45 protein-coding genes (2 of these 45 running past the window's edge) are annotated in these 57,671 nt (G+C 56.7%); 28 read left to right on the forward strand and 17 right to left on the reverse strand.

From position 1 onward, the window contains the following. The 4 genes from VGE55_RS04450 to VGE55_RS04465 form a co-directional block, all read left to right on the forward strand. A protein-coding gene (locus tag VGE55_RS04450; RefSeq protein ID WP_331130502.1) for a hypothetical protein crosses the window boundary here: on the forward strand, positions 1-612 show its 3' portion. 105 nt of this gene lie to the left of the window's left edge; the window shows 612 of its 717 coding nt (coding positions 106-717); its start codon lies off the left edge, out of view; the stop codon is at positions 610-612. 58 nt (positions 613-670) lie between these two features. Further along, on the forward strand, positions 671-3,451 hold the full coding sequence (locus VGE55_RS04455; RefSeq protein ID WP_331130503.1) for a hypothetical protein: 2,781 nt from the start codon (positions 671-673) through the stop codon (positions 3,449-3,451). A gap of 115 nt (positions 3,452-3,566) precedes the next feature. Beyond that, positions 3,567-5,609 (forward strand): hypothetical protein, encoded by a 2,043-nt coding sequence (locus VGE55_RS04460; protein ID WP_331130504.1) that lies wholly within the window; start codon positions 3,567-3,569, stop codon positions 5,607-5,609. 92 nt (positions 5,610-5,701) lie between these two features. Further along, a complete protein-coding gene (locus VGE55_RS04465) occupies positions 5,702-8,242 on the forward strand; it encodes an ankyrin repeat domain-containing protein (RefSeq protein WP_331130505.1) in 2,541 nt (846 codons plus the stop codon). Positions 8,243-8,272: 30 nt separating this feature from the next. Here the strand turns inward: VGE55_RS04465 and plsY are convergent, their stop codons facing one another. After that, positions 8,273-8,869: a glycerol-3-phosphate 1-O-acyltransferase PlsY gene (plsY, locus tag VGE55_RS04470; protein ID WP_331130506.1), complete on the reverse strand. Its 597-nt coding sequence runs from the start codon at positions 8,867-8,869 to the stop codon at positions 8,273-8,275. 138 nt (positions 8,870-9,007) lie between these two features. Between plsY and VGE55_RS04475 the strand changes: the two genes are divergently transcribed. Then, on the forward strand, positions 9,008-9,574 hold the full coding sequence (locus VGE55_RS04475; RefSeq protein WP_331130507.1) for a hypothetical protein: 567 nt from the start codon (positions 9,008-9,010) through the stop codon (positions 9,572-9,574). 20 nt (positions 9,575-9,594) lie between these two features. Here VGE55_RS04475 and xerD read toward each other — a convergent pair whose 3' ends face one another. Further along, on the reverse strand, positions 9,595-10,542 hold the full coding sequence (xerD, locus tag VGE55_RS04480; protein ID WP_331130872.1) for a site-specific tyrosine recombinase XerD: 948 nt from the start codon (positions 10,540-10,542) through the stop codon (positions 9,595-9,597). 31 nt (positions 10,543-10,573) lie between these two features. On the opposite strand from xerD, the gene pdxH reads away from it, so the two are divergent. The 4 genes from pdxH (at position 10,574) to VGE55_RS04500 (ending at position 13,609) form a co-directional block, all read left to right on the forward strand. Further along, positions 10,574-11,239 carry a pyridoxamine 5'-phosphate oxidase gene (pdxH, locus tag VGE55_RS04485; protein WP_331130508.1) on the forward strand — a complete coding sequence of 222 codons (666 nt, stop codon included), beginning with the start codon at positions 10,574-10,576 and terminating at the stop codon, positions 11,237-11,239. Between the two features lie 89 nt (positions 11,240-11,328). Beyond that, a complete protein-coding gene (locus VGE55_RS04490; protein WP_331130509.1) occupies positions 11,329-11,964 on the forward strand; it encodes an ANTAR domain-containing response regulator in 636 nt (211 codons plus the stop codon). Further along, complete coding sequence (locus VGE55_RS04495) at positions 11,964-12,962, forward strand: CmpA/NrtA family ABC transporter substrate-binding protein (protein WP_331130510.1); 999 nt, start codon at positions 11,964-11,966, stop codon at positions 12,960-12,962. Before VGE55_RS04490 ends, VGE55_RS04495 begins: the two co-directional genes overlap by 1 nt. Before the next feature lie 110 nt (positions 12,963-13,072). Further along, positions 13,073-13,609, forward strand: a complete 537-nt coding sequence (locus tag VGE55_RS04500; RefSeq protein ID WP_331130511.1) for a hypothetical protein — start codon at positions 13,073-13,075, stop codon at positions 13,607-13,609. Positions 13,610-13,626: 17 nt separating this feature from the next. Here the strand turns inward: VGE55_RS04500 and glcF are convergent, their stop codons facing one another. The 5 genes from glcF to VGE55_RS04525 form a co-directional block, all read right to left on the reverse strand. After that, positions 13,627-14,883: a glycolate oxidase subunit GlcF gene (gene glcF, locus VGE55_RS04505; RefSeq protein WP_331130512.1), complete on the reverse strand. Its 1,257-nt coding sequence runs from the start codon at positions 14,881-14,883 to the stop codon at positions 13,627-13,629. Positions 14,884-14,889: 6 nt separating this feature from the next. Then, complete coding sequence (gene glcE / locus VGE55_RS04510; RefSeq protein WP_331130513.1) at positions 14,890-15,966, reverse strand: glycolate oxidase subunit GlcE; 1,077 nt, start codon at positions 15,964-15,966, stop codon at positions 14,890-14,892. Positions 15,967-15,984: 18 nt separating this feature from the next. Continuing rightward, positions 15,985-17,475, reverse strand: coding sequence for an FAD-linked oxidase C-terminal domain-containing protein (locus VGE55_RS04515; RefSeq protein WP_331130514.1), 1,491 nt, complete (start codon positions 17,473-17,475; stop codon positions 15,985-15,987). A gap of 93 nt (positions 17,476-17,568) precedes the next feature. Beyond that, on the reverse strand, positions 17,569-18,633 hold the full coding sequence (gene tsaD / locus VGE55_RS04520; RefSeq protein WP_331130515.1) for a tRNA (adenosine(37)-N6)-threonylcarbamoyltransferase complex transferase subunit TsaD: 1,065 nt from the start codon (positions 18,631-18,633) through the stop codon (positions 17,569-17,571). Positions 18,634-18,641: 8 nt separating this feature from the next. After that, positions 18,642-20,150: an alkaline phosphatase D family protein gene (locus tag VGE55_RS04525; protein WP_331130516.1), complete on the reverse strand. Its 1,509-nt coding sequence runs from the start codon at positions 20,148-20,150 to the stop codon at positions 18,642-18,644. Between the two features lie 189 nt (positions 20,151-20,339). Here VGE55_RS04525 and VGE55_RS04530 point away from each other — a divergent pair, with 189 nt between their 5' ends. The 13 genes from VGE55_RS04530 to VGE55_RS04590 all read left to right on the forward strand — a co-directional run bounded on the left by VGE55_RS04530 (position 20,340) and on the right by VGE55_RS04590 (position 38,648). Further along, positions 20,340-22,253, forward strand: a complete 1,914-nt coding sequence (locus tag VGE55_RS04530) for an alpha/beta hydrolase (protein WP_331130517.1) — start codon at positions 20,340-20,342, stop codon at positions 22,251-22,253. 325 nt (positions 22,254-22,578) lie between these two features. Continuing rightward, positions 22,579-25,038, forward strand: coding sequence for a nitrite reductase large subunit NirB (gene nirB, locus VGE55_RS04535; RefSeq protein WP_331130518.1), 2,460 nt, complete (start codon positions 22,579-22,581; stop codon positions 25,036-25,038). 37 nt (positions 25,039-25,075) lie between these two features. Then, complete coding sequence (gene nirD / locus VGE55_RS04540; RefSeq protein ID WP_331130873.1) at positions 25,076-25,408, forward strand: nitrite reductase small subunit NirD; 333 nt, start codon at positions 25,076-25,078, stop codon at positions 25,406-25,408. A 2-nt stretch (positions 25,409-25,410) separates the two neighbouring features. After that, positions 25,411-28,269, forward strand: coding sequence for a molybdopterin-dependent oxidoreductase (locus tag VGE55_RS04545; RefSeq protein WP_331130519.1), 2,859 nt, complete (start codon positions 25,411-25,413; stop codon positions 28,267-28,269). 43 nt (positions 28,270-28,312) lie between these two features. Then, positions 28,313-29,272, forward strand: a complete 960-nt coding sequence (gene ybiB, locus VGE55_RS04550) for a DNA-binding protein YbiB (RefSeq protein WP_331130520.1) — start codon at positions 28,313-28,315, stop codon at positions 29,270-29,272. Continuing rightward, positions 29,259-30,503 (forward strand): NAD(P)/FAD-dependent oxidoreductase, encoded by a 1,245-nt coding sequence (locus tag VGE55_RS04555; RefSeq protein WP_331130521.1) that lies wholly within the window; start codon positions 29,259-29,261, stop codon positions 30,501-30,503. The genes ybiB and VGE55_RS04555 overlap by 14 nt, the downstream gene beginning before the upstream one ends. 173 nt (positions 30,504-30,676) lie before the next feature. Then, positions 30,677-30,889 (forward strand): 30S ribosomal protein S21, encoded by a 213-nt coding sequence (rpsU, locus tag VGE55_RS04560; protein WP_256764755.1) that lies wholly within the window; start codon positions 30,677-30,679, stop codon positions 30,887-30,889. Positions 30,890-30,903: 14 nt separating this feature from the next. Beyond that, a complete protein-coding gene (locus tag VGE55_RS04565) occupies positions 30,904-31,353 on the forward strand; it encodes a GatB/YqeY domain-containing protein (RefSeq protein WP_331130522.1) in 450 nt (149 codons plus the stop codon). Between the two features lie 87 nt (positions 31,354-31,440). Then, positions 31,441-33,255, forward strand: a complete 1,815-nt coding sequence (gene dnaG / locus VGE55_RS04570; protein ID WP_331130523.1) for a DNA primase — start codon at positions 31,441-31,443, stop codon at positions 33,253-33,255. 298 nt (positions 33,256-33,553) lie between these two features. Next, the gene (rpoD, locus tag VGE55_RS04575) at positions 33,554-36,283 is read left to right on the forward strand and encodes an RNA polymerase sigma factor RpoD (RefSeq protein WP_331130524.1); all 2,730 of its coding nucleotides are present in this window, start codon (positions 33,554-33,556) and stop codon (positions 36,281-36,283) included. A gap of 734 nt (positions 36,284-37,017) precedes the next feature. Beyond that, a complete protein-coding gene (locus VGE55_RS04580) occupies positions 37,018-37,395 on the forward strand; it encodes a hypothetical protein (RefSeq protein WP_331130525.1) in 378 nt (125 codons plus the stop codon). 432 nt (positions 37,396-37,827) lie between these two features. Further along, a complete protein-coding gene (locus VGE55_RS04585) occupies positions 37,828-38,160 on the forward strand; it encodes an MbcA/ParS/Xre antitoxin family protein (RefSeq protein ID WP_331130526.1) in 333 nt (110 codons plus the stop codon). Next, on the forward strand, positions 38,157-38,648 hold the full coding sequence (locus VGE55_RS04590) for an RES family NAD+ phosphorylase (RefSeq protein WP_256764750.1): 492 nt from the start codon (positions 38,157-38,159) through the stop codon (positions 38,646-38,648). The genes VGE55_RS04585 and VGE55_RS04590 overlap by 4 nt, the downstream gene beginning before the upstream one ends. Positions 38,649-38,684: 36 nt before the next feature. On the opposite strand, the gene VGE55_RS04595 is transcribed toward VGE55_RS04590, so the two are convergent. The 6 genes from VGE55_RS04595 to VGE55_RS04620 all read right to left on the reverse strand — a co-directional run bounded on the left by VGE55_RS04595 (position 38,685) and on the right by VGE55_RS04620 (position 45,041). Further along, on the reverse strand, positions 38,685-39,407 hold the full coding sequence (locus VGE55_RS04595; protein ID WP_331130527.1) for an ABC transporter ATP-binding protein: 723 nt from the start codon (positions 39,405-39,407) through the stop codon (positions 38,685-38,687). Positions 39,408-39,431: 24 nt separating this feature from the next. Then, a complete protein-coding gene (locus VGE55_RS04600) occupies positions 39,432-41,354 on the reverse strand; it encodes a branched-chain amino acid ABC transporter ATP-binding protein/permease (RefSeq protein ID WP_331130528.1) in 1,923 nt (640 codons plus the stop codon). A gap of 5 nt (positions 41,355-41,359) precedes the next feature. Further along, entirely contained in the window at positions 41,360-42,238 is an 879-nt protein-coding gene (locus VGE55_RS04605; protein WP_256764747.1) for a branched-chain amino acid ABC transporter permease, read from the reverse strand. Positions 42,239-42,319: 81 nt separating this feature from the next. Beyond that, positions 42,320-43,504: an ABC transporter substrate-binding protein gene (locus VGE55_RS04610; RefSeq protein ID WP_331130529.1), complete on the reverse strand. Its 1,185-nt coding sequence runs from the start codon at positions 43,502-43,504 to the stop codon at positions 42,320-42,322. A gap of 159 nt (positions 43,505-43,663) precedes the next feature. Continuing rightward, complete coding sequence (locus VGE55_RS04615) at positions 43,664-44,761, reverse strand: NADH:flavin oxidoreductase/NADH oxidase (RefSeq protein WP_331130530.1); 1,098 nt, start codon at positions 44,759-44,761, stop codon at positions 43,664-43,666. A gap of 52 nt (positions 44,762-44,813) precedes the next feature. Then, positions 44,814-45,041: a hypothetical protein gene (locus VGE55_RS04620; RefSeq protein WP_331130531.1), complete on the reverse strand. Its 228-nt coding sequence runs from the start codon at positions 45,039-45,041 to the stop codon at positions 44,814-44,816. 238 nt (positions 45,042-45,279) lie between these two features. Here VGE55_RS04620 and VGE55_RS04625 point away from each other — a divergent pair, with 238 nt between their 5' ends. From VGE55_RS04625 to VGE55_RS04650, 6 genes are all read left to right on the forward strand, one after another. Next, a complete protein-coding gene (locus VGE55_RS04625; RefSeq protein WP_331130532.1) occupies positions 45,280-46,413 on the forward strand; it encodes a sensor histidine kinase in 1,134 nt (377 codons plus the stop codon). Continuing rightward, entirely contained in the window at positions 46,403-47,098 is a 696-nt protein-coding gene (locus VGE55_RS04630; protein WP_331130533.1) for a response regulator transcription factor, read from the forward strand. The genes VGE55_RS04625 and VGE55_RS04630 overlap by 11 nt, the downstream gene beginning before the upstream one ends. 73 nt (positions 47,099-47,171) lie before the next feature. Next, complete coding sequence (locus VGE55_RS04635) at positions 47,172-49,874, forward strand: TRAP transporter large permease subunit (RefSeq protein WP_331130534.1); 2,703 nt, start codon at positions 47,172-47,174, stop codon at positions 49,872-49,874. A 116-nt stretch (positions 49,875-49,990) separates the two neighbouring features. Further along, positions 49,991-50,965: an ABC transporter substrate-binding protein gene (locus VGE55_RS04640; protein ID WP_331130535.1), complete on the forward strand. Its 975-nt coding sequence runs from the start codon at positions 49,991-49,993 to the stop codon at positions 50,963-50,965. A gap of 7 nt (positions 50,966-50,972) precedes the next feature. Continuing rightward, positions 50,973-53,309: an ATP-binding protein gene (locus tag VGE55_RS04645; protein ID WP_331130536.1), complete on the forward strand. Its 2,337-nt coding sequence runs from the start codon at positions 50,973-50,975 to the stop codon at positions 53,307-53,309. 3 nt (positions 53,310-53,312) lie between these two features. Then, entirely contained in the window at positions 53,313-53,675 is a 363-nt protein-coding gene (locus tag VGE55_RS04650) for a phage holin family protein (protein WP_331130537.1), read from the forward strand. Here VGE55_RS04650 and VGE55_RS04655 read toward each other — a convergent pair. The 4 genes in view from VGE55_RS04655 to VGE55_RS04670 are tightly spaced (at most 22 nt apart) and all read right to left on the reverse strand, a layout consistent with a single transcriptional unit that may run on beyond the window. Beyond that, the gene (locus VGE55_RS04655; protein WP_331130538.1) at positions 53,634-54,404 is read right to left on the reverse strand and encodes a sulfite exporter TauE/SafE family protein; all 771 of its coding nucleotides are present in this window, start codon (positions 54,402-54,404) and stop codon (positions 53,634-53,636) included. The two genes, VGE55_RS04650 and VGE55_RS04655, sit on opposite strands and share 42 nt — an antisense overlap. Before the next feature lie 22 nt (positions 54,405-54,426). Next, positions 54,427-55,884: a hypothetical protein gene (locus VGE55_RS04660; RefSeq protein WP_331130539.1), complete on the reverse strand. Its 1,458-nt coding sequence runs from the start codon at positions 55,882-55,884 to the stop codon at positions 54,427-54,429. Positions 55,885-55,900: 16 nt separating this feature from the next. After that, positions 55,901-56,299, reverse strand: a complete 399-nt coding sequence (locus VGE55_RS04665) for a hypothetical protein (protein WP_331130540.1) — start codon at positions 56,297-56,299, stop codon at positions 55,901-55,903. After that, positions 56,296-57,671, reverse strand: the 3' portion of a protein-coding gene (locus tag VGE55_RS04670) for a peptidase M19 (RefSeq protein WP_331130541.1). It continues 859 nt past the right edge of the window; the window shows 1,376 of its 2,235 coding nt (coding positions 860-2,235); its start codon lies off the right edge, out of view; it ends in the stop codon at positions 56,296-56,298. Before VGE55_RS04670 ends, VGE55_RS04665 begins: the two co-directional genes overlap by 4 nt.

Below are 57,671 nucleotides of genomic sequence, written 5' to 3' on the forward strand. Positions count from 1 at the left end.
CATAACTTGGTTTCACCCGGTGGGGTGACAGAGGAACTGTTGCGCCTTCTTCCGTTGGGCGAAGACAGTAAATATGAAAGTATCTGTAAAAATGACCTGGATCTGCTGGAGGATGTTCGGGACATCGTGGCGCATTACATGTCAAATAATCCCTTTTTGTCCGAGGAACAAAAAATCGGTTTGAATGGCCGCTTAAGCCGAATTGAGCAAAGAATCGATGCTGTGAGGCCATTGGTTTCCCCCAGTGAAACTTCGCGTTCAAATGGTGTTCCAAGTGCGCCAGCCAGTGCAAATGCCGTGGTCAGTGCAACCCAGCAGCGTGAGGCTCAGGAGGAGGCCAAGCCTGCAGTGACTTTGCAGACCCGGCAACCCACCGCAAGCCATTTAACCGACGAGCAGACCGACGGGCAGAAAGCAGTGCTGAGAGACCAATTGTCTTGTGTGAACGAATCAATTGGTGTTCTGGAGGAAAATTTTGGTCCAGAACAAGGATGGGTTTATTTGAGATCCAACAACCTGATCACCGACGAAGAGGTCAACAAAAAGATCCACGAATACAAGCGACTGGTTGATGAAAAAGGCCGGTTGGAGCAGGCGCTGGGAATTTCATAATCCCCTGAGTCAATGGTTTCGTTCTGCTGTTTAATCAAACAATTCGAGGATGTCTGAAATGACTGAAGTGACCAAGTCGCAACTGTTGAATCAATTAGCCGAATTGGAGAAATTGTCTTTATCAAGTAGTCGTGAGTCCCGAAAAGAGTTGCGATCCATTCACGAGAAGATCACTAATTTATGTCGTAAGTCAGACTTGGATCCTAAAGCACTGACGTGTTTGTCCGAGTTCATGCAAGACGTCTCGAAAAGGGCTCAAAAGGTGTCGGCGATGAGACCACACATCGACAACATTGCTCGAGCGTTGATGATTAGTTGGTTCGAGAGCCCGGCGACAGATCCGACCTTTGCTTGTATACGTCAATCAGGGCTTGGTGAAATACTTCTGGCGGCCACGCGTGAAGAGCTGGCAAGCATGAGTTTTTACGAGCTGAGTAAATTAGAAAAAATCACGAAGGATATCAACACAACGCCCCTAAGCCTCAAGGTGGTTACCAGGTCTTCAGGCACTCAGGACAAGTCTGTTGGAGAACAACCAATTTCGGGTTCCCGGGCAGGTAGTCCAGTACAAGAAAGATCACCTGTCCGCCAATCAAATGAGAAGGAGCCTCCCATCGTGCAGGAGGTAAAGTCTGCAACTCCATCTTCCTCAAAAAAAACAGCCAGTGATTTACTGGCGTCTGGTGAGCTTAGTCCACTTCTTCCAAATCAAACCACCTTTCAGCTCAAGGTGTTAAAGAGAGTCGTCACGATGAAACCAGACGACGTTTTGCAAACCCCTGGAAATAATCGGGTTCAGACTGAGCTTCTTCAGTTTCAACGAATCATTCAGAGGCATCAAGACAATGTGTTGGCAAAGCTGAACACAGAAATCTTGTCTCCAACCATTGATCAAAATGAAGCAGTCAGTGATTTGCTTTTAAATCTCAGCAAATTTGCAACTCAGGGAAATGAGGCACAGGGAAGTGGTGGGCCTGCTCTAGATCCCCAAATTACAGCTGCACTAAGCGCCCTTGAATTTCAGTCAAAGCAACATTACTTCACTGAACTGAAAAGTGGGTTGACCGACGGTATTCCAACCGGTTCGATCCGTGAAAGGCTTCTAGACCATGTGCAGCGTAACTTCAAAAATATTGCAACTGAGCGAGATACAGACCTCAGCAATCCGGATGAATTTTTTCAGAAAATCAACAGATTCGTTCGTGCGGATCATCAGCATCTGCAACCAATATTTAATGCATGGCAGACGCACTTGGCCATGGTCTTGCCGCAATACGCCCGAAGCCGCGAGAATAATCAACCATCAGCGCTAGAAATAGCCATGAACAAGTCCATGCAGTCATTTTTAAGGCTTGCAACTTGTGTGGGAAATCGCCCCGACTCTGCAGGCAGGGTACCCACATTGGTCAATGATTTTTTGACCTCAGTACTACTCAAATTGCAGCAAGGGGACACAGCAAATTATGCGCCGGTTAGGCCAGCTGAATTGACCAAAGCAGTCCTTATCTTCCAGGAGCAGCGGGTACTTGACCCTGAAAATGGGGGCTTCACCGATTTAAATTCAGCGTCCAATATTTTATTGGGCCGCTTTTTATCAACATCAGCGGTTGACATAGCGTTGGACAACCCCGGCAGCAGTGCAATCGAAGACTCCAGCCTTAGGGCAACAGAGCAGTGGACCGCTTTTGGCATGCGGAAGGGCAATTGGATGCGGAAGACGGCCATGCGAGCAGCCACAAACGAACTAGCCCAGAATTTTGTCAGGTCGATTCGGAGTAGCAATGATCACGACCCAGCAATTAAAGAGTACAGCCAAAAGCTGAATATTGAGACCCATGAAAATGCTTTGTTGGTTCGATTTAAGGACAGTGAATCCGATGAAAAAATTCAACTGGAAAGGCTTGCAAAAAAATTGGTGAGCACAGTCACCAAGCCGCCAAAATCCATCGAGGAGCGCAAAAACGCATATCAGCAAGTTTATGGCTATTACTGTGCACAATTAAGCAATGCGGGTGTTGATTTGCGAAAGCATGATCAAATTCTTGAAAAAGCGCAAAACTTTTCCAAGTCGTTTGAAAGCTTGGCCAACCAAGCCAATGATGGTCTGCTCAAGCGTTCATATTCAAGCAATACAAAATCGAGTCTGGAAAGCAAGTTCATCGATAGTCCAGGCAAGCTGAAGAGTGGTAAGGACAATCGATTGTTCTTGTTGAATTTGGCGACTCGCGATGCATTGTGGAAGGAACTTCAACCGAACCCCAATCAACCCGCAGCAATTGAGAACAATATTCCGCTGCATGGCGATGTTCCTGCAGAGGTTGAATTTCCATGGCTAGAAAAGCTGAATTTCAATGGTCAGCCAATCACCAACCATCAGTTAATACAGCTAAGCACGTTGGCCATTTCTGCAGTGACAGCCAATGCCTATCGATCAAAGGATATTAGCAAGTTACCGCGAGATGCCCGTGAGGAATTCGCGTTAGCGTTAGGCACTCGTGCTGTTCGTGTAGGAGGGCAACAGCAGCTTGAGCAGGGAACATTGGGCACCCATCTTTTCGATGTCATGATGCGTTTGCAACGCGGCGGTGCTGACCGGGTATGTTCACCACAAGACCGTAAGCAGGTTGGACGGCTGCTGAGTTTGATGTTTATTCAATCTGCGGCTGATCGTGGGGAGCGTCTTCAAATAGCACCGCAGCCAGTTCCGGGAACACCTCCGCCAGCGGTTCGGCAGGAACTTCGACAGGAACTTCGACAGGAACTTCGACAGGAAGTTTGGCAGGAACTTCGGCAGGAACTTCGGCAGGAACTTCGGCAGAAAAGTGGAAAGATGGACTAACAGGTAATCACTGTGCGTTGAATGATGCCTATTCTGGAGATAAAGCTAGTGGATCTCGAAAATCTGGTGGCGAAGAGTAATAAGTCCCCTAAATCGCCACTCAACAGCATTCACAATGAGTAACATCAATCAGCATTTATTCGATCACCTTGGATTTCAAGCCACCGATAATTATTCGAGAAATGCCGATCGTTTAATGAATCGTGTTGAGCGGGATCCAGATCGTGCATGCCCGGCGCTTTACGAAGCGGTGGTCGGTTTGAGTGCAAATCAACGATTGTCTCGGTTGGTTTGCAAGTCTGAGTTGGATCAACTCGCAAGCATCAGCGAATTGGCTATTCAGAAAAACACCGTTGCCAGCAATACACGCATCTACAAAGCATTGAGTTGCTCAGCCAAATTGTATTCCCAGTTTTTGGATCGCAAGCTCAGCTCGACCGATACGGCATCGCTTCGGAAATCTGCTTGGGCTAAAAACGGCTTTCCGGATTTTATGCCTCCTCACTCTCTTTACAGGCACGGTAACTGCACGATCGAGTTACTAACATGGGTTGGCGAGGAAGAGGCCGAGCGGTTTCTGGCGAGGTACCCGGTTTTTCGGACAGCCACTAAGCCTTTTCGGCCATTTGAAGATTCTGCGCGGGTTTATCGGGTTTTTAACAAAATTGTTCCGGCCAAGCGGACTGACTTCGGTGAAGGGTCTTTCGGTGTGGTTCGCCTTGGGCGGGTTACCCATTTGGATAAATACTGTTCAATCAAAAAGTTGCGCCAGAAGGGAAAGGGGGAGATTGTGGTGCCCTCCCCTCGGATCCAGCGTGCCCTCATGTCAAAACCGAGTTATTGGATTCTCCGTATTCATGCATGGGGACCAAAAAATTCGGCCCGACGCAGTGACGGCAAACTTTCCCGACCTGGTTATATTTGCGCGATGGAGTTGGGCCTGACAAACCTCAAGCGACCCATTCAGGGGCTATCGGTTTTGCGTTGGATTTTTCAAAACAACAAAGGGCCACTGGAAAAGGCTCGTATTGATATTCTCCGTAAGTTGGCAGCAACAAAGGCATATCGTTTAAAGCGTCCCCCGTTGACCGCTGAAAACGATATGGGCGCAGTTAAAGACCTCTTGGAAGGCGTCAAAGATTTTGCAAATGCATCGACACGATATCGTTACACCGTGGAGTGGGCATTTGAGGTCGTGGCTGCGATCAATGACTTTATGTATGGTGTGGGTGACGGCGGCGCCCATGGGCGGCATCAGGATGTTAAACCAGAGAATATGATTTTTTTAGAGTCTCAGGGGGCGATGTGCGTCAAGCTCACAGATTTGGATTTTGCGATATCGGATCTCCGAACAGGTGGCCCCAATCCGGAGTGCCGCTACCGATACGGTACCGAATATTATCGCAAAAAGACCGCGCAGCTTAGTTTGGAAAAAGATCTGTTTGGTGCGGGGATGACCATTCGGCAAATCGCTGGGGAACATTTGGACGAACTGGTGTTTTCCTATGATCGTGATACCCGCAAACTGGTGGCCCCAGAGTCCTACCATATGAAGCCCGCTGAATATGGTTCCATTGAGGGCTTGCTTGCAGAACAGGAGGGTGTCGATGCTTTTATACATCCGATTCAGATCGGCAAGCTTCATACGGCGATGCGACCTTATAAAGGAACCAATACATTTGGCGATTTTAGCCTTGGTTTTCAAAGGCTGTTTGTGAGAACGGATTTCACCTTAAAGAACCCAGTCTTTCAATCACAACGACGGATGGAGACTGATCGTTTCCGTGAGATGACCTTGGCCTTGATCGAGTTTTCCCAACTGCTGGATGATTCGGTATTGAACTCGTTTATTGCGTCTGCTGCGAAGGAACACCGTGTGAGGGCCATGAATTACTGGGTACACCGGCCCATCCGCCAGCGTGAGCATGATTTCCTCAAGCAACACAGGGTAACGACCATGAGTAAGGACGAACTCAATAGCTTTGAAAAATCCCTGAATTGGTCGGTGGCCGAAATGCTGGATGAACCAGTGTCAGTGGGAACATCCACGGATTCGCATCCCCTGTCGCCCTCAACGTTGGGGGAAGGCTCTGATGCCTCTGTCCATCGTTCTCCCTCCGGAGCCAATTTATTACCAGGTGCCAGTGACAAAGCCTAGTCGTCCACTTTGTTTTTTAGCTGCAGACCAAAGTTTCCTTTGAACTTTTACCTCAAACAGTTCACTAAGGCCTTTCAAATTCAAGGCCTGCCATGTCCCCCAGCATTTCACGCAGTCAGTCGCCCGCCCGCCAAGCGGCCTTGGTGCTAACCGATGCACAAAATACAGGCAATGCAGCAGGCTCAAGCAATGAGCCCAATGGTCGCCTTGCTCAATTTAAAACTGGGCTGAATGCCTGGGTGAACCAGGCCACCGGTGCCGAGCGCAGTGGCCGTTTGGAAGGGGCCCGTCGTATACAGAATTACCTGGACAAAAATGAAACACGGCCTCACTTGGATTTGAGTGGACTGGCCTTAACTACCTTACCCAACGATTACCGGGTGCTGGCACAGCTTGCAACGCTGCGTGGGGCGGTCCAAGGTGCTGGCGTTATTAATATATCGGGCAACCCTTTGGACACGGTTACTCAGGCTTCGCTGCTAACCCTTACTCCCCGTGAGCAGGGCTTGTTGTATGGTCAACTTTCTGCAAATGGTCCCGCTGGTTCGGTGGCTTGGGTCAGTAACTTGACCAATGTGGTGGACGTACTGCAGGAGCACGCCATGCCGGGCTTGGCTGCCTTGGCGCAACAGTGCCCCAAGGTATTTCAAACACCCATACCCACCCTGAGCCAAGCGGTGAATACCTACAACGAGCTGCGCGTCAAAACCCAAGCAAAAATTGATTGCAGCACGGCGAAGGGCTTTAATCTGAGCCCCATGACCGATTTGAATTTGGTGGACCACTTGGGTGGGCTTGAGCGGCTTCACCATTTGGCGCATGAATTGAAAGAGGCTGGCAAGGCCATGGCCGATGCCAAGCCCAAGTTGTTGTCCACTCAGAAAGATTTACAGAAAGGCCGTGAGCGGCTGGTGCAAATGGGGGGGCTGTGCCGCACCACTGAGCAATTGTTGATGGCCTTGCACGAGTGGCCTGCTGAAGCAGAGGATACCCTGAAACAGGTTGACCAACTGGACAAGGCCTTGGGCGATTTGCACCTGCGCAGCCTGAAAGCGGAAGCGCAAGGCGTGCAGGTGGATACCGCCCTGAACAGTCTGGTTGATTTGCTGATTCAACACACCTCGGGCTTGGCCAAAGCGTATACAGCACTCAACAAGCAATTGAACAACTACCAAACCTTGATGAATGCGCTGCCCAGCCATTGGCCACTGAAGGCGGAGTTAAGGCATTGGCTGGAGGGCAAGGCGGAGGCTATGGCCATGTTGAAGCAGCACAAGGACTTTGCCTTGATGCTGGGGCGTTTGGCAAAGCCAGCGCTGAACAGCGATCAACACGCCTTTTTATACACCCAGTTGGCAGACCGCTTGCCCACATTGCCAGCGGACAGCCCTTACCGCACCTTGCTGGCCAAGCACCCCGATGCGCAGGTTCGGGGCCTGGTGCCACATACTGCAAATAATGTTGTGGCGGAGGTAACCGAGCCTACGCAGCCTGCTGAAACCAGCCTTCGGCGCAGCCCCAGTGAGGAACTGCTGGCGCAATTCAAAGCGGTGGATGTGACCCCCACCAGCTTGGCCAAAGTGCGTTATGCAGACGCTGCCTTTGCTGCAGTTAAACAGGGCGACCTGGCCCAGTTGCATGAACTGCTGTGCCGTGGTTTACCGTCTGATATCGTGAATGCAGATGGCGAAACCCTGCTGCATGCCGCAGCAACACATGGGCAAATAACCGTGTTGCGCTGGTTGGCCAAGGTGCAAAAGCTGCCCATGGATTCGAGGGATAAATTAGAGCGAACTGCTCTACTGAGCGCCGCTAGTGCTGGACAAGTTCAAGCGATGGCCGCCTTGGTCGATGCTGGGGCCAACGTTAACGCAGCTGACGCCGACTCGAGCAGAGCCATTCACCTGGCTGCCCAGTTTGGTGATGTGCCCACCTTGGCGTATTGCGTGAATGAATTAAAGCACGGTTTGGAAGAGAAGAGCTCGTTTCGGCAAACCCCATTGCTGCTGGCAGCAGCGGGTGGAAAGGTGGGCAATGTGCGCTGGTTGGTGCAGCAGGGTGCCAACGTTAACGCAACTGACCTCTTCTCGCGCAAAGCCATTCACTGGGCTGCCCAGTGTGGTGATGTGCCCACCTTGGCGTATTGCGTGAATGAATTGAAGCACGGTTTGGAAGAGAAGGGCTTCAATGGGCGAACTCCGTTGTTGCACGCAGCAACGGGTGGAAAGGTGGGCAATGTGCGCTGGTTGGTGCAGAGGGGGGCCAACGTAAACGCAGCTGACGCCGACTCGTGCAAAGCCATTCACCTGGCTGCCCAGTTTGGTGACGTGCCCACCTTGGCGTATTGCGTGAATGAATTAAAGCACGGTTTGGAGGAGAAGGGCTTCAATGGGCAAACCCCGTTGTTGCACGCAGCAGATGATGGAAAGGTAGACGCTATGCGCTGGTTGGTGCAGCGGGGGGCCAATATACAGGCCAGAGACGATTCCGGTAGGGGCTTGGAAACAATCATTCAGGGCAAGCAAAACCCTGACCTGACTGCATACCTGGCCGAACTAAGCGATGCTTCGAAACAAGGGCAACAGCCTGTGGCCAGCAACGTATTTCAGCGCATCGCCCGCACATTCGGCTAGGTATGTACCCGGTATGGTCGGTCAGTTTTTTTACTGCCCAATCTTGCTTTCTTTCCCCGCCATCAGGTTGGCAATGTTTTGCTTGTGGCGGTACACCAGTAGGGCCGCCATCACCAGCACGGCGGCGGCTTGGCCGTCTAGCCCAAACAACAGGGCGTTGTAAAACACGGCGAAAATGCTGGCCACCAAGGCGGCCAGGGATGAATATCGGAAGAAGTAAGCAATCACCAACCAAGTCACCGCAGTGGCCAAGCCCAGCACCCAGTTGAGGCCCAGCAGCACGCCCAGTGCGGTGGCCACGCCTTTGCCACCTTCAAACTTGAAGAAGATGGGGTACAGGTGGCCGATAAAGGCGGCCAAGCCAACCCAGGCCACATCGCTTTGGGTGAATTGGTAGGTGTCTTGAAAGTGGTAGGCCAGCCCCACGGCCAGGGTGCCTTTCAATGCATCGCCCAGCAAAGTGAACAAGGCTGCTTTTTTGTTGCCGCTGCGCAGCACATTGGTGGCACCCGGGTTTTTAGAGCCGTAGGTGCGGGGGTCGGCCAGGCCGGAAAATTTGGACACCACCACGGCAAACGACACGGAGCCAATGAGGTAGGCAATCACAAGGGCGGCAATGAAGGGCATCACAGTGGGGGGTCTCCGTTGTTGTTTTGCGCGTTGTTGTTTTGCGTATTGTGCCGCAAACCAGCACTTGCGGGTTTCCCTCTGAACTTGTTTTGGCAAGCCAACCACCAAACATTTTAACGGTGGACAAACGACATCATGAACAATCAATTTCCCGCGGGTCTGTTTGGGTTTAACCTGCCCCTGCTCAATGTGCAGCCTCAGCAGGCCGTAGCACCGGCCGCACATGCCGCCGCGCCTGGTCAGCATTCCCCAGCCACACCGCCCGAGCCGCAAGCTCCCATGGCCGCAGTGGCGGCGCAAATGGCCCATGGGTTAAATCCGTTGGCCCCTGCGGTGCCACAGTGGCCAGCACCTGCAGGTTCACCACACACGCCTCCCGATCAAATCATGCCAGCGTTTGTGCCGCCTGCACCTGGCTTTTTGCAAGCAGCCTTGCAGGCCCATGTCATGGGGGCTCTACCGGTGTTACCCCATTCGCCAGTTGTACCGCTTCATTTGAACATTGGGGGGCATGTTGGGGCCGGACGAAACCTGTTGGCGGCTTTCAACGCCCCGAGCCCTGAATCGGCAGCATCCGATCAAACCCGCGTTCAGGCCTCGCCACCCAGTGTGTGCAAGCCCGGCGCGCCTGCACGCCGTCGTGACGATGGGTTTGATGATGGCTCTCCCAATCCCCGCCCCCGCCAGCAGCTGCGGGCATAAGCAGTCACCAACGTCGCGTTTTACCTGGCCATGGGGTGGCTGGTGTTCAACAACTGGTGAAGTTGCTCTTTGGCCACGTGGGTGTATATCTGCGTGGTGGTAATGTCGGCATGGCCCAGCAGCAACTGCACCACCCGCAGGTCGGCCCCATGGTTCAGCAGGTGCGTGGCAAAGGCATGCCGCAGCACGTGCGGGCTAATGGGGCTGTGTATGCCGGCCAGCACGGCATAGCGCTTGATGTTTTTCCAGAAGGCTTGGCGCGTCATGGGGCTGCCCAGGTGCGTCACGAACAGCTGGTCGCAGGTTTTGCCCTGCAACAGTTCGCCCCGGGTTTGACTGAGGTACAGCAGCACTGCCAGCCGGGCGGGCTCACCCATGGGCACCAGTCGTTCCTTGTTGCCCTTGCCCAGCACTTTAAGGGCGCCTGCAGTCAAGTCGATGGCTTGAACTGGCAGGTTGACCAGTTCGCTCACGCGCAGGCCGCTGGCGTACATCAGTTCCAGCATGGCTTTGTCGCGCACGCCTTGGGGGGTGTGCACATCAGGTGCGTTAATCAGGTTGACCACATCGGCTTCGCTCAAGGTTTTGGGCACGCGCAGGCCTTGCTTGGCGCTGCTCAAGGGCAGGGCGGGGTTGTCGCTGCGGCGGTGTGTGCTGCGCAGCCACAGGTAAAAGCGTTTCAGGCTGCTGGTTTTGCGGTTCAGGCTGCTGGGCTTCAGCCCTTGCAGGTCGAGAATGTAGTTGCGCAACTGCTCGGTGTTGGCCTGTAGCAGGCTGGTGCTGTTGTCAGGGTTGTGGTCTCTGTCAACGTGTTCAATCAACCAATGCGAAAACTGCTCTAGGTCGCTTTTGTAGGCGCTCAGGCTGTTGTTCGACAGGCCGTCTTCCAGCAGCAAGCTGGTGCAAAAATCGGTGATGAGTTCGGCGTTGCTGTGCATGCCTGGCTGGCCTCGTGCAAGAATGGTCATCATACCGTTTTGACTTGCAGTGGAGTTTTGCATGAGCACACCGAAGCCTGAATCAATTGCTGATTTGCGGAAGGATTACACCCGGGCCACGCTGGACGAGGCCGATGCCTTGCCCAACCCGTTTGATTTGTTTGCCCGCTGGTTTGATGAAGCCTTGAAGGCCGAACTGCCCGAGCCCAATGCCATGACCTTGGCCACCGTGAATGCACAGGGCAGGCCCGCTGCCCGCATTGTGCTCATCAAAGGGGTGGATGCACGGGGCTTTACGTTTTTTACCAACTACGCCAGCCGCAAAGGGCAAGAGCTGCTCGCCAACCCCCATGCCGCCTTGCTGTTTCACTGGACCGAGCTGGAGCGCCAGGTACGCATTGAGGGGCGGGTGGAGAAGGTGAGCGAGGCCGAGTCGGACGCCTATTACCGCTCACGCCCGGCTGGCAGCCGCTTGGGTGCCTGGGCCTCGCCCCAAAGCCAGGTGATTGAAAGCCGGGATGCGCTGGAGGCGCGTGTGCACCAAGCCCGTGCACTGCAGAATGGCGATCCGGTGGACCGGCCCCCATTTTGGGGCGGCTACCGTTTGGTGCCCGACTACTTTGAGTTTTGGCAGGGGCGGCCTTCCCGCCTGCATGACCGCCTGGCCTACAGCCTTGACGGTACTGGCACTGACGCTGGCTGGACGATTGCGCGCTTGGCACCGTAATTGCATTGACGTTGATACTCTGGATGGGGCTGGCCATGACCGGCCCCCAATGACCTGAATACCCAAACCTGAACCACCTGGAAATTGCCATGCCCAACAAAGGGAAACCGGGCGCACCCAAGCCGGCCAGCAGCGGCGCTTTGCGCGTGTTGCTGATTGATGAAGAGCCTGGACGTGCAGCCATTCTTGAACGCGCCTTGCTGGATGCCGGTTATGAACTGGTGTCGCGGCTAACGTCGACCCACCGCCTGGCTGAGCATGTGGCCGCCAGCGCACCCGACATCGTCATCGTTGACATGGACTCGCCCGACCGCGACAGCCTGGAGAACATGGCGGTGTTGTCGCGCAGCAACCCCAAGCCGGTGATTTTGTTTTCGGGTGAAGACGACGAGGACACCATTGCAGGGGCCATTCGCGCAGGCGTGAGTGCCTATGTGGCCGACGGCATGAACCCGGACCGTGTGCGGCCCATTATTCAGGTGGCAGTGGCCCGGTTCCGCGAATTTCAGGCATTGAAGGCCGAGCTGCAACACACCAAGGAGCAGTTGGCCGACCGCAAGCTGATCGACAAGGCCAAGGGGCTGTTGATGAAGCACCGCAATTTTTCGGAAGACCAGGCCTACCACGCCATGCGGAAGTTGGCCATGGAACGCAACCAGCGCCTGGTGGACACCGCGCGCAGTGTGATCGAGGTGTTTGAGATGTTGGATGGGGGCGGACTTTAATGAGTGCTGCATTAAAAATCGGGATTTTGGCGCTCACGGATTCGGCCCCGTTTGTGGTGGCTCAGCATTTGAGCCTGTTTGCCCGGGCGGGTTTGGAGGTGGCGCTGGAGCGTCAGCCTTCGTGGGCCACACTGCGCGACAAGTTGGTGTATGGCGAAATTCAGGCTGCGCACATGCTGGCGCCCATGGCGATTGCGGTGGAGCTGGGTTTGGGTGGTTCGCCCCGAAAGTCCATTCGCGCCCCCTTGGTGTTGAGCCGGGGTGGCAATGGTGTGACGGTGTCCAATGCCCTGTGGGAAGTATTGCAAACGAGCACAGCGGGGCATACGTTGGGCGATGCCATTCGCGCCCGCAAAGCGCAAGGGCTGCCACCGCTGGTGTTTGGCACGGTGTTCCGGTTTTCGATGCACACCTTGCAGTTGCGCCGGTGGCTGAGTGCGCAAGGCGTAGACCCGGATGTGGATGTGCGGTTTGAGGCATTGCCGCCCATCCGCATGGTTCAGGCCTTGCGCACTGGCGAGGTGGATGCATTCTGCGCGGGCGAGCCGTGGGGCTCACTGGCGGTGAGCCAGCGGGTGGGCCACATGGTGGCCACGTCCAGCCAGTTGTGGCCGGATGCACCCGAGAAGGTGTTGGGTTTTTCCACGGCTTGGGCCTATTCACATGCGGCCGAACGGGATGCCATTGTGCGCGCAGTGCAGACGGCCTGCCATTGGTTGCAGGACGGCGAGGCCAACCGCCGGCAGGCAGCACAGTGGTTGTCGATGGCCGAATTTGCCAATGTACCGGCGGACCTGCTGGAGCGGGCTTTGTTGAACACGCCAGCCTTGAACCCGAAGGTGCCCGTGTTGACTTTTGATGGACAGGCTTTGTCCCAAACCGACCTGCCCATGCTGGAACACATGTGGCTGGAAACCCAAAGCCTGTGCGGACCTTTGGGCGCACAGTCGCTGGACGGTTTTGACCGTGTGAAAGAGGTGTTTAACCTCATGGGTTAAAAGCTGGGGTTGAATTACACTAAAGGCATGTGTCCGCTGGCAGCGAGGGTGGAATGGTGTTCAAGCGTTTAGTGTTTGGTTTTTGGTTGGGTTTGTTTGTGCTCGTTGGAATGCCTGCTCAGGCAGCGTCCAGCAATGACTTGGATTCAAGCCTGTCAAAGTTGCATGCGGTGGTGCCAGGCCTGAATCTAAAAATCGAGATTGCCAAAACGCACAGCCGGGCTTTTGTGAATGAAGAAAGCTCACCACCTGAGCTCACGGTGGACCCCGACTTTCTCAACCAGTTACAGCCCGATGCGGTGCTCTTCATGGTGGCGCACGAGTACGCCCACGTACACATGCACCACCAAAAGCAATTGGGTGAAAAGGCCATGGCTTTGGTGGGTTTGCCCGACCCAGACCGTGCATTTGATGCGCTGGAAACACAGCCCGTGTTGATGGAGCAGTTGAACACGGTGAACCGGCAGTTTGAGCTGGATGCCGATGAGCAAGCCCGCAAGTGGCTGGCCCAACTCGGCGTGCAGGCCTGCACGGACGATGTGTTGCGAAGCATTGATGGCGGTGAATTCGCCATGATGCCGATCACGAATTCACACCCGGGGTTTTACCAGCGGCGCAAGGTGATTTGCGCCGGCAATGCGCCTTAAGCGTTCAACCTTGGGCGTTAAGCCGACAACGCTTGCGCCACCCACTCCACCCAATGGCGTACATCCACACTCGCACTGCCTTCCAGGTGGGTTAGGCAACCAATGTTGGCCGATGCAATGGCTTGCGGTTTGCCCGCCATCAGGTTGTTGAGTTTTCGTTCTTTCAACTGACTGGACAGCTCGGGTTGCAGCACCGAATACGTGCCTGCGGAGCCGCAGCACAGATGGCTTTCGGCCACCGGCGTGAGTTCAAAGCCGAGTTTGGTCAGCAAGCCTTCCACCACGCCTTTCAGTTGTTGACCGTGCTGCAAGGTGCACGGTGGGTGAAAGGCAATGCGTTGGGGAATGCGCTGCTGGTTCATGGCGGCTTTCACCTGGGTGCCCAAGGCAGCCACTGAATCGGCGTTTTGCTTCAGCAAATACTCGCCAATGTCCATGGTTTTGTCCGACACCAATTTTGCTTTGGTCGCGTAGGCAGGGTCGTGTTCAAAGTGGTGGTGGTATTCACGCACGGTGACACCGCAACCGGATGCATTCATGACGAGTGCTTCAGCTTCACCGCTGGCCAGTAGTGGGTACCAGGCATCGATGTTGGCTTTCATTTGGGCCTTGCCGCCATCGTGGTCGTTGAGGTGAAACTTCACAGCACCACAACAGCCGCTTTCAGACACCACCATGCTTTGAATGTTGAGTGCGTCGAGAATGACCGAGGTGGCATTGTCGATGGACGGCACCATGGCCGGTTGCACGCAGCCCTTGAGCAAAATCACTTTGCGGCTGTGCGTGTTGCTGGCAAAGTGTGGGTTGTAACGGCTGGCGGGCACTTTGGCCTTGATGCTGGCCGGCAGAATGCCGCGCACCGCTTTGCCCAGGGCCATGCCGGTATTGAACAGTGCCGGGGTGGTCATGAGTGTTTTGAGGGCATTGCGCTTGAACTGTTCACCCGCTGGGCGCTCCACTTTTTCATCGACCACCTTGCGGCCAATGTCGATCAACTGGCCGTATTTCACGCCCGATGGACAGGTGCTTTCGCAATTGCGGCAAGTGAGGCAGCGGTCCAGGTGTTGCTGGGTTTTGCGCGTGACTTGCTTGCCTTCCAACACTTGTTTGATGAGGTAAATGCGGCCGCGTGGGCTGTCGAGTTCGTCACCCAGAATTTGGTAGGTGGGGCAGGTGGCAGTACAAAATCCACAGTGCACGCACTTGCGCAAAATCGCTTCAGCGGTTTGGCCCTCGGGCGTGTCTTTGATCCAGTCGGCGAGTTGGGTATCCATGGTGGCTTACAGAATGGGGGCGAGGCGGTTCACGCTGAAAATGCCAGCGGGGTCGAATTGTTGTTTCAAGCGGCGTTGCAATTCGACCATGGCTTTGGCCGGTGCATGAAACGCCTGCGCACGTTGTTCGGGGTTGCTGCTGCGATACAGGGTGGAATGGCCGCCCACGGCTTGTGCAGCGCTGCGAATATGCTCCAGCGATGTACCCTCAGCAGGGCGCAGCCAGCGCAGGCCACTGGCCCATTCATGCAGGCTTTGGCCGGGCAGGTTCAGCGGTGCACGGGTGGCTGGTACGGCCAAGCGCCACAAGTCGCCTTCGGCGGTAAACATGGGGTGGGTTTGGTCGCGCAGGCTGGCCCAGAATGCATCGGCCGCGGGTGGCAGCATGACTGCACCGCCCAGGCCTTTCACGGCAGCGTCCACTGCAGCGCGGGCCCCGCGCAGGCGAACGGTCAGCAAACCGTTTTCCCAGGCGGTCGCGTTGATGGGGAGGGGCTTGCCCAGCCAGCCGTTGGTTTGTTCAATGGCCTTGGCTTCGCTGTATTCAAATTGCAGGGTGGCTTCGGCCACGGCCTTGGGCAATACTTTGATGGACAAGTCCACCGCAATGCCCAGGGTGCCGAGGCTGCCGGGAATGACGCGTGACACATCGTAGCCCGCCACGTTTTTCATGACCACGCCGCCGAAGTGCAGCAGTTGGCCTTTGCCGTCGAGCAGGGTACAGCCCAGCACATAGTCCTTCACGCCGCCGCGCGCCAAGCGGGCTGGGCCTGCCAAGCCACTGGCGATGACGCCGCCGATGGTGGACTGTGCGCCAAACCGGGGTGGCTCAAAGGCCAGTTCTTGCTGGTGCTCGGCCAGTGCGGCTTCGATGGTGGCCAAGGGCGTGCCGGCTTTGGCCGTGATCACCAACTCGGTGGGCTCATAGGCCAAAATGCCTGTCCATTCCGACAGGTTGACATCCTCGCCTTGCAGCGGACCGCCATAAAATTGCTTGGTGTTGCCGCCCACCGGGCGGAGTGGTGTGCCATTGCGTGCAGCCGTTTCAACACGGCTGCACAGGTGGTCAAGAAAGTCGCTCATGAAAGGGCCAGGCCTGAATCAGAATCGGGGAATGTCGGAAAACGGCATTTGGCCGTGGTGCACATGCATGCGGCCATACTCGGCGCAGCGCTGAAGGGTGGGAATCACCTTGCCCGGGTTCAACAACCCGGGTTCGTCGAAGGCTTTTTTCACCGCGAAAAAAGCATCTAGCTCGGCACGCGAAAACTGCACGCACATCTGGTTGATTTTTTCGATGCCCACACCATGCTCACCGGTGACGGTGCCACCCACTTCCACGCACAGTTCCAGAATCTCTGCGCCAAAGTCTTCGGCGCGTTTGACTTCGTCGGGGTTGTTGGCATCAAACAAAATCAGCGGATGCAAGTTGCCGTCGCCCGCGTGGAACACGTTGGCGCAACGCAGGTTGTATTTCTTTTCCATATCGGCCATGGCGTGCAGCACGTCGGCCAACCGTTTGCGGGGAATGGTGCCGTCCATGCAGTAGTAGTCGGGCGACACGCGGCCCGCCGCCGGGAATGCATTTTTGCGGCCCGCCCAAAACTTCACGCGCTCGGCTTCCGATTGCGACACCTTGATGGCTGTGGCACCACAGCCATTGAGCACTCGGCTCATGGCTTCAATTTCCTCGGCCACTTCTTCCGGTGTGCCATCGCTTTCCAGCAGCAAAATGGCTTCGGCTTCGGTGTCGTAACCGGCATTTACAAACGGCTCCACCATTTGGCTGGCGCGCTTGTCCATCATCTCCAAGCCTGCGGGAATAATGCCCGCTGCCAACACAGCGGCTACGGCGTTGCCCGCGTTGGCCACATCGTCGAAGCTGGCCATAATCACCTGCGCCAAGGCGGGTTTGGGCACCAGCTTCACGGTCACTTCCGTAACCACGGCCAACATTCCCTCGGAGCCGATCACGAGGTTGAGCAGGTCGATGCCTGCGCAGTCCGGGGCTTCCGAGCCAAATTCAACCACTTCGCCGTCGATGGTGATGCCGCGCACCTTCAGTACGTTGTGAACGGTGAGACCGTATTTCAAACAGTGCACGCCGCCGCTGTTTTCGGCCACGTTGCCGCCAATGGTGCAGGCAATTTGGCTCGAGGGGTCGGGTGCGTAGTACAGGTTGAGGTGCGCAACCGCTTCGGAAATGCCGAGGTTGCGCACACCAGGCTGCACTTTGGCTGTGCGGGAAGGCACATCAATGTCGAGAATTTTGTTGAATTTGGCCATGCCCAGCAAAATGCCTGCAGGGTGCGGCTGCGCGCCGCCGGATAAACCCGTGCCTGCACCGCGCGCCACCACGGGCACATTCAGCGACCGCGCCAGCTTGAGAATGGCAATCACCTGCGCTTCGGTTTCAGGCAGGGCCACCACCAGCGGTAGCTGGCGAAACAGGCTCAAGCCATCGCACTCGTAGGGCCGGGTGTCTTCCACCTCGTGCAGCACGGCCTGAGGCGGCAAAATGCCGTTCAGGCCCTCAATGACCTGTTGGCGCAGGGCGTTGTTCAATGTAAACGGTTCGGCGGGGGCGTTCATGGTGCATACATCCAAATTCCAGCCCCATAGAATACCCAAAAAAGGGGGTTTTTGAGCATTGGTGTATGCCCGGGGGGCCTTGCCTGCAAATGCTTACAGCGCGGTTTGCAAGGGGCAGCGTGGGCGGGTTTGCATGCTGTAGTTGCGTTGGCTGAGCAAGCTGGGGTTGGCCTTCAGGCGAAGGGCCGCTGCGAAGGCAATCATGGCACCGTTGTCTGTGCACAAGCTAAGCTCAGGAAAGTACACCTGAATGCCGCGTTTGCTGGCCGCCTCAGTGAGCTGTGCGCGCAGCAGCCGGTTGGCACCCACGCCGCCCGCCACCACCAAGCGTTGGTGCTGGCTTTCCCGGGTGGCCGCGATGGATTTTTTCACCAACACCTCGACAATGGCGGCCTGAAAGCTGGCGCAGAGGTCGGCTTTGTCCTGAGGGTTCAACACCATGGTCTCGGTCGGCTGGGCCACACCTGCCAATTTCATGGCGGTGGTGAGCACAGCAGTTTTAAGTCCGGAAAAGCTGAAATCGAAGTTGCCACTGTGCAACATGGGGCGGGGCAATTTGAAGCGGGTGGGGTCGCCCTGTTCAGCCAAGGCTGACAAGGCTGGGCCGCCCGGGTAGGGCAGGCCAATCATCTTGGCTGTTTTGTCGAAGGCTTCGCCCGCTGCATCGTCGAGCGTTTCGCCCAGCAGCGTGTATTGGCCCAAGCCTTCTACGGCCATCAATTGCGAATGCCCACCACTCACCAACAAGGCCGTGAACGGAAATTTGGGCGGATTGGCCGACAACAGGGGTGACAACAAATGCCCTTCCAGGTGGTGCACCGGAATGACCGGTTTGCCCAAGCCCATGGCCAGGCTCGTGGCAAAGGCGTTGCCAGCCATGAGTGCACCGGGCAAGCCGGGGCCTGTGGTCACCGCCACGGCATCCACGTCGTGCAGGGTTTTGCCGCTGTCTGCCAGCACTTGGTTCATGAGGGGAATAAGGCGGCGAATGTGGTCGCGGGAGGCCAATTCGGGCACCACACCGCCGTAGTCCTTGTGCATGGCAATTTGCGAATGCAGCGCCTGGCCCAAAATGGTGCCCTCGGTGGTGCACAGGGCAACACCGGTTTCGTCGCAAGAGCTTTCGAAACCCAGAACGAGTTGTGGTGCAGCATGCATGGGGGAGTTCAGGCCAGCGGGTAGTGGGGTTGGTCGCCATTTTCGCACACCCAGTTCACCCACAGCTTGCCATCGGTGCCTTCTTGCAGTGTGGCGTAGTTGCGGGTGCGCAAATAGGTGCTGCTGCCAAACGGGGTCAGCATGCGGCTGCGGATGTGGCCATTTTCGTCCAGGGTTTCTTCCCGGTCGTTGGTGATGGCCACGATGCCCGCCCACTGCAGGGCATTGGGGGCGGGGTGCACAATGCCCGACGACACCACCTGGTGCAGGTTGATGGGCGTGTCGTCGGTGCTGTCTTGCACCACGCCGATGCAGCCCACATGCACATCGCCCGACAGCAGTACAGTGCGGGCTTTGCCGAGTGCCGATTTGCGTTGGCGTGTGTTGTCCAGCAGGCGCATGATGAGCCTGGCGCGTTCGCCCTGGTGGGCGCGGGCCCGCCAGTGGTCTTTCAGGTCGTCGGTCAATTCCTGGTCGCCGGGCAGGGTGTCCAGCGTTTGTTCTACAAAGGAGAAATCCCTGTAGACCACGGGTACGCCACTCATGACCAGCAGGTCGCTACCGATCAGGGTGTTCAAGGTGTTGATGACAGTTTGCCAGTGGTTGTCGCCCATGATGCGGTTCAGGCTTCGGTCGCTGCGGTTGTCCAGCGCCAGTATGTTGAGCCCGCGAAACCTCAACAGGGCGGAGTGGTGCGTGGCTTGCGGGTCCAGCAGTGTTGTGTTGGCCAAACGGCCTCGCAGTTGGAACAGTTGAAACGCCGCATTGGCTGCCTGAAAGGCCGCTTGCATTACAGCGGACCGCTGCAAGTCGTCACTGTAACTGCCCCAGCCGTCCACAATGTCGTGGTCGTCCCACATCATCAGGCTGGGTATGGTTGCCAAGGCCTGCGCCGTGCTCGGCTCGTTCCAGCGTTCCAGATAGAGATTGAAGTAGGCAGACTGAAGGTCTGCCAGCTCTTTTTGGCTGGGTTTCAACGTGCATTTTTGCTCTTTGGGCAAGGCGCTCCAGCGCTTCAGCAGTGGGACTGAGCCCCAAAGGCTGTCGGCATACACCTGGTCACCACCCATCAACAGCAGGTGGAAGGGCTGCTGACCATGGTCCTGCAGCAATTTGGCCCACAACGCAAAAGGCTGTGCGGTGTTTTTCATCAGTTTGGCATCCGAAAAGCCGTTGCAAGACGCATAGGCCAGCCGTGGCGCTTGGCTGCTGCCAGGCACTTCAAAGACCCAGTGTGACAAGCCTTGTTGGCTGGTGGCACCCAACCCATTGAGCAGCACTGTGTACACACATTGTTGGGCCGTTGCGCTGACCGGCACTTGAATATCTGCGCGCCAAAAGCCCCACTGTGCAGTGGTGGTTAAGCATTGAGCGGCTGCATTCATTGCCTGTCCGCCAATCGTGAACTGCACCGCTGCTTGCTGCACGGTGGAGGGCACCGCAAAACACACGGTGTAATGGGTGTCGGACTCAAGGCCCAGCAATGGGCCGAGCAGCAGGTTGTTGGTTTTTGGCATGGCAGTGTGGGCAATGAATAAAACGCCAGCCTAGGCAGTTCATGGGGTGGGTGACGGGTGAGTGGGTCTTGGAAAGCCCAAGTGGGTTCGTTCTGTTGTGTCGGCCAGCCGACGCAGGCAGCTGAATCTAGGCCAGCCCGTACCGAGTATTACCTACACACAACAATCATGACAATCTGGAGACAGTTCATGTTTCTCAAGGGCAGCGCCAGTGGCGCACACAACATCACCCTGCGCCGGTTTGCGCTGGGCCTCTTCACCGTGGTCAGCCTGACGGGCTGTTTGTCTGGTTCCGAGTCGCCGCTTATTCCCGGTGGCGGTTCAGGCACTCCGGTCACACCAGCTGAAGCCAGCACGCCAATGAAGGTCAAAGATACCGCCGCTGCAACCGGGCATGCCGCCAAGGTAGAGCAGGTAACCATCAAGGCCTTTGACGGCACCGACATCGCCATGACCGTGTATTACCCGACCCTGGCCAAAGGTGAGGCCGCCCCATTGTTGTTGCATTCGCACGGGTTTGGGGGAAGCCGTACCACCAGCCTCGATTTTGACGAGGCGGCGCAGACTTCTGAGATCGGTATTGATGTGCTGCAACTGGCGTACAACGAGAAGAACAAGGTGGCCGGCCGCAAGGGCTGGTACGTCATCTCCTACGACCAGCGTGGCCATGGCGACTCGGGCGGTACAGTGAGCATTTTGGACCCCAACATTGAAGGCAAGGACTTCTCAACCGTGTTGGACTGGGCTCAAGCAAACTTGCCCAACCTGGGTTACAGAACCAAAGGCAATTCACCCGACCCTGTGGTGGGCACCATTGGGCGCAGCTACGGCGGTGCATTCCAATTGATTGGTGCAGGTCTGGATGGCCGGGTGGATGCCATGGTGCCGGGCGGCACCTGGTATGACCTGCGTTACAGCCTGAACCCGGGCGGCGTGCCGAAAACGGCTTATCTGGATGGGTTGGTGGCCGCCGGTGCCCAAAGCAACAAGGGGCGTTATGACCAGTTCTTGCTGCAAGGCTTGGTGGAAGCCAACACGACGGGTGTTGTGGACGACACCATTGTGAAACGCTTGGGCTCACAAGGCTCGGTGTCGTACTGCGACCTCAGCCAGAACCTGCCCAACGGCATGACCCTCAAGAGTATTCCCGCCTTCTTTGTGCAGGGTGCCACCGATGTGCTGTTCAATCTGCGGGAAGGTCTTCAAAACTTTGAGTGCTACCGCAAGGTGAATGCCGACAGCAAACTGCTCTTTGTGAAGTTTGGCCACAGCCTGAGTTCATTGAAAATCCAGAAAGATCCAGCCGGTGAATTGGCAGGCACAGGGGCCAAGTACGCCTTCAACGAGAGCCTGGTTTGGCTGAAAACAGCCCAAAACCAATGCCCGGCAGGCTTGTATGACAAGGCCACAGGCCGTTGTGTCATTCCGTTGAAAGACATGATGTTCCAGTTCCTGGTGCAAAACCTGATCGGCAAGAACGAGGCGAATTCCAAAACCTACTTGGGCTTTGATCCAGTGCCTGTACCTGAAATTGCTGCTGTGCTGGAAGACAGCCGCCCAGACCCCTCCGCTGTTGTTGTGCAGTCCAAAGGGGCAGACCGGCCCAAGCTGGACGGTTTGCGCGCAGCCTCTGCATTCACAGCGCCCACGCAAGTGCTCACGGGCGTATTGGGCGTGCCCTCGGGCTTGTCGTCCACCCAGGGTAGTCAACTGGCACAACCGGTTTATGTGAACCTGAACAATGCCAACCTGCCCGGTTGCTACGTGGGCGTGCCCAAGGCCACGGTCAAGCTAGAGGCTGTAGGGCCTGCATCGCCTGAAGCCCCCGTGGTGTTTGTCGGCCTGGGACTTGAGCGTGCGGATGGTACAAAAACCGTGTTGCATGACCAAATCACGCCCATCAAAGGTTACGGCGAAAAAACGCTGGAATTGCCCGGTATCTCTGTTCGATTGCAGGCCGGTGACAAGTTGACCTTGAACCTGCAGGGCTACAACCCTGTCTTCCTCACCAGTTTTAACCGCGTACCGGTGCCGGTGAATGTCAGCGCCAGCGTGGCCTTGCCCAACACCATTACCGATTCCACCGGCTTCTGCGGCCAGTAATTCATCCCCGGCGCACCGTTCTGTAAAGAATGGTGCGCTGCACTAACTGGGTGCCCACCCAGTTCACCAAAGTTGACGAATGTGCACCCCCATGCAGCCTTCCAGCGCATGAACGCGGGTTTGCATCCTCTTTTCGGTGCAATTTTTCCCAATTTAACCCTGGCACACCCCTTGCATATAGAAGGTCGTGGGCCGTCAACGGCGGCGGTCCACAGGTGGATTGACAGGTCTCCAAGAGCCTTGTGCTTGCGGAGTTGGACAACGGTGTCCCGCTGCTTCGGTGGCAGGGCACCGTTTTTTTTTGGTTAAGAATTGGGTGAATTAAATGCTGATGTCTGTTCATAAGCAGAAGTTGGTGGTGATCGGTAACGGCATGGCCGGTATTCGGGTGGTGGAGGAGCTGCTGAAGCTCACACCCGAGTTGTACGACATCACCGTATTCGGGGCAGAGCCACACCCCAATTACAACCGAATCATGCTTTCGCCCGTGTTGGCTGGAGAGCAAACCTTTGACGAAATCGTGTTGAACGACTGGGCTTGGTACCAGGAGAACAACATCACCTTGCATGTGGGCAAGGAAGTGGTGGAAATTGACCGGGTGAAGCGCGTGGTGAAATGCGCGGACGGTACCTCGGCCGCCTACGACCGCCTGCTGTTGGCCACAGGCTCCAATTCATTCATCTTGCCCGTACCCGGCAGCAATTTGCCCGGCGTGATTGGTTATCGTGACATTGCCGACACCGAAGCCATGTTGACGGCCGCCAAAAGTTACAAAAAGGCGATTGTGATTGGCGGTGGTTTGTTGGGCTTGGAAGCGGCCAACGGCTTGGCCATTCAAGGCATGGACGTGAGTGTGGTGCATTTGCCCACTTGGCTCATGGAGCGGCAATTGGACCCCACCGCAGCCGGTTTGCTGCAAAAAAGCCTGGAAGACAAAGGCCTGAAATTTTTGCTGGCCAAAAACACGAAAGCCTTGCATGCCGGTGCCGATGGCCGAGTGGCCCAAATTGAGTTTGCCGATGGCGAGAAGCTGGACGCCGACCTCGTGGTGATGGCGGTGGGCATTCGCCCCAACGACAAGCTGGCCGCCAGTGCAGGCTTGTTGTGCAACCGTGGTGTGGTGGTGAGCGACACACTGCAAACCATCACAGACCCCAAGATTTATGCGGTGGGCGAATGCGCCAGCCACCGTGGCGTGGCCTATGGCTTGGTCGCCCCCTTGTTTGAACAAGCCAAGGTGTGTGCCAACCACCTGGCGCAGTACGGCATTGGCCGCTATGAAGGTTCGGTCACCTCGACCAAATTGAAAGTCACCGGGGTTGACCTGTTTTCAGCAGGCGACTTCATGGGGGGCGATGGCACCGAAGAAATGCTGTTGTCCGACCCCATTGGCGGCGTGTACAAAAAGCTGGTGATTAAAGACGACAAGTTGGTGGGTGCCTGCCTGTACGGCGACACCGTGGATGGTTCCTGGTACTTCAAGCTGATGCGCGAAGGCCAAAGCATTCGCGAAATTCGCGAAAAGCTGATGTTTGGCCAGAGCAACATTGGCGACGTGGGCCATGAAGGCCAAAGCCAGGCCAGCCGGATGGCCGACACCGATGAGGTGTGTGGTTGCAACGGCGTGTGCAAGGGTACCATTGTGCAGGCCATCAAGACCAAAGGCCTGTTCACCATCGAAGAAGTGCGCAAGCACACCAAGGCGAGTGCCTCGTGCGGCTCATGCACCGGCCTGTGCGAACAAATCCTGATGAGCACAGCGGGTGCAGACTACTCGGCCACGCCCAAAACAAAGCCCATGTGCGGTTGCACAGACCATGGTCACCAGGTGGTGCGCGACGCCATTTTCAAACACCACTTCACCACCAAGGAACAAGTGTTCAACGGCATGAACTGGCGCACCCCCAATGGTTGCTCAAGCTGCCGACCCGCCGTGAACTACTACCTCATTAGTTCGTGGCCCGGTGAGGCAGTGGACGACCCACAAAGCCGTTTCATCAACGAGCGGGCACATGCCAACATCCAGAAGGACAAAACCTATTCGGTGGTGCCGCGCATGTGGGGTGGTGAAACCACCGCTGCCGAACTGCGTCGCATTGCAGACGTGGTGGACAAGTACAACATACCCACTGTGAAGGTGACGGGTGGCCAGCGCATCGACTTGCTCGGCGTGAAAAAAGAAGACCTGCAAAGCGTGTGGAAAGACCTGGACATGCCCAGCGGCCATGCCTATGCCAAAGGCCTGCGCACCGTCAAAACCTGCGTGGGCAGCCAGTGGTGCCGTTTTGGTACTCAGGACAGCACGCAAATGGGCATCGACCTTGAACGCGCCCTGTTCAAAATGTATGCGCCCCACAAAGTGAAACTGGCTGTGTCGGGCTGCCCGCGCAACTGCGCCGAGGCCGGCATCAAGGACGTGGGCGTGATTGGTGTGGACTCCGGCTGGGAAATTTACATCGGCGGCAACGGTGGCATTAAAACCGAAGTGGCTGAGTTTTTGTGCCGTGTCAAAACGGCTGAAGAGGTGTTGGCCGTGAGCGGTGCGTTCCTGCAGTTGTATCGCAAGGAAGGCTGGTACCTGGAGCGCACGGTGCATTACTTGGCCCGAGTGGGCATGGAACATGTGAAGGCCCGTGTGATTGAGGATGTGGCCAATCGCAATGCCCTGTGGGCTGAACTTCAAGCTGCGCTGGCCCTGGAAGAAGACCCATGGCACAAGCCAGAGGCTGCGCAGGTGGATCTTCGCCAGTTCAAGCCCATTTCCATCCCTGTTGTGGTTGAATGAGGGCCCTGTCATGAATGCAATCAAGGAAGAGATCACCATGGAATGGATTGACGTGTGCGCGGTGGACGACATCCCCGTGCTGGGTTCACGCATTGTTCGCCGCCCCAAGGGGCAGGACGTGGCCGTGTTTCGCAATGCCGAAGAGCAGGTGTTTGCCCTGTTGGATGAATGCCCACACAAAAAGGGCCCGTTGAGCCAGGGCATTGTGCACGGCACCACCGTCACCTGCCCGCTCCACAATTGGCAAATTGGCTTGAGCGACGGCTGTGCTCGCGAGCCCGATGTGGGCTGCACCGCCAAATTTGCCGTGAAAGTGGTGGATGGCCGGGTGCACCTCAACGTTGACGAAATCAAGACACTGGGAGTGTGACCATGACTGCCGCAACCGGAGGCGAAACCATGCACACCAAAACCACCTGCCCCTACTGTGGCGTGGGTTGCGGTGTGGTGGTGACCACCGAACGGCGGCAGCACAATGGTCGGGATGTGATTGAACTGATTGGCGTGAAGGGTGACCCAGACCACCCCGCCAACTTCGGCAAATTGTGCAGCAAGGGCAGCAAGCTGGCGGAAACCGCGCAAGCCAATGTGTATGGGCAGGTTCGCGCGGGCCAACCCTTGATGCGCACAGATCGGGCTCAAGCCGTGAGCCCGGTCAGCTGGGACGTGGCCTTGGACCATGTGGCCCAGAAATATGCCGAGCTGATTGCAACGCATGGGCCCGACAGCGTGGCTTTTTACATCAGTGGGCAGTTGTTGACCGAAGACTACTATGCCTTCAACAAACTGGCCAAAGCGTTGATTGGCACCAACAACGTCGACACCAACTCACGCTTGTGCATGAGCAGTGCAGTGAGCGGCTACAAACGCACCTTGGGTGCCGATGCGCCGCCCTGTAATTATGACGATGTGGCCTTGGCTGATTGCGTATTCATCGCAGGCTCCAACACGGCGTATGCACACCCTATTTTGTTCCGTCGGCTGGAAGCTGCGCGTGCGCAAAACCCAAACCACAAATTGATTGTGGTTGACCCGCGCACCACCGACACGGCGCAAATGGCAGACCTGCATTTGAAGATTCAGCCCGGCACCGATGTGATGTTGTTCAATGCCATGCTCAACATCATGATGCAGCAGGGTTGGCTGGACATGGCCACCATCAACCTGCACACGGAAGGCTTTGAGGAATACGCCCGGGGTGTGGCGGAGTATTCGCCAGCCTTGGCGGCACGGGTCTGTGGTGTGAAAGAGGCCGATATTTTGCAGGCGGCCACCTGGTTCGCCAAAAGCCCCAAAACACTCTCCTTGTATTGCCAGGGCTTGAACCAGGCCACCACAGGCACTGACAAAAACACCGCGTTGATTGCACTGCACCTGGCCACCGGGCAGATTGGCCGCGAGGGTGCAGGGCCGTTTTCATTAACTGGGCAACCCAATGCCATGGGTGGGCGCGAAGTGGGCGGTTTGTCCACACTGCTGCCCGCGCACCGGGAATTAAATAACCCCGCGCACATCAAGGAAATGGAAGCCTTCTGGGGTGTGAAGAAGCTCAGCAGCACACCCGGCGCCACGGCTGTTGAACTGTTTGACCGGCTAGAGAAAGGTGACATCAAGGCGGTGTGGGTGGCGTGTACCAACCCGGCGCATTCCCTGCCCAATTCACAAAAAGTGGCGCGCGCCTTGCAAAAGGCCGAGCTGGTGGTGGTGCAAGATGCCTACCTGACCCCAGCCACTGTGGAATATGCCGACGTGGTGCTGCCCGCCAGCACCTGGGGTGAAAAGGAAGGCACGGTGACCAACAGTGAGCGGCGCATTAGCCGGGTACGTTCAGCCTTGCCGGCACATGGTGAAGCCCGCCACGACTGGGCCATTGTGGTGGACTTTGCGCGCCGCCTTGAAAAAGCGCTTGAACTGCACGGTGTGCCGGGCTCAAGCCTTGAGCCTGGTAAAACATTGTTCCCCTGGAATACGCCCGAGGATATTTTCCTGGAGCACCGTGAAACCACGCGGGGGCGTGACCTCGACATCACGGGCCTTAGCTATGCCGTGCTGGAAAACCAGGGGCCACAGCAATGGCCCATGCCAGCCGGTTCTGCGCAGGGCACTGCCCGCCTGTATGAAAACCTCCGCTTTCCAACGGCCAGTGGCAAAGCCAAGTTTGTGTTTGCTCCCTACGAGCCCGTGGCCGAAGACACCGATGCGCGCTTTCCCTGGAAGTTGAACACCGGCCGCCTGCGGGACCAATGGCACGGCGCAAGCCGCACTGGAACCCTGCCAGAATTTTTTTCGCACGAGGCCGAGCCTCTGCTGGCTATTAACCCCGCGGATTACAAACGCCTGGGTTTGAGCGATCACAGTTGGGTGCGGGTGAAAAGCCGCCGGGCCACGGTCATTTTGCGCACCAAGCCCGATGACAGTGTGGCGCCCAACCAGGCGGCCTTGCCCATGCATTGGGGCCCCGAGTTTTTTGGTGGCAAGGGCGGTGTGGCGGGTGTGAATGCACTCACCATTGAAGCCTTTGACCCCTATTCCAAACAGCCGGAACTGAAGCACAGCGCAGTGCACATTGCACAGGCCCACCTGCCGTGGCAACTGGTGGTGTTTACCCACAGCCCACACTGGCTGCACTTGTGGCGGCAAGCCCGCGAGCTTTTCCAGCATTTTGACGCAGCCGTGTGCGTGCCGGTTGGGCGAGAAACCCCCGGTGTGCTGTTTCGCGCTGCGTGTGAAACAGCCCCCCAGGCTGCAGTGCTGAACCAATTGTTGCAGTTGTTCGAGTTCAATGCGTCCGAGGTATTGTCGTACTCCGACCCAACAACCGGCGCCGTGCGAAAAATCGGCCTGCAGGTGCAAGGCGATGGTGATGCCCGCAAGGCCACGCTGACAAAGGTTTGCTTGGCCGGGGACATCCAGTCTGAAATATGGCTGCGCAACCACTTTGACCAGCAGCTGGATGTGTTGCCATTGCGCAATTACTTGCTGGCACCCACGGCCCAGCCGCCAGGCGCCAAAACCACCACGGTCCGCATGGTGTGCAACTGTGTGGGCGTGTCTGAAGAGTCGATTGCCACCCGCTGTGCCGATTTACTCAGCCAAGAGCCCTTGTCTGCAGCCGGTTGCCTGGCCCGCCTGCAGGGTGAGTTGGGCTGTGGCACGCAGTGTGGGTCTTGTGTGCCAGAAGTCAAACGGCTGATTCAACACGCGATGCAGGTCAACTTGGTACAATCCTGAAATAACCACACCAGCGGTTAAACGCCGCGAGCCTGTCCAAGCCATGTCCCCATCGTCATCGAGCACTTCCTTCAGCGCCGCGCAGTTTATTAAAGAAATTGGGCGAGGCAAAGACGGTGCCCGCAGCCTGCCGCTGGAGCAGGCCCACGCCTTGTATGCAGCCATTCTGCGTGGGGATGTCCCCGAGCTGGAACTGGGCGCAGTGCTGATTGCATTGCGGGTAAAGGGCGAAACCGAGCAGGAAATCACCGGTTTTCTTCAGGCCATTGCGCAACATGCCGTGGTGGCTAGCGATGCCGCATCTGCCGTGCTGGGCAGCCTGAATGAGCAGGCCCAGCGCGCTGGAAAGCCTGTGGTGGTCATTCCCAGTTACAACGGTGCGCGGCGCAAGCCCAACTTCACCCCCTTGCTGGCCGGTTTGCTGGCACAGCAGGGCTACCCTGTGCTGGTGCACGGCTTGGGCACCGAGTCGGGTGCGCGGGTGACCAGTGCGGCGGTGTTTGAGCACTTGCAGTGGCCGATGGCCCATGCGCCAGTTTACCTGTCCATGGCTGAACTGAACCCCACAGTGGCGCGCTTGCTTGAATTGCGCAACCGCCTGGGTGTACGCAACTGCACGCACACGCTCGTCAAGCTGTTGGTGCCTGTCGCCTTGTCCAACAGCCTGTTGGTGACCAGTTACACCCACCCCGAGTTTTGGCATTTGCAGCGGGCTGTGCTGCAGGCCATGGGCCAAACCGCATTGGTGCTGCGTGCCCATGAAGGCGAACCTGTGGCAGCGCCTTACCGTGTGCCCCGCATGGACGGCGTGAAGGCGGGCGCCACCTGGTGCATCAGCGAGCCCGAGACCGTGTTCACCGAGCAGCCTGACCCGCACCCGGACATTGATGCACAGGCCACAGCGCGGCTCATCGAGCGCTGGCTGGCCGACCCGCAAGCCATGCCGCATGGTTTTGCCCGCCAAGTGGACGCCATTGCCCAGGTGGTGAATGCAAACCTTTGATGTGTTGGTATTGGGGGCTGGCGCGGCTGGCTTGATGTGTGCGGCCCAGGTTGGCCAGGGCAGCCGTGCGCGTGGTTGGCGGGTGGGCTTGCTGGACCACAGCGAAAAGTTGGCCGAAAAAATCCGCATCAGCGGTGGTGGGCGTTGCAACTTCACCAACCGGGTGGTGACTGAGCGCAATTTTGTGTCGGCCAACCCGCGTTTTGCCCGCGCAGCCTTGGCAGCCTACACACCCGACGACTTTGTCGCCTTGGTCAAAAGTCACCGTATTCCATTCCATGAAAAGCACAAAGGCCAGTTGTTTTGTGACCGCAGCAGCGAAGACATCATCGACATGTTGGCCGGCGAGTGCAGGGATGGTGGGGTGCACTGGCTCAAGCCGCATGCTGTTCAGCAGGTGCTATACAGCGACGGTGTGTTTCGGCTGGACAGCACGGCTGGTCCATTGACTGCTCGCCACTTGGTGATTGCCACGGGCGGCTTGCCTGTGCCCAAAATTGGCGCCACCGACTTTGGTTTGCGCGTGGCCAAGCAGTTCGGTCATGCCTTGGTGGACCAGCGGCCTGCATTGGTGCCGCTGACCTTCGACGCTGCCCAGTGGGGTGGGCTGACCGAGCTGGCGGGCGTGGCTTTGCCGGTGCGCAGCCGAGGCAGCGAGACGCAGGCCCCCTGGTTTGATGAGGATTTGCTGTTCACCCACCGCGGCTTGAGTGGCCCAGCCATTTTGCAGGCATCCAGTTATTGGAACCCGGGCGAGCCCTTGGCGTTGAACCTGAGCGGCGGTGAATACACTGCCGAGACTTTCACCACGCATTTGCTGGCGCAAGCCCAGGGCAGCCGGGCGCAGGCAGACAACTGGTTGGCCGCGCAATTGCCCCATTGGCCCCGCCGCCTGCTTCAACATTGGTTGGCCTTGCCCGATGTAGCCCCGTGGGCCCAGCGCAAGGTGGCTGAACTGGGCAAGAAGCAATTGGGCCCCTTGGCGGCGTCGGTGGCCGCTTGGGCTGTTCGCCCCAATGGTACGGAAGGCTACAAAAAAGCCGAGGTCATGCGGGGCGGCGTGAGCACTGCCGACCTTCAGTCCAAAACCCTCGAGTCACGCCGCATTCCCGGCCTGTATTTCATTGGTGAGGTGGTGGATGTGACCGGTTGGTTGGGGGGGTACAACTTCCAGTGGGCCTGGGCCAGCGGCGTGGCAGCCGCCCGTGGCATTTTGAGCAAAAATGCTTGAGGCACAACGCTTTTCAGTGGTATAGTTTCGGTCTTTGCCAGATCTCTGGCGGTCATTTATTACCCCTTCGCACGGGTTTTTTCTGAAATATTCAGTGAAATCAATGGGTTGTTGGGTTGGTAATGAGTCGATCTAGAGTTGTTAATTCGCTCACATTTTGGATTGGAGCCTGAATGCCTTCCGTTCGCGTTAAAGAAAACGAGCCTTTTGAAGTTGCCCTGCGTCGCTTCAAGCGCACCATCGAGAAAACCGGTCTGCTGACCGAACTGCGTTCACGCGAGTTTTACGAAAAGCCAACTTCTGAGCGCAAGCGCCTGAAAGCTGCTGCCGTTAAGCGTCACTACAAGCGCCTGCGCAGTCAGATGCTGCCCAAGAAAATGTATTGATTGCTGTTGTTCGCATGTCGCTGAAAGCGCAAATTCTTGAAGACATCAAGCAGGCCATGAAGGCCCGCGAGCAAGCCAAGCTCGCCACGCTTCGAATGCTCTCAGCGGCCATCAAGCAAAAAGAGGTCGACGAACGGGTCGACCTCGACGATGCGGCGGTTCTCGCCATCATCGAAAAGCAAATCAAACAACGCAATGAAGCGGCCGTCCAGTTTGAACAGGGTGGGCGCCCTGATTCTGCTGCCGCTGAAAAAGCGGAGGCTGCTGTGCTTGCGGCCTACTTGCCCGCCCAGTTGTCCGACGATGAAATCTTGACGGTTGTCCGCGAGGTGGTGTCTGCAGTGGGTGCCACCGGCCCCCAAGACATGGGCAAAGTGATGGGTCAAGCCAAGCCTCGTTTGGCCGGCAAGGCCGACATGGGCAAAGTGTCTGCCCTCATCAAGCAAACCCTCTCGGCGCTGTAAAGCCGCTCCTGAAGACCGTTTATTGGTATTCTGTTGCTGGCGCTGGCCGCAGGGTCGCCAGCCGCATTCCTCCCGCAGCTCCAGGGCATGATTCCACAAAGTTTTATCGACGACCTGCTGTACCGCGCCGACATTGCCGATGTGGTGGGTCGTTACGTACAACTCAAATCTGCTGGCGCAAATCTGCAGGGTCTTTGCCCCTTTCACAACGAAAAATCCCCCTCATTCACAGTCAGTCCATCCAAGCAGTTCTATCATTGCTTCGGTTGTGGTGCGCATGGCAATGCCGTGGGCTTTGTGATGGAGCATTTGGGCCTCACTTTTCCGGAAGCGGTCGAGCATCTGGCTGGCAGCATGGGGCTGGAAGTGCCTTACGAGAAGGGTGCAGACATACCCGCCGAGGTGCGTTCCGAGCGGGACCAGTTGGTGGAGCTGCTGACCCGCGCAGCCAATTGGTACAAGGCCCAGCTTAAAAAACATCCGGAAGCCATCGAATACCTGAAAGGCCGCGGCCTGACAGGGCAAATAGCCGCCCGCTACGGCATGGGCTTTGCGCCGGATGGTTACCAAAACCTGGAAGCCATTGTGGACCACTACGCCAGCAACACCCTGCTGGACACGGCAGGGCTCACCAAAACTTCGGAAGAGGGTGGTCGGCGTTACGACCGCTTTCGTGCCCGTGTGATGTTTCCCATCCGCAACGGCAAAGGGCAAGTGATTGGTTTTGGCGGGCGCGTGATGGGGCAAGGTGAGCCCAAGTACCTGAACAGCCCGGAAACCCCGGTGTTTTCCAAAGGGCTTGAGGTGTACGGTCTGTTTGAAGCCCGCCAAGCCATTCACCGCATGGGTTATGTGCTGGTGACCGAAGGCTACATGGATGTGGTGGCCCTGGCCCAGTGGGGCTTTGAAAATGCCGTGGCCACCCTGGGCACAGCGGTCACCCCCGAGCATGTTCAAAAGCTGTTCAAGCAAACCGACCGGTTGGTGTTTTCATTCGATGGTGACGGTGCAGGGCAAAAGGCGGCTTGGCGTGCCTTGCAGGCCTGTTTGCCGCATGTGAATGAAACCAAGCGGGCTGATTTTGTATTTTTGCCCGTCGAGCACGACCCAGACTCTTTCATTCGAACCGAAGGGCCTGAAGCCTTTGAGGCCATGGTGGCCCAGTCGCTGTCGCTGTCGCAGTTCCTGACCCGCTACCTGCAACAGCATTACCCACTGCAACAGATTGAAGGCAAGGCTGCAGCCATTGCGTTTTTAAAGCCCTTGATGGCGCAAATGCAACCCACGGTGCTGCGCTCGTCGATGCTGCGCGGCTTGGCTGAGTTGCTGGACAGTACACCGGTGGAACTCTCGCAGCATTTAGGCCTGAAAATGCGCACAGCCGAGCGCGAGCCGTTTGTGCCAAAAGGCAAGGGAAAGTACCGCGCCGAGAAACTGGAAAACACCTGGAGCCCCCCAAGGCCTGCAGCCAAATCCCCTTTGCTGAGCCTGGCTGCCCGGGTCATTCGCGCACCCCAGTTGGTCCATGTGTGCGATGAGCTGGTTGAACTCTACGAGCGTGAGGAAAAACCACAGACCGAAGTCCACAGCTTTATTCATCTGCTTGCAAAAGTTAAAACAGACCCCAACTTGTTGGAAGCAAGGCTTCAACACGCCTTCAATGACGAAGTTCATCAAAACTGGGTCAATGCCGTGCTTCGCGAGGCCCGCAGTTTGGACGATTCCCTCGACTTTGAAACCGAGTTGCGTTCTGGCGTGTATCAATGTTGTGAGGTGTGGTTCAAGGAAGAGCTGGAGCGGATTACCGCCCAATTGCCCGGTAACCCGGCGCAGCTGGCGTGGTATCACGAATGCATGCAGCGTTTCCAGCAACTCAAACAAAAGCGAGTTAATCAGTTATAATTAAGGGTTAGAGTGCGGGTTTTACCCGCGCAGCGTGCAGCCAAACAGGGCTGGACCTGCGGCTGTTTGTCGGTGTTGAGTGGTTCAATCGGCGTTCCAAAGGGAATCAATGTTCAAAATTCTCAACATTTTTTCGAAAAATCAGGAACAGAAATCCGATTCCGACCACAAAGGCAAGTCTGGCAACAAGCGTTCGGCGGTGCAGCATAACGCCCATTCTCAAACCCACATTCCAGATTCACCGGTTTCTGCTGATCACAGTGCCGGGCAATCCACGAAGCACAAGGGAGCGTCGTCAATGGTAGGGAAGAAGGTTTCGTCACAGAAGGCAACCAAGGCAACCCAAGCCAGCGCCAAAGCTGGTGCAAAAAAGCCTGCTGTGACCCAGAAAGCAGAAACCGCGAAAAAGGCCAGCGCCAAAGTGGTTGAGAGCAAGGCCGTTGCTGCGAAAAAGCCCAGCCCCACCAAGGCTGCTGTACCGGTGAAAGCCACAGTCAAGCCTGTTGCAAAGGCGTCAGCGAAAGCGGTGACCAAAGCACCGGTAAAGGCCCCTGCAAAGGCAGCCTCAAAACCGGTGGCCAAGGCGCCCGCAAAAGCACCCGCCAAGCCTGTTGCCAAGGCTGTTGTGAAAGCCGCTCCAAAGTCTGCGCCCAAGGTTGCACCCAAAGTAGCACCGAAGGCCAGCAAAGAATCCAAGCCGGTGGACAAGCCCGTCAAGTCCGCCAAACCCGTTGCAGCCAAGGCAGAACCTGCCAAGGCCAGCCCGAAAAAAACTGCGGCGCCTGCACCTGTGGTGGAATCCCCCGCCAAGCGTGGTCGTGCGCCCAAAGCTGAAGAAGCGATCGTTCAAGACATGGCAGTTGAAGAAACCCCAAAAAAGCGCGGACGCAAACCCAAGTCCGAAGTTGAAGTTGTAGAGACTGTGGCAGCCAAAGGCCGTGGTCGTCCACCCAAGGCGGGCAAGCCCGCTGCCGAACTCGAAGAGGGTGAGGACATTGAAGCGGGTGGTGTGGCCGATGACAGCCTCGACAGCGATGTGCTGACCGATGAAGACGACAGCGATGCAAAAAAAGCGGACCTCGTTATTCCCGTCAAGCGCGGTCGTGGCGCCAAAGCGAAAGACAAAGCCCTGATCAACTCAGCCTATTTGTCGTCCAGCACCGCCACTGCGCAAGAGCTGGAAGCGCGTCGTACCCAGCTCAAAATGCTCATCAAGATGGGCAAAGAGCGTGGTTACCTCACGTTTGCTGAAATCAACGACCACCTGCCCGATGAAGTGACCGATGGCGAAGTGATTGAAGCCATGGTCAGCACCTTCAGCGACATGGGCATCACCGTGTACGAACAAGCGCCCGATGCCGAAGCGCTGTTGATGAACGACAATGCCCCGGTGGGCACTTCGGAAGAAGACGCCGAGGAAGAAGCCGAAGCCGCGCTGAACAACGTGGATTCCGAATTTGGCCGCACCACCGACCCCGTTCGCATGTACATGCGTGAAATGGGCACCGTGGAGCTGTTGACCCGTGAAGGCGAAATTGAAATCGCCAAGCGGATTGAAGCCGGTCTGAAAGACATGGTGCAAGCCATTTCCGCCTGCCCTGCCATTGTTGAAGACGTGGTGGCCCTGGGCAAAAAGATTGCCGAAGGCGCATTGTCTGTGGATGAAGTGGTCGACGGCATTGTTGACCCCAACATGGACGACAGCCTGCCTGTTGAAGACACCGAAGCATCTGCCGAGGTGGATGAAGACGAGGAAGGCGAAGACGGCGAAGAGGGCAGCGGCAGCACGTCTGGCATGTCGGCCAAGCAGCTTGAAGAGCTGAAGAAAAACTCACTGGCTGTATTTGCGGACATTGAAAAACAGTTCGACAAAATGGCCAAGGCCCGTGGCGATGGTGGCTACAACTCAGCCGCCTACAAAAAGGCCAAAGACGCGATTGCCGACGAGTTCATGAAGATCCGTTTCACGGCGAAGCAAGTGGAGCGCCTGTGCAGCATCCTGCGTGAGCAGGTGGACAGTGTGCGCAAACTCGAAAACGAAATTTATGACATCTGCGTGAACCGCGTGGGTATTCCGCGTGAATACTTCCTGGAGCAGTTCCGAGGTCATGAAGTGTCGGGCAAGTGGGTGGATGCATTCTCTGGCCACAGCGCAGCGTGGTCTGAAACTTTTGTGCGCAACATCCCCGCCATCAATGAACTGCAGGGCAAGTTGCGCAACATTCAGGATGCGGTGTCACTGCCATTGACCGACCTGCGCGCCATCAACAAGCAGATGGTGTCCGGTGAAAACCGGGCCCGCATGGCCAAGCGTGAAATGATCGAGGCCAACTTGCGTCTGGTGATTTCGATTGCCAAGAAGTACACCAACCGTGGTCTGCAATTCCTGGACTTGATCCAAGAAGGCAACGTGGGCCTGATGAAAGCGGTGGACAAGTTTGAATACCGCCGGGGTTACAAGTTCTCGACGTACGCCACCTGGTGGATCCGCCAGGCCATTACCCGCTCGATTGCTGACCAGGCCCGCACCATTCGCATTCCGGTTCACATGATTGAGACCATCAACAAGATGAACCGCATCAGCCGCCAGATTTTGCAGGAAACCGGTATTGAGCCCGACCCCGCAACGTTGGCTGAGCGCATGGAAATGCCCGAAGACAAAATCCGCAAAATCCTCAAAATCGCCAAGGAACCCATTTCGATGGAAACCCCAATTGGCGACGATGATGATTCGCACTTGGGCGATTTCATCGAAGACAGCGTGACCCTGGCGCCTCAAGATGCTGCGCAATACAGCAGCCTGCGTTTTGTGACCAAGGACGTGCTCGATTCGCTCACACCCCGCGAAGCCAAAGTGCTGCGCATGCGTTTTGGTATCGAGATGAGCACCGACCACACGCTGGAAGAAGTGGGCAAGCAGTTTGACGTAACCCGCGAGCGGATTCGCCAAATTGAAGCCAAGGCACTGCGCAAGCTACGCCACCCCAGCCGTTCCGACAAGCTCAAGAGCTTCCTGGAAGGCGAATAAGTTTTGGTGCCCCGTTCGCGGGGCCTGAATTTTTCCCACCTTGGCGGGAAGTAAAATCGTTGTCTGGCGCATGTATTGTTCAGAGAACGGCCCACCGAGAGGTTGCCACTTCGGGGCTTTCGGTGCTGTAGTTTCGGGCCTGTAGCTCAGTTGGTCAGAGCAGAGGACTCATAGCGTTAAGTTGTGCCGTACGTTTGGAAACGGCGTATGGGATGGTGTCAAATTCGGCGAACCCTAAGTGCGGTAACGCATACGGCAACGCCGAGCCAAGCTTCGATGCGAAAGCGTCGTTGAAGGTGTAGAGACTAGACGGCACCCACCTAAGGCGAAAGCTACGGTGAAGGCATAGTCCAGGGAGTGGCGAAAGTCACACAAACCCGAATCCTTTGGTCCAGGGTTCAAGTCCCTGCGGGCCCACCAACACGAAAAACCCCAACCATTTGGTTGGGGTTTTTTCTTTTCCATTTCCTTGAAATACGTGTTGATTTACATCCAAAATTCACGCTGTTGATGACACTGTTCTCTGCACAGCAAGGTGGCTGAACTCCAGTACCTCGCTTCGGCCATCGAGCGAAAACCAACGGATACCAAGTAGGGGCAATACGTTAGCCAAGTTGAAGCCGTCGACCTAAGCAGATCGATTGACAATGCCCAAAAGCATGAACCATAGCCGACCAAATGGCCACATAAAGAGAATGTGAACCGGGCATCGGCCCAGAGTGGAGGGTTTCAGCATGATCGGTTGGTGGATCGTCGTATCGACACATACCCCGCAAGAACGCGATCAAGCAGACCAAGACACCAAGATGGCTGCAACTCTGGCGCAGTGGGAAGCCGGTGCAGACGGTATCTGCTGGATTGAGCGGCTGGCCGAGCAGGGCAAGGCTGCGAAGCTATCGGGTAATGGCTACCCAAACCGTTACACGGCGAAGGCCTGCGACGTGCTGCCATTGCTAGATGCAGCATCGCCGACCGACGGCGGAACCCTCATCATTGGCGATGACTACGTAATGCCATCCAACTGGCGCGGCAAAATCGAGTTGTATGACGAGCGGATAGCCGCTTGCCGTGCGGACCACGTGCTGACCATCGACGCATGGGACCAGTCATGAAGACGGGCGATCTGATGATTCTGTTTTGGGATCGGCTGCTTCAACTCGCCCCTACCTCAGTACGGACTGGAAATCGTGTTGTACGGGACTTGAATCCCGACGCTCATCTTCAATTTAACTAAGGCAATTCTGGATGCCACTCAATACCTTCGCAGCGGAGTTTTTACACGGTAATTTGCCTATTGATCTCATTTGATAGTACATTAATAATCAATTGATATTATGCAGGGGCTTCTCATGACGACTGCTCTCCAAAAAACTTTACGTACTCGCAAAGCCAAACCTGTGCTTCCCTCATCTGCGCAGTCCACGAAAACTAAAGGTGGTATCGACAGTTATGTAAGGGCGGTGTACGACGCCAGCCCGCTTGAATTGGTCGAGATGGAGCGGGCGGGGGTGCCTGGCGCTGTGATAGCAGATTTGTCTCAGCGAATGGATATCCCATCCAAACGCATTTACGAAATGCTGCGCATTCCACCAGCAACAGCAGCACGTAAAGCCGCGCCGGGTGTTGTGTTGGATGGACGGGCAGGCTTGGCCGCAATTGGAATGATTAAGCTCATCACGGTTGCGCAAAGTATTGTGGATGACAGCACTGCACCGAGTGCTGACCAGTTTGATGTGGTGAAGTGGTTGGGGCAGTGGATAGAGCAACCTCAGCCCGCCTTGGGCGGGCAAAAACCGTCTGAGCTTTTAGATACACCAACAGGTATTGAGCTGGTGTGCCGTGTGCTGGGTGCTCTTCAAAGCGGAGCCTATTTGTGAAGTTGTGGCGTATTGCAAGCAAAACGCGATCACGGCTTGCAAACGACCTGAGCGGCACTGGGGCAGCCTTGTTCCCAGGCCGGTGGAACACATATCAACAACCCGTTCTGTATTGCTCGCCCAGCATTGCGTTGGCAGTACTAGAAACCGCTGCACACATCAATGATGCTGGTTTACCACTGAATCGCTTTTTGGTGAGTATTGATGTGCCTGCTGCGGTGTGGGCGCAGCATGAGGTGGCCGACATTGCCAAGCTTCCCAAGGGTTGGTCGAGTATTCCTGCTGGACAAACCAGCGCAAAGTTTGGGTCTGATTGGTTAACAAGCCAACGCTCACCCATTTTGTTGGTGCCTTCTGTGATTGTTCCAGAAGAGTGTGTGGCACTGATCAATCCCTTGCATCCTGCTGCGTCAAAAATATCCGCTCAGGTGGTTCGGCCTTTTGAATACAGCGCACTGTTCCGGTCGGGCCAGGGTAAGCAGGGTTGACGTTGCACCTGGCCCCACCAGCATGACGTTGCCCTGTCAGTGCCCCCCACCCAAATACGCCGCTTTCACAGCCGGGTCGGTTTTCAGTTGGTCGGCCGGGCCATGCACAGAAATTTTCCCGTTCTCCAACACGTAGCCATAGTCGGCCACATTCAATGCTGCTGCTGCAAACTGCTCCACCAGCAACATGGTCACGCCCTGGCTTTTCAGGCGGCCGATGATGTTGAACACCTCTTCCACCAAAATCGGCGCCAGGCCCATGGAAGGTTCGTCCAGCAACACCACTTCTGGATTGAGCATGATGGCGCGGGCCATGGCCAGCATTTGCTGTTCACCGCCGGACAAGGTGCCAGCCTGTTGCGTCCGTCGCTCTTTCAAGCGCGGAAACAATTCCATGGCTTTTTCAAGGTCGCCTTTCACATCGCCTTTGCTGCGGCTGCCGGTGTAGCGCGGGAAGGCGCCCAGAATCAGGTTGTCTTCCACGCTCATGGTGGCAAACACACGGCGGCCTTCCGGTGAATGGGCCAGGCCCAGGCGCGCAATGCGGTGCGAGGGCAGGGCATCAATGCGTTTGCCGTCCAGCGTGATTTCACCGTGGGTGGGTTTGATCATGCCCGACACAGCGCGCATGGTGGTGGTTTTGCCTGCACCATTGGAGCCAATCAGCGTGATCACTTTGCCCTTGGGTACGTCAATCGAAATGTTGTGCAACACCTTGACCTGACCGTACCCGGCTTCCAGATTTTTAATCGATAACATCGTCGTCGTCCTTGTTCTGCGGGGTCAGGCGGCTTCGCCACCGAGGTAGGCTTCCACCACCTTCTCGTTGGTTTGCACTTCGGCGGGTGTGCCTTCCGCAATTTTCTGTCCAAAGTCCAGCACGGTCACGGTGTCGCAAATGGCCATCACCATGTCCATGTGGTGCTCAATCAGAATCAGCGTGATGCCGTGTTCCCGAATTTTGTGGATGATGGCCACCAACTCTTTGATGTCAGGCGCTGTCAGGCCCGCGGCGGGTTCATCCAGCAGCAACAGGCGGGGGTCCAGCGCCAGCGCACGGGCAATTTCCAGCAACCGCTGTTTGCCGTAGGGCAGGTTGCGGGCTTCTTCCATCGCGAGGTCGGCCAGGCCCACAAAGTTCAGCAGGTTCATGGCGCGGGTGGTGGCTTCTTTTTCTTCGCGGCTGTGCCGTGGCAATTTCAAGGCCACTTCGGGCAGCGTGCTGCGGAAGGTGTGGTGCAGGCCCACCAGCACGTTTTCCAGTGCGGTCATTTCGCCAAACAACTGCACGTTTTGGAATGTGCGGGCAATACCGTTGAGCGCAATGTGTGCAGACGATTTGCCGTGAATTTGTTCGTCCACAAATTGAATGGCACCGGCGGTGGGTACGTAAATGCCGGTCAGCACGTTCATCATGGTGGACTTGCCGGAACCATTCGGGCCGATCAAGCCGTGAATGCTGCCACGCTGCACCACCAGGTCCACATTGTTTAGCGCCTTCACACCGCCAAACTGCATCAGCAGGTTGTTGGCTTTCAGGATTTGCTCCGGGCCACTGCGCACGGCCGCTGAAATGGCATCACGGCCATCCATGGGTGGTGCGGGGGGCATGGTGCGTTGGCCCACCAGCAAGTCGCGGCATTTTTTCACAAAGCCGACAATGCCGTCTTGCAGGTAGTACACCACCAGCAAAATCATCAAGCCGAAAATCGTCAAGCGCCAGTCGGTGATGTTTTTCAGGCTATAGGCAAACACCGCCAAACCCACAGTACCCAGCACGGGAATGAGCAGCGTGCGGGGCTGTGCAATTTTGCGGGAAATGGCCACCAGCGAACCCGCCAGCACCACCACCGCCAAGGCCAGGGCCACCATGCGGAAGGTGTGAATGTCGTCCAGCAGTTTGGGCAACATCACAATGATGGTAGCACCGAGAATGGCGCCCAGTCGTGTTTTGCGGCCACCCATGATGATGGCGAGCAAAAACAGAATGGTCAGTTCAAAGTTGTAGGTGTTGGGGGAAATGTACTGCTCGGAATACGAGTACAAGGCACCGGACAAACCTGCAAAACCGGCACTCAACACAAAGGCAATCACCTTGTATTTGTACACCGACACGCCCATACAGTCTGAGGCCACCGGGCTGTCGCGCAGCGCTTCAAAGGCGCGGCCCAAATGGCTTTTCAGAATTCGGTGCACCACCAGCATGGACAGTCCCATCAGCACAGCGACCAACCAGTAGTACTGTTCATCGCCCATTTGCACGCCATCCAGGTGTGGCTTGGGAATACGCACACCCATGGGGCCTTCGGTCAGCCAGTCCATCTCGTTGATCAAAATCTGGATGATGGTGCCAAACGCCAGTGTGACCATGGCCAGGTAAGGGCCTGTGACGCGCAGGGCGGGCAATGCCAACACCGCACCAAACGCGGCAGTGATGGCGATGGCCGCTGGCACAGTGACCCAAATGGGCGCATGCATGTGCATGAACAACACACCGGCTGTGTAAGCACCAATGCCAAACAAACCGGCATGGCCCAGCGACACCTGGCCGGTGTAGCCCACCACAATGTCCAACCCAAACAGCAGGATGGTGTAGATCATGATGGTTTCAACCAGGTGGATGTAGTACGGGTTGGTTTGCACCACCGGGAAGATGAAAATGGCCGCAAAGCCCAGGCCAATCAGTAGTTTTTTGAATGCGTTCATCGCGATCACACCTTTTTAATGGCCAGCTTGCCAAACAGGCCAGCGGGTTTGATGGCGAGCACGAGCAGCAGCAGCACCAAGCCTGGTACGTCTTTGTAGCCCGTGGAAATGTAAAAGCCGGTGGTGGTCTCGGCGATGCCGAGAATAATGCCACCCACCACCACGCCCAGGCCGCTGTTCAAGCCGCCGATGATGGCCACTGCAAAGGCCTTCAGGCCCAGCACGGCACCCATGGTGGCACCGGTCAGTGTGAGGGGGGCCACCAGCACGCCAGCCAGCGCGGCTGTCATGGAGGAGAGTGCATACGAGAATGAAATCACCACGCCGGTGTTGATGCCCATCAGCGCTGCTGCGTCGCGGTCGTTCGATGTGGCCACCACGGCTTTGCCGTAAATGGTTTTGCGGTTGAAAAATTCCACCGCCAACATCATCAGAATGGCACCCACCACCACCAGAATTTCCATGGGCAGCACATTGCCGCCAAACACGTTGATGGGCATTTCGGGCAAGGGGGAGGGGAAGCGGAAGTTGTCGCGGCCCCAAATATTTTCAGCGGTGTTTTTGAAGATGATGCCCAGCGCAATGGTGGACATGATCCATCCAAATTCCGATTTGATCTTGATGGCGGGGCGCACGCCCACTGCCTCGACCAAGCCGCCCTGCAGCATGCCAAACACGCACACAATCGGCAGCATCAGCCAGTAGTTCAGGCCGAGTTTTTCAACAATGGACAAGCCCACCAGTGCACCCAGCATCAGCGCCTCGCCTTGTCCAAAATTCAGTGTGCCGGAAGTGGCGAAGGTTAGTTGATAACCAAACGCGATCACGGCGTAAATCATCCCCAGCGCAATGCCGCTGTAGACGAGTTGCAATAGGATTTCCATACCCTGTCCTTCAGACGAGTGTTATTCATCGACGTGCAAAAAAGCGACTCCTTGTGGGAGTCGCTTTCGGGGTTCAGCCAATCAGGATTTCTTGGCCTTGTCTTCGGGGTGGGCGTAAATCACTTTGCCGTCTTTCACCAGGCCCATCACAGGAATGTCCGAGGTGATGGCTTCGTGGTTGTCCTTGGTGTAAGGCTTTTTGTAAGTGGTCACCACACCTTCCACAGGCGCTTTCAGGTCTTCCAAAGCCTCGCGGATTTTTGGACCTTCGGTGGACTTGGCCTGTTCCATCGCAGCCTTCAGCAGGTAGATGGAGTCGTAGGCTTGCGCAGCAGACACGGGCGAATCAATGCGGCCATTCTTGGGATTGAATTCCTTCAGGTAGGCATCAATGAATGCTTTGCGCTTGGGTGTGTTGGGGTCTTGAATGAAGGTCTGCGGCATGATGGCGCCGTTGCCATTGGCACCAGCGGTGTCAATGAAGTTGGCCATGGACAGTGTCCAGCTGCCGATCATCGGTACTTTCCAACCCAACTTGGCCATGCCGTTGGCGATTTGTGCCAGCTCTGGGCCAATGCCGTAAGTCAGCACCGCTTCGGCACCCGCTTGGCGAGCCTTCAACAACTGGGCGGTCATGTCCACATCACCAATGTTGAATTTCTCTTCCGTCACGGGTTTGATGCCTTTGGCAGCCAGGGCTTTTTCAAGGTCCTGGCGGCCCAACTGACCGTAGTTGGTCGAGTCGGCCAGAATCGCCACTTTCTTGAAGCCACGCTTGGTGACCGCCTCTTCCACAATCATGGGCGATTGAATGAAGTCAGCAGCCGAATTGCGAAACACATAGTTTTCGGGTTTGTCGGGGAACTGCTTGGTGATGATAGTGCCGGTTGCCACATTGTTCATGACGGGGATTTTGGCATCTTCGTAAAAACGCTGTGCGGCCAGTGCCACGCCGGTGTTGATGAAACCAACTGTTGCAACCACCTTCTCTTTTTCAATCAGCTCTTGTGCAATTTGCACACCGCGCTCGTTTTTGGCTTCGTCGTCGCGTTCCACCAACTGAAGCTGACGGCCCAAGATGCCACCCTTGGCGTTGATTTCCTTGGCGGCCAGGCGAACACCGTCGCGCATGCTCACGCCCATGGAAGAGGAGCCACCTGTGAAGGGGCCAGAGACGCCAATCTTGATCGGCTCTGCAGCCAGCGCTGACGAAGCCGCCACTGCAAACGAACATGCAACTACAAATGAATTCAACCGGAATTTCATGCCTTGCTCCAACCTTTGTGAGTGTTGAGAAAATATTGTTGTGGTTATGCGGTGGTGTGTTGAACACCACCAGAGCCACAACGATAGCGCAGCATTTTTGTAGAAATCATCGGGACAAACCCGGTTTAGGGTTATCCCGTTGATGCGGTTGAGCCGCGTTTAAGAGGCCCGTTTGTATTGTGCGGGCCACTCTGCTGGGGTGTTCATCTCACGGGCTGAGAGCAAGGGCCACATGGGGTTGCGCAGCAGTTCACGCCCCAGCAGCACCAGGTCGGCATGGCCTGTTTCCAGCAATTCTTCCGCCTGTTGGGTTTCGGTGATCAAGCCCACCGTGGCGGTGGGCAGGCCTGCTTCAGCGCGAATGCGTTGGGCAAATGGGGCCTGGAAGCCCGGCGCTGCCGGAATTTTTGCCGTGGGCACCATGCCGCCCGTGGATACATCCACCAGGTCCACACCCAATGCTTTCAGGTGTTTGCAAAAGGTCACGGTGTCCTCAATGGTCCAACCACCGTCCACCCAGTCGGTGGCCGATACCCGCACCAACACAGGCAAATGTTCGGGCCAAACGGCGCGCACAGCTTTGACCACGGCCAGCGGAAAACGCATGCGGTTTTCCAAGCTGCCGCCATAGTCATCGCTGCGCTGGTTGGCCAGTGGCGACAAAAACTGATGCAGCAAATAGCCATGTGCAGCATGCACTTCCACCACTTGGAAACCCGCTGCCAGCGCGCGTTTGGCCGACGCAGCGAATTGCTCAATCAGGCCTTCAATGCCAGCTTCATCCAATGCAACAGGGGCAGCATAGGTTTCGCCAAACGCAATGGCCGATGGGCCCACCGTGGGCCATCCGCCTTCGTCGGCTGTTAGTGTGCGTTGCGCTTGCCAACCCAATCCAACACTGGCTTTGCGGCCTGCATGGGCCAGTTGGATACCGGCCACGGCGCCTTGCTGTTCGATGAGGCTGCGCAATGTGCTCAGCGCCTGTTGCTGTGTGTCGTTCCACAAACCCAGGCAGCCCGGGCTGATGCGGCCTTCAGCACTCACGCCGGTGGCTTCAACAATGACCAAGCCCGCGCCGCCCAGCGCACGGCTGCCGTAGTGCACGGTGTGCCACTGTTGGGGCACGCCATCCACCGCCGAGTATTGGCACATGGGCGACATGCCGATGCGGTTTTTCAGGGTAATGCTGCGAAGGGGAAATGGTTGAAACAGGTGGGACATGGCGGGGTACTCCAGAAAAATGAACAGCAGGCTCACCGGGTGAACCTGCTGCGCATTGTAGACCCCTTGTGGGCGTTGGGTGGTTGAATCAGGCTTGTTTGGCCTTCAGTGTTCGCCGTTTGCCTGTGGGGCGCCCGGGTTGACGAAAGGTGTCACTGAGCATTTGCGCGGTGGCGGACAAGCCGCCCACCAGCAGTGCCACGGCGACGGTGGACTCAAACCCGTGGAACAGGGTTGTGCCATTGAGGTTCAGCAAAATGAACGTGGGCACAGCCGAGGCCACTGCATGCGACAAGGCATTGTTGAAGGTCTTCATGGTTGATCTCCTTTGAAACGTTAATGACCAACGAGTCAACAATACCCCGGTGCGTCTAGAGTGTCACTACCAAAGTGTACAGTTGTGCACAAAATAGAATCTATCTTCCAAAGTGCTTGAATTTTCATGAAAAGTTCATAAATGCGGGGCGCCGAAATGGAGCGTCTTTGTTGCCAAACTGCGAAGCTGTCGCGCTTTTGAGTACACTGGCGCCACATGCCACTTTGAGCGCGCTTCGATGAAACCCCTCCCGGTCCAAAGCCTGCAAGCCACGGCAGTGCTGTTGTCCATCACAGCACTGGTGGAGTTGATCCTGCTGGACTACAGCCCGCTCGCTTCCATTACCCTGTACCTGTTTGCCGTGGTGGTGTCGGCCTACAACTTTGCCCGCTCGGTGTCGCTGGCTGTGGCGGTGTTGTCGTACTTGTTGGTGAATTACCTCATCGTAGACCCTCGCTATTCCCTGCATGTGCCCGACCCGCGTTCTTATTTTGTACTGGCGGCCTATCTCGGGACATCGTTGCTGGTGAACACCCTGGTGCAAAAGCTCAAAGACAAAACCGAGGAGGCCGAGCGCACCCTGGCCCGCCTGACGGAGGCGCAAGAGCGCTTGATGCAGTCGCATGAGGAGCGGGTGAAAGGCCAGTTGCTGGCCTCGCTGTCGCATGACATGCGGACCCCGCTCACGGCCATACTGGGGGCTTCCACGTCACTGGGCACCCAATACGACCGATTGCAGGACCATGAGCGCCGCCAATTGATTTCATCCATCGAGCATGAGGCATTCCATCTGGTGAGTTCGGCTGAAAACGTGCTGGCCTTGGTCAAGCTCCGATCACTGAAGGCCTTGCCCGAACCCCGTGCCTGGCAATCCCTGTCTGAGGTTGTGGAAACCACCGTGCGGCGTTACCGCCTGCGCAAACTGCCCTGCGGCATCGAAGTGCACATGCCCAACCCACCGCTGTTTGTGAAAGGCGATGGCTTGTTGCTGGCCCAGGCACTGGCCAACCTGCTGGACAATGCGCTGACTGCAAACCTGCGTGGCGACCATGCTGCAGGCTCACCCCTTGAGCCTGTGGTGATTGATTGCGTCAGCAATACCCTTTGCAGCCCACCTTGCATTGAATGGTCTGTCAGTGACCGCGGACGGGGTTTCCCGGAACATTTCAGCACGGCCAACATCCAGGCTTTCGATGAACAGGCCCGACAGGCCACGGCCACCGGCTACGGTCTGGGTTTGGTGATTGTCAAAACCATTGCCGAGCTGCACCATGGCACACTGCGTATTCACAACAGGCCAGGTGGCGGTGCCAAAGTCACCCTGGCTTTTGAATGGCATGAACAACCCGACTGGACCAGCGATGAGCCTTAAGCCCCGCATTTTGGTGGTGGAAGACGACACCCACATTGCCCAACTGCTGCAGACAGCACTGGGTGTGGAGGGCTATGACGTGGCAGTGTTTGGCAAGCTGGCGGCATTGAATGCTGCCTTGCCAGACCCTGCCGCCTCGCTGATTTTGCTGGACCTTGGACTGCCCGATGGTGATGGACTGGACTGGTTGCACCGCCAGCGCCAGCTGACCAGCGCCAGCGTGATGGTGTTGTCTGCGCGTGAAGCCGAGATTGACAAAGTGACCGCCCTTGACATGGGCGCAGACGATTACATTGCCAAGCCCTTTGGGGTGAATGAGTTGCTGGCCCGTGTGCGTGCCAACTTGCGTCGACAAGGGGGCGCGCAAAACCCCTTGCCCGGCCCTGTGCTGGTGGCTGGCGACTTGAGCATTGACGTGGAACACGAGGCTGTTTACCGCGCCGGTGAAAAAATCCACCTCACTGCCAAAGAGCTGAAAACACTCATGATTCTGGCGCGGGCGCCGGGCAAGTTGGTCAAACAGCGGGAGTTGTTGCAGACCGTTTGGGGGCCGGAGTACCTGGACGACACCCATTACTTGCGGATTTTGATGAGCAAACTGCGGGCCAAGCTGGAGGAAAATCCCTCGGAGCCCAAGCTATTGCTGACTGAACCGGGTTTAGGGTATCGGCTCCAGCTGCCCTGATTTTTACGTTTTTTTTACGCCCCCTGTGTTCCCATAAGCGACCAAATTACAAACAAATACAAGACAGGGTTATATGGAGACAACAGGGCGACAACTGTTCGGGCGAACCGTGTCCGAATGGTTTTTCGGCTTGCCAATCATTGGCTTGCTGATTTTTACTCTCATCATCGGCACCGGCGAAATGGTGCACGGCCAGTTGCTGAAAATCGGTGAATCGATGTTCGGCGTGCCTGAGCAAGGCATTCAATATTTCATGTTGCGGGGTGACAACCCCAAACCCACCTGCACCGTGGTGACTGACATTGATGCCGAGGTGGCCAAGCAATTGGCGGCTCCCAAGGCGGATGACGGTGGCTTGGGCGACTTGATGGGTGAAATGGCCCCGCCGGATCCCAATGAAATTCGGGAAGCGGTTGTTGCAGCCAATAATCTCTGTAAAGAAGAGACTGAGCGGTACACCAAGGTGTCCAAGCTCATGACGGGCAAGCTGAAAACCTTCACCTCCATTGAAACCGGCTTCTTCGACCTGTTCAAAACAGGCACGGAAAACCGTCCACTGGTGTTGCTGATCATGGTGGCACTGGCTGCGGTCATTACGACAGTGGGTGTTCACCACGTGGTGATTCGCCCCCCGCTGTCGGTTCTCGATTACCGCTTTGCAACAGGTTCTGTGGGTGTGGCCAGCATTTTTGCGGCGATCTCCTCCGTGGCCTATTACGACATCTCGGCCAACGCCGGGGTGAAAATGGAACACCCCATCACCCACTTCATCTGGATTGCGCTGTTCGTCACTTTGGCGGGTATCAGCCTGAAACAGGTGCTGCGTCCGCCTGCGCATTTGAAAAAGGGTGGCACGGTGTTCAATGCCCTGCTGTCGGTGCCGCTGTTTGGCATGATGGGCATGGTGGCCGGCGTGTATTTCTTCACGCACGGCAACTGGCCTGGCCTGGCGATTTACGTCAACCAACTGCTTGAACTGCCCAGCATCTTCCTCAGCTTGGCGCTGTACATTTGGGCCGGTATGTTGCTCAAGCAAAGCCGCATTGTGGATTTGTTCATGAACATTCTGCGGCCCTGGAAGTTGTCGCCAGAATTGCTCACCTACATTATTTTGCTGGCGGCTGCGTTGCCCACAGCCTACACGGGTGCCTCTGGTATTTTCGTGATTGCAGCAGGCGGCATTGTGTACAACGAGGTTCGCGCAGCCGGCGGTACACGCCAGTTTGCGTTGGCGGCCACAGCCATGTCCGGTTCGCTGGGTGTGGTGTTGCGGCCCTGTTTGTTGGTGGTGCTGATTGCAGCGCTCAACAAGCAGGTCACGTCCAGTGCCTTGTACCACTATGGCTTCTATGTGTTCCTGTTGACGTCCACGCTGTTCTTCATTTTCTCGCAACTGACCCGTCGCAAGAAGGCAGCGGTTGAGCGCCCATTGGTGGCCCTGCCCAAGATGATGCGTGAAATTGTGCCAGTGTTGCCATACGTGGCCTTGGTCATGGCTGTTGTGCTGGGCTACAAATATTTGCTGGACACTGAGCTGAACGAGAGCTCTGCGCCGGTGATCATGCCCGCCATCATGTTCATTCTGCTGGTGTTCGACAAATTGCGCACGCCCAAGGGCACGCTGGGTGGTGTCAATGAACACGGCCACGTGGACGACCGCAAGGAAGGCGTTGAGCCAGCCATCCGATTTGCAACGTCCGAGGCCGTTGGTCACATCGGCGCGCTGATCATGTTGATGGCTTTGTCTTTGGCCATCGGTGGCGTGGTCGAACGTTCGGGCATCATGGACCTGGCACCCAAGACCTTCAGCAGTGCCTGGACCGCCATGACCTTCCTCATGATCACCAAAGTGATTCTGGGCATGGTGATGGACCCCTTCGGTGCGGTGATTCTGGTGTCGGGCACCTTGGCGCCCATCGCCTACAACAACGGCATTGACCCCTTGCATTTCTGGATGATGGTGTTGGTGGCCTTTGAATTGGGTTACCTCATGCCGCCCGTGGCCTTGAACCAGTTGCTCACGCGCTTGGTGATTGGCGATGAAGAGGTGCGAAAAGCCGACAATGAGGTCAAGCGCAAGTCGTTCTACTGGCGCTATGAGCGGTGGATTTTGCCCACCGTGGTGATGACGGTGGGGATGTTAATCACCGCCTACGGTCCATTGGCTGTTCAAAAGTTCGAGGTGCTGAAACCCCTGGCGCATTTGATCCGCCCTGCCGAGCATGATGCTGCCGAGCCTGTGCCCGTCAGCGATGCTCAACCGGCGGCGACGCCAGCTGCAGAGCCCCCGGCGGCCGACCCGGCTGCGGTTGCCCCGGACGCTGCAGCGCCTGCTGAACCCCAGTTGGTGGAGGCGCCTTCCCAGCCCATTCCCGCTGGCAATTCGACCGGGGCTCAAGCCGCGAGCCCGGCGGTGGCCATGCCTGCACCTGCTGCCGACCCGGCTGGTGAAATCGACGAAGCGCTGATGAAGTGGGCCACCGCCTGGTCCAACAAGGATGTGCCTGCATACCTGGCCGCGTACAGCCCCGATTTTGTGTCGGCCAAAGGCATGAAGCGCCCAGCTTGGGACCAGGACCGCACGCGCAAGATTGAATCGAAACAATCGATTTCAATCCGCCTGAAAAACACCCACATCGAGGTGAAGGGCGACAAGGCCACGGCTGATTTTGTTCAGGAATATCAATCGGATGTTCTGAAGGAAACCAGCAAGAAACGTGTCACGTTTGTTCGCAAAAACGGGACATGGCTGATCGAGCGCGAGGAAAGCCGCTAACGGAAGTTTGATGGAATTCCAACACCTGCTCCGGCACACCCGCGCCGGGGCAGGCAATCCAGCGTCAGATCACGTACACTGAGGTCATTCTTGACACAGTGTGCATGCATGATCCGATGCTGAAATTGTTTCGATGGACCATCCTGGGTTTGCTGGGCTTGTTGCACAGCCTGTCGGTCCATGCAGCCCCCCCCGTTAAAATCGCTGTGTCCAACACCGTGTTGAGTTTGCCGGTGTTTGTCGCGGATTCCGAAGGTTTTTTCCAGAAAAATTCGGCATCGGTCGAGTTGCTGCCCTGCGTGGGCGGCGTTCGCTGTCTGTCCATGATGCACGATGGCGCAGCCGACCTGTCCACGGCCACTGAACTGCCAGTCATGTTCAGCAGTTTCAAGCGTCAAGACTTTGCAATCCTGGCCACATTCGTGTCCACCTCGAATGATTTGAAGTTACTGGTTCGTCGCGATGCGGGCGTCAAACTGGCTTCGGATCTCAAGGGCAAACGCATTGCCTACATCAAGGGTGCTGCCAGCCAATATTTTACAGACCTGATTTTGTTGTACCACGGCATCAATCCCCAGCAGGTAACGCTCAAGCCGATGAACCCTGACCAGACGCAAGATATGCTGCGCTCAAAGCAGGTGGATGCCGTTGTGGTGTGGGAGCCTTATGCGTCCAAGGCTGCCTACGACTTGGCCGATGAAGTCAGCTTTGTCAAGGTTCCGCGGCTGTATACGGAAACCTTCAACCTGATCGGCAACAAAAGCGTTTTGGATGCCAGTCCACTCCTGGTGGAGCGAATCGTCCTGTCATTGCAACAGGCTTGTGATTTCATCAATACCCATCCAGAGCGCGCCAAGAAAATCCTCTCGGTTCGCCTGAAAATTTCTCCAGACCTTATTGGACGCATTTTCGATGATTACCGGTACAAGCTCAGCTTGAATCAATCGTTGATGCGCACCCTGGACGGACAGGCCAACTGGGCTGTCCGCGAAGGGCATGTGCCTTCCGGCAGTGTCATTCCCAACTACATTCAATTTGTGAATCCGTCTTTTCTGCGCAAGGTGGATCCCCAGGCCGTGACCCTGAGGTAACAGCACCATGCGCGTCTCCAGCAAAATCAACTTGACGATTGCCAGCACACTGATTTGTGTGCTGCTGATGGTGATTGGGAACGTCTGGATTTTGCGCCAGCAATTCAATGATCTCAAACAGGCGGAATATGCGCAGGACATCACCCGTTTGTCGGCCAACCTGTTGGGCCTGACTCAAGAGTATGTGTTGTTCAAGTCGCCAACGGCCGTACAAAGCTGGTATGCCACGTACGATGCCTTGACTGCGCGTTTGGAGACCCTCAAAGCCAGTCCAGATGATATTGAGGACATGGACGATTTCGCCGATGGTGTGCGTGAAATCAAACCCATCTTCAATGAGTTGATTGCCATTGACCATTCGTCCAGCGAGTCGTCTGCCGCGTTCCAGATTCGCCGTGAGCAGTTGATTGTGGATCGCCTGGTGACCGAGGCGCAAGTGATTGTCGAGATGGGCCATGCCTTGTCCACCGAGGTGAACAAGCAACAACGCAGCGCGCTTCAGACCTTGGTCATGATCACCGCGTTGGGCCTGGGGTTCTTCGTCGTGGTGATTGTCCTGTTGGTGGTGCTGCTGCGCTGGGGGGTACTGAACAGCTTGCTCAAACTGCAAACCACGGCGAATGCCATTCGCTCTGGTGACCACTCTGCCACTTGCGAAGTCTCTGGTCGGGATGAAATTGCGGAAGTTGCGATGGCGGTGAACAGCATGGCCCAAAGCCTGTCCCGACAAAATGATGAACTGCGGCAGGCGGAGGAACAGGCGCTGCAGGCGAGTCGAGCCAAGAGCGACTTCCTGTCGACCATGAGCCATGAAATTCGCACGCCGCTCAATGGCATTGTTGGATTGACCTATTTGTTGAAGGACACGGCCACGTCCAACAACCAACGGGTGCTGCTGGAGAGCCTTGAAAAAACCTCACGCAACCTGATCGATTTGGTCAGTGATGTGTTGGATATTTCCAAGATCGAGTCGGGTAGCATGGACTTGGAGGAGCGAGAATTCTCCATATTGGACCTACTGGACAAGCTGGGTGGGCTGATGTCGGGCGCAGCAGCTGGAAAGTCGCTGGAACTCATGATTGATCCATCGCCCGACCTGCCCTTGCAGGTGGTGGGTGATGAGCTGCGCATTCGCCAGATGGTGGTGAACCTTTTGGGCAACGCGGTGAAGTTTACCCCGGCAGGCCATGTTCGCCTTGTTCTGACCGTGGTGCAGCCGCAGGGGGATGGCGTGTGGTTGCGCATTGAGGTGCATGACTCGGGCGTTGGTCTGGCCGACGATGCCAAGCAACACCTCTTCCAGCAATTTTCACAAGCCTCGCCATCGGTGGCTCGGGAGTTCGGTGGGTCGGGTTTGGGCCTGAGCTTGGTCAAACGCCTGGCTGAACTGATGGGTGGGCATGTGGGTTTTGACAGCACGTTGGGCAAAGGCAGCTGCTTCTGGTTTGAATTGCCCCTGCGCTTGCCGGCGCATGCGCAGTCAATGGACTCGCCCCGACGGGCACGCGATGACATGGCACGCCATCAATTGCCGGTGGTGCTGGTCTCTCAAAGCCCGCTGCAGGTGTTGGCTTTGCGAAATGTCAGCCGTTGCCTGGGTCGAAGCTTGCATGTGGTGGCCGATGTGGACGGCTTGGCCACGCAGTTGCCCTTGATTCGCTCCCAATTTCCCGAGGGCAGTCTGCTGATTGTGGTGGACTTTGATGCGCATCAGGGCATTCGAGAGTCTGTGTTGAGGGTGGTGCAAGCCAGTTCGCTCGGGGATGTCCGCTTTGTGATGCTGGCCAAAGGCAGTGACGCCAAAGTGCTCATGGACCAGCACCTGGAAGACTCGATTGCGGCGGTGGTGGTTAAACCGCTCACCCCCCTTCAACTTCAGCAATTGCTCAATCCGGTTCACGGCGACTTTGATGATGCGGAATCGCCTGAGTTGGCACATGGCCAGCGGGTGCTGATTGTGGACGACAGCGAATTGAATTTGAAGGTGCTTGACGGCATATTGAAAGGGCGTGGCTACCGGACAGTGCGTGCACGGCATGGCCTGGAGGCGGTGAGTTTGCTCAAACAGCCGAACCATGATTTTGAGGCGGTGGTGATGGACATTCAAATGCCTTTGATGGACGGCCTGGAAGCCACCGAGCATATTCGGTCCTACGCCATGAATGCGGCGTTGCCCATCATCGGCCTCACTGGTGAGGTGGAGCCCAAGGATGAACGACGCGCCTTGAAAGCCGGCATGACCTGTGTGCTGCCAAAACCCTTGCAGCCCGATGTGTTGTTGAGCACACTGGGCAACCTGGTGCGTACAAAAACGCCCAACATTCCACCCGCCAAGGAGAACTGAACCATGAAATTGTTGCTGAGTTGGGTGTTGTATGCGCTGGCCTTGATGGCGGTTGCCTATCTGTTGCCAGGTGTTCACGTGAATGGGTTCACCTCTGCGTTGTGGGCTGCACTCATTTTGGGTTTGGTCAATACCGTGGTAAAGCCTGTGCTGACCATTCTGACCTTGCCACTCACCGTGCTCACCTTGGGCCTGTTTTATTTCCTGCTCAACGGCTTGATGTTTTATTGGGTGGGTTCGGTGCTCAGTGGTTTTCGAGTGGATGGGTTTTGGTGGGCGGTGCTGGCGGCATTGCTGTATTCCGTGTTTGCCACCTTCCTCAATTCACTGGCGTTCAAGCCCGAGGTGAAAATCGAACGTCTGTAAGTCCAAGGTTGGTAAATTCAGCAGCGCAAGGCCCTGCCAAACCAAGCGCAGAGCCAGCAGGGTCAGCGTCCAGTCCAGCGCGGTTTTAAAATGTCGCTCTGGCAAGTGGCCCAGCAGTTTGGCACCCACCCGGTTACCGGCCAGGGTGGCCACGGTCAGGCCCAGCAGCAGGTCCCAGTGGTTCCACAATTCCACATTCAGGCTCGAAAAGGCGATCAGCTTCAACCCATGCTGAATGGTCATGGCCATGCCGTGGGTGCCCACCACGGTCATGCGTTGCCATTGCTTGGGCAGCACACTCATCACCAGTGGGCCAGTGGCGCCCAGCACCATGCTCAGGCCCGTGGTCACACCACCCGAAGCAGCCGGGTGCCAGGCTTGCAGTTTGAGCCACTGTGCCCGCCAGGTGGCCACCAAAATGAATAGCCCCAACACCACCATGCCCCAGCCTTGCGGCACCCACAAGGCCACTGGCGTTATCACCACAGTGCCCACAATTGCACCCACTGTGAAAGGTTTGATGTACGACCAGTCAATGTGCCGGTGTTGCACCCACACCCGGTTGATGTTGGACAAAAACTGCGCTGCCCCATGCAATGGGATGAGCACGCTGGGTGGCAACAGTTGGGCCATGATGGCCAGCAGAATAACCCCGCCCCCAATGCCCAGCGTGGCCGTCACGCTGGAGGTGAAAAACGCAGCCAGACTCAACAGGATCAACAGGCTCACGGCATGCGCTCCAAAGTGTGCTTCATCGGCCCAGTTGCAGGGGTTGAGACAAAATCCACAAACCCAGCACGGTGAGAGCGACCATCAAGGCCAGTATCGGCAACTGACTAAGGTTGGCCTGCCGGCGGGTGGGCAGGTGCGCAAAGGCTTGTCGATGGGCCAACACAGCCGATAGAACGTGACCGGCCACAATCATGGTGAGCTGCATCCACCAAATGAGCTGAGCATCCAATAGAACCGGTGCACGCCACAGGTTGCGGGTGCCTAGCATGTTCCAGCCTCGGCCCAGGGGGTCGGACAGCAGGTGAACAATCTGCACGCCTTGGGTCAGAATCAGCGTGAAGTAATGCGACAGGCTGTAAGCCAGCACAATCGGCATCAGCGCTGGGCCAAACTGCAAGATGGCTTGAGCGATTGACATGCGGGCACGGCCCAGCTTCAGTCCCAGCCAGAGTGTGAGGCAAAACACAGCACCCAATACCCAGGGGCTCAACAGCACGGTGACTTGTTCAAACACACCGAAGGCGCCACCCAACACGGCGCTGGCTTGCATGGGGTTGGTTTGCAGGGTTTCCAATGGGTAGCCGGTCATGGGGGCAGCCCATGCCACAAACCACGGCCACACGGATTTCAACCACCATTGCGTGTCTTTCAGCCCGTCCAGGGCCGTGGTGGAAAACAGGCCCAATACAAACACCACGCTGGCCAGGCTTGGGGCGGCTTGTTGCAGCCCTGCTGCGGTGTTGTTTGCTTGAAAGCCAGGTTGAAACACCTGCCGAACCGAGATACCCATGCGGTGCAGCCAGTCGAAGTACAGGCTGAACCAGTCGGCTTTGGCAAAGAAGGTGTGGCTGCCCCACAGCCAGCAACCCAGCAGGGCATACAGACCATACAGGCTGAGCATCCACGACACGTGAACAGGGCGGGTGTGGCCAAACAGCTCGAGCCAGGCCAACCCCACCAAGCCCAACACGGCTGGCCAATGCGACAGGCCAGCCGGGTAGGGTTGGCGCTGTGTTTGAAAGCCACTGAACGAGATGCGGTAGGGGTTGAGGTGGTTGAACCACGGGCCTGTCCAGCCGCCCAGCAAGCCCATGGTGTAAACCCCGGCCAGCAGCCACACAATCCAGAAATAGGTCATGGCCAAATTGCTGTTGCGGTTTTGCGTGCCCGCAAAGCCGGCATACACTGCCAAAAAAAACACCAGCAGGCTCACGGTTTGAGCCAACTGCAGGGGCCACTGTGGGTGTGCTTGAGCCAGCGCGTTAGGTGATAAAGATGCCTCTGAAGGCTGTTGCGCAGGTGTTGGCGTTGAAATGGCCAACAACGCAAATGTGAGTAGCAGAACCGCGCTGCTGGCCCAAGCCACCATCCAGAAGGGCATGGGCAATGTGAAGGTTTGGCCAAACCCGTGGGCCATGCACACACTGGGCAAGCTGGCTGCCAACAGCATGCAGGTTTGAAAGTGGGCCTTGTTCATGGGCAAGGCAGGGGCTTTAATTGGGGTAGGACTCAATCACGCCCAGAATGGCCTCGGCGTGGTGCAATTCCATCTCGAACGACCCGCTGTCCTTCACCGGAATACTCACTCGCGTGGTTTGCCCCGCAGGCAATGCAATGGTTTGGTCGATGCCGTGCACATGTAACTCATCGGCTTGGTCGGTGAACACCAAAAACTCAGCTTTTCCGCCAACTTTGGTGGTCAGCCGAATGGGCTCGGAGGTCAGCTTGCCGCTGAGCACGGTCAGTTGGGGCAATGCCTGTGCAGCGTCGCCAGCCGGTGCGTTGCTGGTGGGCGTTGTTGGTGCAGGGGTTTGCACCGACTGTACATACAAAAAAGCCCCGGCCAGCACGGCGCTGACCAAGGCCAGGTATACAAGAGCACGTTTGTTCATGGATTGATTTTGCTGCGTTTGGCCTGGGTACGTTCCCACATTTGAATATACACCTCGGCCGAGTTGTACAAGGCTTTCAAGGCCTCGTTGCCGCCTTCCAATCGCACCTCTTCCACCCAGTCGGCTTTCAGGCCGTAATGGGCTTGTCCTTCTGAATTGGCGTCGTAAATGCGTTCGCCGCTTTTTTGCTGGTCAAATTTGACCGGGCTAACCGATTTGTTGAACACACCATCCCAGTCTTTGCCGGAAAACAGGGTGAAGGGGTATTTGATTTGCGGCCGGTCTGCACCCCGTGGGCCTGCCTGGGCTCCCAAGCCGTTGGTGTCAGCGCCATACCCCACTGCAAAGTCGTATTTCGGGCTCTTCAGGCTGCTGATGAGTTTGAAGTCTTGCGTCCAGGCTTGTGCGTTGCCTTGGTACGGGTAAACCAAACCACCGGCAGCAATCATGCGGCGGGCCTGCTCACGGGTAATGCCGCCATGCGCACCATGGGTGGACACCAGCGGGTAGGCCGGTACCTGGCGTTCGGCCAGGTCAATCAAATCGCCTTTGATGGACAGTTCCAGGTGGTCCACCTCGATGATGATGCCGCGCTCCATGAGGCGCTTGAAGGCGTATTTACCCAACTCGGTTAAGCCGCGCTTGTTGCACTGGCGGCGGTTTTCGGCCGATGGGTACACGGGCAGACCAGGGTTGTTGGCAATAACAGCGGAGCTAAGCGGGTCGTTGCCCAAACCGGGTACCGAGGTCATGACCGCACCGGGCTGGCGCAAAATGTAATCCTTGTAGTTGTTGTCACCACCGGGGCAGTCGTAGGTGGTCCAGAATGCGCCAGTGTCCAGGAAGTTGCCGCCGTTCAGGATCAAGCCGTCGAAAATGCCGTTGCCGCCAAAGGCATTGTCAAACTCGTGAATGGGGAACATTTGCCGCACGCCGAGGTTGTACAGGCGGTCCAGTTGCCGGTCAATTTCAGCCTGGTCGCATTGGGCTTGCCCCAGCTTCACACCGCAGTTGAACAGGTGCGAAATCTCAATGCCCAGCACCACGGCCAGTTTGCCTTCGTTGACCACTTTGCGGGCTTCGGCCGGGGTGGTCACAATGCGAAACCAGCCTTTGCCATTGCCACCGTATTGCGCATCCACATAGCTTTCCAGGTCGCGTGCAAATGTAATTTGCGACACGGCGCTGTCCATTTCATTGCAGTTCTGGGTGGGCTTGCCCTTGGTGTTGCGCACCAGGTTGCACAGGGTTTCGTTTTCCACGAGGTTGGTCACGAAAATGCGCAAACCGGCTTTCCAGGCGCGTTCCAGCCATTTGTAGTACAGGCCTTCGTGGGTCAGCGAGTCGGCTGCCGGCCAGTCATTGAAGGTGG

The organism is Limnobacter sp. (assembly GCF_036405155.1).
Taxonomy (GTDB): domain Bacteria; phylum Pseudomonadota; class Gammaproteobacteria; order Burkholderiales; family Burkholderiaceae_B; genus Limnobacter.

What these genes read in the sequence shown, in the direction of transcription:
- VGE55_RS04640 (WP_331130535.1), top strand. Translation starts at nt 49,991, where the DNA reads ATGCTGAAATTGTTTCGATGGACCATCCTGGGTTTGCTGGGCTTGTTG.
- VGE55_RS04585 (WP_331130526.1), top strand. Translation starts at nt 37,828, where the DNA reads ATGGATATCCCATCCAAACGCATTTACGAAATGCTGCGCATTCCACCA.
- VGE55_RS04490 (WP_331130509.1), top strand. Translation starts at nt 11,329, where the DNA reads ATGCCCAACAAAGGGAAACCGGGCGCACCCAAGCCGGCCAGCAGCGGC.
- VGE55_RS04455 (WP_331130503.1), top strand. Translation starts at nt 671, where the DNA reads ATGACTGAAGTGACCAAGTCGCAACTGTTGAATCAATTAGCCGAATTG.
- VGE55_RS04525 (WP_331130516.1), bottom strand. Translation starts at nt 20,150, where the DNA reads ATGCCAAAAACCAACAACCTGCTGCTCGGCCCATTGCTGGGCCTTGAG.
- VGE55_RS04625 (WP_331130532.1), top strand. Translation starts at nt 45,280, where the DNA reads ATGAAACCCCTCCCGGTCCAAAGCCTGCAAGCCACGGCAGTGCTGTTG.
- VGE55_RS04620 (WP_331130531.1), bottom strand. Translation starts at nt 45,041, where the DNA reads ATGAAGACCTTCAACAATGCCTTGTCGCATGCAGTGGCCTCGGCTGTG.
- VGE55_RS04530 (WP_331130517.1), top strand. Translation starts at nt 20,340, where the DNA reads ATGTTTCTCAAGGGCAGCGCCAGTGGCGCACACAACATCACCCTGCGC.
- VGE55_RS04495 (WP_331130510.1), top strand. Translation starts at nt 11,964, where the DNA reads ATGAGTGCTGCATTAAAAATCGGGATTTTGGCGCTCACGGATTCGGCC.
- VGE55_RS04645 (WP_331130536.1), top strand. Translation starts at nt 50,973, where the DNA reads ATGCGCGTCTCCAGCAAAATCAACTTGACGATTGCCAGCACACTGATT.
- VGE55_RS04630 (WP_331130533.1), top strand. Translation starts at nt 46,403, where the DNA reads ATGAGCCTTAAGCCCCGCATTTTGGTGGTGGAAGACGACACCCACATT.
- rpsU (WP_256764755.1), top strand. Translation starts at nt 30,677, where the DNA reads ATGCCTTCCGTTCGCGTTAAAGAAAACGAGCCTTTTGAAGTTGCCCTG.
- VGE55_RS04665 (WP_331130540.1), bottom strand. Translation starts at nt 56,299, where the DNA reads ATGAACAAACGTGCTCTTGTATACCTGGCCTTGGTCAGCGCCGTGCTG.
- glcE (WP_331130513.1), bottom strand. Translation starts at nt 15,966, where the DNA reads ATGAGCGACTTTCTTGACCACCTGTGCAGCCGTGTTGAAACGGCTGCA.
- VGE55_RS04460 (WP_331130504.1), top strand. Translation starts at nt 3,567, where the DNA reads ATGAGTAACATCAATCAGCATTTATTCGATCACCTTGGATTTCAAGCC.
- dnaG (WP_331130523.1), top strand. Translation starts at nt 31,441, where the DNA reads ATGATTCCACAAAGTTTTATCGACGACCTGCTGTACCGCGCCGACATT.
- VGE55_RS04595 (WP_331130527.1), bottom strand. Translation starts at nt 39,407, where the DNA reads ATGTTATCGATTAAAAATCTGGAAGCCGGGTACGGTCAGGTCAAGGTG.
- VGE55_RS04565 (WP_331130522.1), top strand. Translation starts at nt 30,904, where the DNA reads ATGTCGCTGAAAGCGCAAATTCTTGAAGACATCAAGCAGGCCATGAAG.
- pdxH (WP_331130508.1), top strand. Translation starts at nt 10,574, where the DNA reads ATGAGCACACCGAAGCCTGAATCAATTGCTGATTTGCGGAAGGATTAC.
- VGE55_RS04475 (WP_331130507.1), top strand. Translation starts at nt 9,008, where the DNA reads ATGAACAATCAATTTCCCGCGGGTCTGTTTGGGTTTAACCTGCCCCTG.
- VGE55_RS04465 (WP_331130505.1), top strand. Translation starts at nt 5,702, where the DNA reads ATGTCCCCCAGCATTTCACGCAGTCAGTCGCCCGCCCGCCAAGCGGCC.
- glcF (WP_331130512.1), bottom strand. Translation starts at nt 14,883, where the DNA reads ATGGATACCCAACTCGCCGACTGGATCAAAGACACGCCCGAGGGCCAA.
- VGE55_RS04610 (WP_331130529.1), bottom strand. Translation starts at nt 43,504, where the DNA reads ATGAAATTCCGGTTGAATTCATTTGTAGTTGCATGTTCGTTTGCAGTG.
- plsY (WP_331130506.1), bottom strand. Translation starts at nt 8,869, where the DNA reads ATGCCCTTCATTGCCGCCCTTGTGATTGCCTACCTCATTGGCTCCGTG.
- VGE55_RS04500 (WP_331130511.1), top strand. Translation starts at nt 13,073, where the DNA reads ATGCCTGCTCAGGCAGCGTCCAGCAATGACTTGGATTCAAGCCTGTCA.
- nirD (WP_331130873.1), top strand. Translation starts at nt 25,076, where the DNA reads ATGGAATGGATTGACGTGTGCGCGGTGGACGACATCCCCGTGCTGGGT.
- VGE55_RS04650 (WP_331130537.1), top strand. Translation starts at nt 53,313, where the DNA reads ATGAAATTGTTGCTGAGTTGGGTGTTGTATGCGCTGGCCTTGATGGCG.
- VGE55_RS04555 (WP_331130521.1), top strand. Translation starts at nt 29,259, where the DNA reads ATGCAAACCTTTGATGTGTTGGTATTGGGGGCTGGCGCGGCTGGCTTG.
- tsaD (WP_331130515.1), bottom strand. Translation starts at nt 18,633, where the DNA reads ATGCATGCTGCACCACAACTCGTTCTGGGTTTCGAAAGCTCTTGCGAC.
- rpoD (WP_331130524.1), top strand. Translation starts at nt 33,554, where the DNA reads ATGGTAGGGAAGAAGGTTTCGTCACAGAAGGCAACCAAGGCAACCCAA.
- VGE55_RS04605 (WP_256764747.1), bottom strand. Translation starts at nt 42,238, where the DNA reads ATGGAAATCCTATTGCAACTCGTCTACAGCGGCATTGCGCTGGGGATG.
- VGE55_RS04660 (WP_331130539.1), bottom strand. Translation starts at nt 55,884, where the DNA reads ATGAACAAGGCCCACTTTCAAACCTGCATGCTGTTGGCAGCCAGCTTG.
- VGE55_RS04515 (WP_331130514.1), bottom strand. Translation starts at nt 17,475, where the DNA reads ATGAACGCCCCCGCCGAACCGTTTACATTGAACAACGCCCTGCGCCAA.
- nirB (WP_331130518.1), top strand. Translation starts at nt 22,579, where the DNA reads ATGCTGATGTCTGTTCATAAGCAGAAGTTGGTGGTGATCGGTAACGGC.
- VGE55_RS04580 (WP_331130525.1), top strand. Translation starts at nt 37,018, where the DNA reads ATGATCGGTTGGTGGATCGTCGTATCGACACATACCCCGCAAGAACGC.
- VGE55_RS04635 (WP_331130534.1), top strand. Translation starts at nt 47,172, where the DNA reads ATGGAGACAACAGGGCGACAACTGTTCGGGCGAACCGTGTCCGAATGG.
- VGE55_RS04600 (WP_331130528.1), bottom strand. Translation starts at nt 41,354, where the DNA reads ATGAACGCATTCAAAAAACTACTGATTGGCCTGGGCTTTGCGGCCATT.
- xerD (WP_331130872.1), bottom strand. Translation starts at nt 10,542, where the DNA reads ATGACCATTCTTGCACGAGGCCAGCCAGGCATGCACAGCAACGCCGAA.
- VGE55_RS04545 (WP_331130519.1), top strand. Translation starts at nt 25,411, where the DNA reads ATGACTGCCGCAACCGGAGGCGAAACCATGCACACCAAAACCACCTGC.
- ybiB (WP_331130520.1), top strand. Translation starts at nt 28,313, where the DNA reads ATGTCCCCATCGTCATCGAGCACTTCCTTCAGCGCCGCGCAGTTTATT.